The sequence below is a fragment of the Streptomyces sp. NPDC001927 genome (genome assembly GCF_053594455.1).
The window spans coordinates 1-57,467 of the sequence record NZ_JBSFEN010000003.1; the positions used below are offsets into that span (position 1 = coordinate 1).

44 protein-coding genes and 2 pseudogenes (1 of these 46 running past the window's edge) are annotated in these 57,467 nt (G+C 73.7%); 27 read left to right on the forward strand and 19 right to left on the reverse strand.

What is annotated here, in order from left to right; translation table 11 throughout:
* Window positions 1-95, reverse strand: a pseudogene (locus ACWCO8_RS07675) (cysteine protease StiP domain-containing protein); the annotation flags it as partial.
* On the opposite strand from ACWCO8_RS07675, the pseudogene ACWCO8_RS07680 reads away from it, so the two are divergent.
* The 6 genes and pseudogenes from ACWCO8_RS07680 to ACWCO8_RS07705 form a co-directional block, all read left to right on the forward strand.
* Window positions 78-260 (forward strand): annotated as a pseudogene (locus ACWCO8_RS07680) (FGGY family carbohydrate kinase); the annotation flags it as partial. The pseudogenes ACWCO8_RS07675 and ACWCO8_RS07680 overlap by 18 nt on opposite strands.
* Window positions 257-1,723: an FAD-dependent oxidoreductase gene (locus ACWCO8_RS07685; protein ID WP_451031450.1), complete on the forward strand. Its 1,467-nt coding sequence runs from the start codon at window positions 257-259 to the stop codon at window positions 1,721-1,723. The pseudogene ACWCO8_RS07680 and the gene ACWCO8_RS07685, both read left to right, overlap by 4 nt.
* 86 nt (window positions 1,724-1,809) lie before the next feature.
* A complete protein-coding gene (locus ACWCO8_RS07690; protein WP_451031905.1) occupies window positions 1,810-3,048 on the forward strand; it encodes an NAD(P)/FAD-dependent oxidoreductase in 1,239 nt (412 codons plus the stop codon).
* Between the two features lie 182 nt (window positions 3,049-3,230).
* Entirely contained in the window at window positions 3,231-3,965 is a 735-nt protein-coding gene (locus tag ACWCO8_RS07695; protein ID WP_451031451.1) for a D-Ala-D-Ala carboxypeptidase family metallohydrolase, read from the forward strand.
* A gap of 23 nt (window positions 3,966-3,988) precedes the next feature.
* Window positions 3,989-4,465: an NUDIX domain-containing protein gene (locus ACWCO8_RS07700; protein ID WP_451031452.1), complete on the forward strand. Its 477-nt coding sequence runs from the start codon at window positions 3,989-3,991 to the stop codon at window positions 4,463-4,465.
* 62 nt (window positions 4,466-4,527) lie between these two features.
* Entirely contained in the window at window positions 4,528-4,773 is a 246-nt protein-coding gene (locus ACWCO8_RS07705; RefSeq protein ID WP_362008225.1) for a hypothetical protein, read from the forward strand.
* 136 nt (window positions 4,774-4,909) lie between these two features.
* Here the strand turns inward: ACWCO8_RS07705 and ACWCO8_RS07710 are convergent, their stop codons facing one another.
* Complete coding sequence (locus ACWCO8_RS07710; RefSeq protein ID WP_451031906.1) at window positions 4,910-6,805, reverse strand: NAD-binding protein; 1,896 nt, start codon at window positions 6,803-6,805, stop codon at window positions 4,910-4,912.
* A gap of 413 nt (window positions 6,806-7,218) precedes the next feature.
* Here ACWCO8_RS07710 and ACWCO8_RS07715 point away from each other — a divergent pair, with 413 nt between their 5' ends.
* Window positions 7,219-8,583 (forward strand): serine hydrolase, encoded by a 1,365-nt coding sequence (locus ACWCO8_RS07715; RefSeq protein WP_451031453.1) that lies wholly within the window; start codon window positions 7,219-7,221, stop codon window positions 8,581-8,583.
* An 86-nt stretch (window positions 8,584-8,669) separates the two neighbouring features.
* Here the strand turns inward: ACWCO8_RS07715 and ligA are convergent, their stop codons facing one another.
* Window positions 8,670-10,775 (reverse strand): NAD-dependent DNA ligase LigA, encoded by a 2,106-nt coding sequence (gene ligA / locus ACWCO8_RS07720; RefSeq protein ID WP_451031454.1) that lies wholly within the window; start codon window positions 10,773-10,775, stop codon window positions 8,670-8,672.
* 59 nt (window positions 10,776-10,834) lie between these two features.
* Window positions 10,835-11,206, reverse strand: coding sequence for a hypothetical protein (locus tag ACWCO8_RS07725; RefSeq protein WP_451031455.1), 372 nt, complete (start codon window positions 11,204-11,206; stop codon window positions 10,835-10,837).
* A 179-nt stretch (window positions 11,207-11,385) separates the two neighbouring features.
* Between ACWCO8_RS07725 and ACWCO8_RS07730 the strand changes: the two genes are divergently transcribed.
* A complete protein-coding gene (locus ACWCO8_RS07730) occupies window positions 11,386-13,692 on the forward strand; it encodes a SpoIIE family protein phosphatase (RefSeq protein ID WP_451031456.1) in 2,307 nt (768 codons plus the stop codon).
* Window positions 13,693-13,707: 15 nt separating this feature from the next.
* On the opposite strand, the gene ACWCO8_RS07735 is transcribed toward ACWCO8_RS07730, so the two are convergent.
* On the reverse strand, window positions 13,708-16,734 hold the full coding sequence (locus ACWCO8_RS07735; protein ID WP_451031457.1) for a HAMP domain-containing protein: 3,027 nt from the start codon (window positions 16,732-16,734) through the stop codon (window positions 13,708-13,710).
* A gap of 86 nt (window positions 16,735-16,820) precedes the next feature.
* Window positions 16,821-17,267: an ATP-binding protein gene (locus ACWCO8_RS07740; RefSeq protein WP_451031458.1), complete on the reverse strand. Its 447-nt coding sequence runs from the start codon at window positions 17,265-17,267 to the stop codon at window positions 16,821-16,823.
* Between the two features lie 131 nt (window positions 17,268-17,398).
* Between ACWCO8_RS07740 and ACWCO8_RS07745 the strand changes: the two genes are divergently transcribed.
* Window positions 17,399-18,295, forward strand: a complete 897-nt coding sequence (locus ACWCO8_RS07745) for a SigB/SigF/SigG family RNA polymerase sigma factor (RefSeq protein WP_451031459.1) — start codon at window positions 17,399-17,401, stop codon at window positions 18,293-18,295.
* An 8-nt stretch (window positions 18,296-18,303) separates the two neighbouring features.
* On the opposite strand, the gene ACWCO8_RS07750 is transcribed toward ACWCO8_RS07745, so the two are convergent.
* From ACWCO8_RS07750 to ACWCO8_RS07760, 3 genes are all read right to left on the reverse strand, one after another.
* Complete coding sequence (locus ACWCO8_RS07750) at window positions 18,304-18,753, reverse strand: ATP-binding protein (RefSeq protein WP_451031460.1); 450 nt, start codon at window positions 18,751-18,753, stop codon at window positions 18,304-18,306.
* Between the two features lie 23 nt (window positions 18,754-18,776).
* Window positions 18,777-19,154, reverse strand: coding sequence for an STAS domain-containing protein (locus tag ACWCO8_RS07755; protein WP_451031461.1), 378 nt, complete (start codon window positions 19,152-19,154; stop codon window positions 18,777-18,779).
* 94 nt (window positions 19,155-19,248) lie between these two features.
* Window positions 19,249-19,491: a DUF5133 domain-containing protein gene (locus ACWCO8_RS07760; protein WP_362008251.1), complete on the reverse strand. Its 243-nt coding sequence runs from the start codon at window positions 19,489-19,491 to the stop codon at window positions 19,249-19,251.
* A gap of 142 nt (window positions 19,492-19,633) precedes the next feature.
* Between ACWCO8_RS07760 and ACWCO8_RS07765 the strand changes: the two genes are divergently transcribed.
* Window positions 19,634-20,671: an NAD-dependent epimerase/dehydratase family protein gene (locus ACWCO8_RS07765; RefSeq protein ID WP_451031462.1), complete on the forward strand. Its 1,038-nt coding sequence runs from the start codon at window positions 19,634-19,636 to the stop codon at window positions 20,669-20,671.
* A 7-nt stretch (window positions 20,672-20,678) separates the two neighbouring features.
* Here ACWCO8_RS07765 and ACWCO8_RS07770 read toward each other — a convergent pair whose 3' ends face one another.
* A complete protein-coding gene (locus tag ACWCO8_RS07770) occupies window positions 20,679-21,572 on the reverse strand; it encodes a glutathione S-transferase C-terminal domain-containing protein (RefSeq protein WP_451031463.1) in 894 nt (297 codons plus the stop codon).
* Between the two features lie 569 nt (window positions 21,573-22,141).
* Between ACWCO8_RS07770 and ACWCO8_RS07775 the strand changes: the two genes are divergently transcribed.
* The 4 genes from ACWCO8_RS07775 (at window position 22,142) to ACWCO8_RS07790 (ending at window position 25,848) form a co-directional block, all read left to right on the forward strand.
* Window positions 22,142-22,600, forward strand: coding sequence for an RrF2 family transcriptional regulator (locus ACWCO8_RS07775; RefSeq protein ID WP_451031464.1), 459 nt, complete (start codon window positions 22,142-22,144; stop codon window positions 22,598-22,600).
* 118 nt (window positions 22,601-22,718) lie between these two features.
* A complete protein-coding gene (locus ACWCO8_RS07780) occupies window positions 22,719-24,020 on the forward strand; it encodes an acyl-CoA dehydrogenase family protein (protein ID WP_451031465.1) in 1,302 nt (433 codons plus the stop codon).
* 119 nt (window positions 24,021-24,139) lie between these two features.
* Window positions 24,140-25,021, forward strand: coding sequence for a universal stress protein (locus ACWCO8_RS07785; RefSeq protein ID WP_451031466.1), 882 nt, complete (start codon window positions 24,140-24,142; stop codon window positions 25,019-25,021).
* A 146-nt stretch (window positions 25,022-25,167) separates the two neighbouring features.
* On the forward strand, window positions 25,168-25,848 hold the full coding sequence (locus ACWCO8_RS07790) for a CAP domain-containing protein (RefSeq protein WP_451031467.1): 681 nt from the start codon (window positions 25,168-25,170) through the stop codon (window positions 25,846-25,848).
* A 28-nt stretch (window positions 25,849-25,876) separates the two neighbouring features.
* Here the strand turns inward: ACWCO8_RS07790 and ACWCO8_RS07795 are convergent, their stop codons facing one another.
* From ACWCO8_RS07795 to ACWCO8_RS07815, 5 genes are all read right to left on the reverse strand, one after another.
* Window positions 25,877-27,367, reverse strand: a complete 1,491-nt coding sequence (locus ACWCO8_RS07795) for a sigma-70 family RNA polymerase sigma factor (protein WP_451031468.1) — start codon at window positions 27,365-27,367, stop codon at window positions 25,877-25,879.
* A 108-nt stretch (window positions 27,368-27,475) separates the two neighbouring features.
* Window positions 27,476-27,766 (reverse strand): hypothetical protein, encoded by a 291-nt coding sequence (locus ACWCO8_RS07800; protein ID WP_362008272.1) that lies wholly within the window; start codon window positions 27,764-27,766, stop codon window positions 27,476-27,478.
* Window positions 27,767-27,863: 97 nt separating this feature from the next.
* Window positions 27,864-30,083: an NADP-dependent isocitrate dehydrogenase gene (locus ACWCO8_RS07805; RefSeq protein WP_451031469.1), complete on the reverse strand. Its 2,220-nt coding sequence runs from the start codon at window positions 30,081-30,083 to the stop codon at window positions 27,864-27,866.
* 45 nt (window positions 30,084-30,128) lie between these two features.
* On the reverse strand, window positions 30,129-31,172 hold the full coding sequence (locus ACWCO8_RS07810) for a phosphatase PAP2 family protein (RefSeq protein ID WP_451031470.1): 1,044 nt from the start codon (window positions 31,170-31,172) through the stop codon (window positions 30,129-30,131).
* Window positions 31,173-31,279: 107 nt separating this feature from the next.
* Window positions 31,280-33,103 (reverse strand): glycoside hydrolase family 15 protein, encoded by a 1,824-nt coding sequence (locus ACWCO8_RS07815; protein WP_451031471.1) that lies wholly within the window; start codon window positions 33,101-33,103, stop codon window positions 31,280-31,282.
* 166 nt (window positions 33,104-33,269) lie between these two features.
* Between ACWCO8_RS07815 and ACWCO8_RS07820 the strand changes: the two genes are divergently transcribed.
* The 10 genes from ACWCO8_RS07820 (at window position 33,270) to ACWCO8_RS07865 (ending at window position 46,063) form a co-directional block, all read left to right on the forward strand.
* Window positions 33,270-33,998, forward strand: a complete 729-nt coding sequence (locus ACWCO8_RS07820; RefSeq protein WP_451031472.1) for a glycosyltransferase — start codon at window positions 33,270-33,272, stop codon at window positions 33,996-33,998.
* 157 nt (window positions 33,999-34,155) lie between these two features.
* Window positions 34,156-34,569 (forward strand): hypothetical protein, encoded by a 414-nt coding sequence (locus ACWCO8_RS07825; RefSeq protein WP_451031473.1) that lies wholly within the window; start codon window positions 34,156-34,158, stop codon window positions 34,567-34,569.
* Window positions 34,569-35,318 carry a glycosyltransferase gene (locus ACWCO8_RS07830; protein ID WP_362008678.1) on the forward strand — a complete coding sequence of 250 codons (750 nt, stop codon included), beginning with the start codon at window positions 34,569-34,571 and terminating at the stop codon, window positions 35,316-35,318. The genes ACWCO8_RS07825 and ACWCO8_RS07830 overlap by 1 nt, the downstream gene beginning before the upstream one ends.
* Window positions 35,319-35,323: 5 nt before the next feature.
* Window positions 35,324-36,775, forward strand: a complete 1,452-nt coding sequence (locus ACWCO8_RS07835; protein WP_451031474.1) for a glycosyltransferase family 4 protein — start codon at window positions 35,324-35,326, stop codon at window positions 36,773-36,775.
* On the forward strand, window positions 36,772-39,432 hold the full coding sequence (locus ACWCO8_RS07840; protein WP_451031475.1) for a lipopolysaccharide biosynthesis protein: 2,661 nt from the start codon (window positions 36,772-36,774) through the stop codon (window positions 39,430-39,432). The genes ACWCO8_RS07835 and ACWCO8_RS07840 overlap by 4 nt, the downstream gene beginning before the upstream one ends.
* Window positions 39,429-41,192, forward strand: coding sequence for a glycosyltransferase family 4 protein (locus tag ACWCO8_RS07845; protein ID WP_451031476.1), 1,764 nt, complete (start codon window positions 39,429-39,431; stop codon window positions 41,190-41,192). Before ACWCO8_RS07840 ends, ACWCO8_RS07845 begins: the two co-directional genes overlap by 4 nt.
* Entirely contained in the window at window positions 41,174-42,013 is an 840-nt protein-coding gene (locus ACWCO8_RS07850) for a PIG-L deacetylase family protein (protein ID WP_451031477.1), read from the forward strand. The genes ACWCO8_RS07845 and ACWCO8_RS07850 overlap by 19 nt, the downstream gene beginning before the upstream one ends.
* 149 nt (window positions 42,014-42,162) lie before the next feature.
* Window positions 42,163-43,674: an ArnT family glycosyltransferase gene (locus ACWCO8_RS07855; RefSeq protein WP_451031478.1), complete on the forward strand. Its 1,512-nt coding sequence runs from the start codon at window positions 42,163-42,165 to the stop codon at window positions 43,672-43,674.
* On the forward strand, window positions 43,671-44,768 hold the full coding sequence (locus ACWCO8_RS07860) for a glycosyltransferase family 4 protein (RefSeq protein WP_451031479.1): 1,098 nt from the start codon (window positions 43,671-43,673) through the stop codon (window positions 44,766-44,768). The genes ACWCO8_RS07855 and ACWCO8_RS07860 overlap by 4 nt, the downstream gene beginning before the upstream one ends.
* Window positions 44,765-46,063 carry a beta-galactosidase gene (locus tag ACWCO8_RS07865; RefSeq protein WP_451031480.1) on the forward strand — a complete coding sequence of 433 codons (1,299 nt, stop codon included), beginning with the start codon at window positions 44,765-44,767 and terminating at the stop codon, window positions 46,061-46,063. The genes ACWCO8_RS07860 and ACWCO8_RS07865 overlap by 4 nt, the downstream gene beginning before the upstream one ends.
* Here the strand turns inward: ACWCO8_RS07865 and ACWCO8_RS07870 are convergent.
* On the reverse strand, window positions 46,054-46,818 hold the full coding sequence (locus ACWCO8_RS07870; RefSeq protein ID WP_451031481.1) for a class I SAM-dependent methyltransferase: 765 nt from the start codon (window positions 46,816-46,818) through the stop codon (window positions 46,054-46,056). The genes ACWCO8_RS07865 and ACWCO8_RS07870 overlap by 10 nt on opposite strands.
* On the reverse strand, window positions 46,815-51,392 hold the full coding sequence (locus tag ACWCO8_RS07875; protein ID WP_451031482.1) for an aminotransferase class I/II-fold pyridoxal phosphate-dependent enzyme: 4,578 nt from the start codon (window positions 51,390-51,392) through the stop codon (window positions 46,815-46,817). The genes ACWCO8_RS07870 and ACWCO8_RS07875 overlap by 4 nt, the downstream gene beginning before the upstream one ends.
* 200 nt (window positions 51,393-51,592) lie before the next feature.
* Here ACWCO8_RS07875 and ACWCO8_RS07880 point away from each other — a divergent pair, with 200 nt between their 5' ends.
* Window positions 51,593-53,404: a VanW family protein gene (locus ACWCO8_RS07880; RefSeq protein WP_451031483.1), complete on the forward strand. Its 1,812-nt coding sequence runs from the start codon at window positions 51,593-51,595 to the stop codon at window positions 53,402-53,404.
* Here the strand turns inward: ACWCO8_RS07880 and ACWCO8_RS07885 are convergent.
* Window positions 53,352-54,206 (reverse strand): class II fructose-bisphosphate aldolase, encoded by an 855-nt coding sequence (locus ACWCO8_RS07885; protein WP_451031484.1) that lies wholly within the window; start codon window positions 54,204-54,206, stop codon window positions 53,352-53,354. The genes ACWCO8_RS07880 and ACWCO8_RS07885 overlap by 53 nt on opposite strands.
* Window positions 54,206-55,165: an SIS domain-containing protein gene (locus ACWCO8_RS07890; protein WP_451031485.1), complete on the reverse strand. Its 960-nt coding sequence runs from the start codon at window positions 55,163-55,165 to the stop codon at window positions 54,206-54,208. The genes ACWCO8_RS07885 and ACWCO8_RS07890 overlap by 1 nt, the downstream gene beginning before the upstream one ends.
* A 152-nt stretch (window positions 55,166-55,317) precedes the next feature.
* On the opposite strand from ACWCO8_RS07890, the gene ACWCO8_RS07895 reads away from it, so the two are divergent.
* A complete protein-coding gene (locus ACWCO8_RS07895; protein WP_451031486.1) occupies window positions 55,318-56,115 on the forward strand; it encodes a DeoR/GlpR family DNA-binding transcription regulator in 798 nt (265 codons plus the stop codon).
* Window positions 56,116-56,264: 149 nt separating this feature from the next.
* Window positions 56,265-57,467: the 5' portion of a serine/threonine-protein kinase gene (locus ACWCO8_RS07900; RefSeq protein WP_451031487.1), read on the forward strand. It continues 438 nt past the right edge of the window; the window shows 1,203 of its 1,641 coding nt (coding positions 1-1,203); the start codon lies at window positions 56,265-56,267; the stop codon falls past the right edge of the window.

Here is a 57,467-nt window from a genome sequence, read left to right on the forward strand (position 1 = left end):
CCGGAGACGGTCGAGTTGAGGCAGGCGGAGGGGATGAGGAAGTCCTCGCGGGTGCCGTAGGTGCGGACGCAGGAGCCGGGGTCGGCGCGGTGGCGCGGCTCGGGCTCGCCCCGGGGCTCGCCGTCCACGAGGCCGTACCGGAGTGGAAGCCGTCGGCCGTCTACGAGCCCGCCGTGACCGGGGCGGAGGCCGCCGAGCGCATGGGCCGGTTCCGTACCGCCGTAGCGGGGCTGCTCGACGGGGCCGAGGGGCGGCCATGACCTCGCACGGCCCGGCGTCGGACCGGCGGCTCGGGGCGGTGACCCGCGCCGGCACGCTCCCGGACACCTCGGCGCCGGGCGCCGAGTACGACGTCGCGGTGGTCGGCGCCGGAGTGGTCGGCTGCGCGGTCGCGCGCGAGCTGGCCCGTCGGCCGTTGCGGGTCGCGCTGGTCGAGGCGTCCGGTGATGTCGGCGAGGGCACGTCCAAGGCCAACACGGCGATTCTGCACACGGGTTTCGACGCCGTTCCAGGTTCGCTGGAAGCGGCTCTGGTACGGGAGGGGCAGCGCCTGCTCCTCGACTACGCGCGGGAGACGGGCATTCCCGTCGAGCCGCTCGGGGCGCTCCTGGTCGCCTGGGACGAGGAGCAACTGGCCGCCCTCCCCCGCCTCGCGGACAAGGCCGCGCGCAACGGCCATCGCACGACCCGCGTCCTGAGCGCCGACGAACTGCGTCTCCGGGAGCCCCACTTGGGGCCGGGAGCGCTGGGAGCGCTCGAGGTGCCGGGCGAGTCGATCATCTGCCCGTGGACGACCACCCTCGCGTACGCCACCCAGGCCGTGCGCTCCGGGGTCGACCTGCACCTCAACTGCCGGGTGGAGAAGGCCGATCCGGGGACTCCGCACCGACTGATCACACCCCGGGGAGTGCTGCGGGCCCGGTACGTCGTCAACGCCTGCGGGCTCTACGCGGACCGGTTCGACGCCCTGTTCGGGCGACGTGACTTCACGGTGACGCCGAGACGCGGGCAGTTGATCGTCTTCGACTCCTTCGCCCGCGCGCTCGTCCGCCACATCCTCCTGCCGGTACCAGGCGCTCTGGGCAAGGGAGTTCTGGTCGCGCCGACGGTGTACGGGAAGGTGCTGCTCGGCCCCACGGCGGAGAACCTCGACGACCGGACCGCCACCGGAACGACCGCCGAGGGCCTGGCGTCCCTGCGCGCCCAGGGGCGCCGCGTGCTGCCCGCGCTCCTCGACGAGGAGGTGACCGCGGTCTACGCGGGGCTCCGGGCCGCCACCGAGGACGAGGACTACCGGTGCGCCGCCCACCCCGGGCTACGGTACGTCACGGCGGGCGGCATCCGGTCGACCGGACTGACGGCCTCCCTGGCGATCGCCGCCCACATGGTGGAGCTGCTCACGGAGTGCGGCCTCGCTCTCGGGCCGGAGCGGCCGCTCGCCCCGGTCCGGATGCCGAACCTCGGCGAGGCGTTCCCGCGCCCGTACCGGGATGCCGAACTCATCGCCCGCGAGCCGGAGTTCGGTTCGATCGTGTGCCACTGCGAGCGGGTGACCCGGGGCGAGATCCGGGCGGCCCTCGCCTCCACGGTCCCGCCCGCCTCGCTGGACGGTCTGCGGCGCCGGACGCGGGCCCGGGGCGGCCGGTGCCAGGGATTCGCGTGCGGTGCGGCGGTCCGGGCGCTGTTCGAGGAGGGGGTGGGGCGGCCGTGGCGGGAGCAGTGAGCGGTTCCGGGGACGTACGCGCGGACGCGGGTCCGGAGGCGGGCCTGGACCTGGACCTGGACCCGACCGGGCCCGTCTCCGGAGCCGTGCACCGGTTCGTCGACGTCCTCGTCGTCGGTGCGGGGCCCGCCGGGCTCGCCTCGGCGGAGCGGCTCGCCGCGGCCGGCGCGGGCCGGTACCGGGTCGAGGTCCTGGAGCGCGAGCGGGAGGCCGGCGGAGTGCCGCGCCACTGCGCGCACGGCGGTTTCTGCCTCGCCGACCTCGGGCGCCCGCTGGACGGGCCGGGGTACGCGCACCGCCTCGCCCGCGCGGCGGACCGCGCCGGTGCCACGGTCCGTACGGGCGTGTCGGTGACCGGCTGGTCCGGGCCGCTCACCCTGGACGTCACGGCCCCGACCGGCCTGGAACGGATCACGGCGCGTGCGGTGGTCCTGGCGACGGGCGCGCGCGAACGGCCGCGCAGCGCACGGCTCGTACCGGGGACACGGCCGGCCGGAGTGCTGACCACCGGCGAACTCCAGAAGTCCGTGCACCTGTACGGGGTACGGCGGGAGCGGCTCGGCAGGCGTGCCGTCGTGATCGGCGCCGAACCGGTGGCCCACCACGCGGTGCGGGCGCTCCGCCGGGCCCAGGTCGATGTGGTGGCGATGGTCACGGAACAGCCCCGATCACCACGCCGGTTCACCACGCTCCCGCCGCCACCGCTGCTGACCGGCACCACGGTCACGGAGCTGCTCGGCCGCGGCCGGCTCACGGGCGTCGGGGTGCGCCGCGCCGACGGTCGGGAGGGTGTGGTCGGCTGCGACACGGTCGTGTTCACCGGGGACTGGATCCCGGAGCACGAACTGGCCCGCGCCGGTGGGGTGCCCCTGGACGCGGGGACACGCGGCCCCTCGGTCGACGCCGCCCACCGCACCGCCACGGCGGGCGTCTTCGCGGCGGGGAACGTCCTGCGCGGGGTCGAATCGGCGGGGGCCGCGGCGGCCGAGGGTCGGGCCGCGGCCGATGCCGTACTGCGGTATCTGACCGGAGAGCCCTGGCCGGTGACGGCGGTTCCGGTGCGGGTGGAAGGGCCGGTGCGGTGGGTGGCGCCGAACCGGATCTCCCTTCCGCCGGCCGACGGGTCCGCGGCTCGCCCGGTCCTGTTGCGGGTCGCCGAGCCGTTGTCGTGGCCGGTCGTGGAGGTCGGCCAGGACGACCGGGTCCTCCATCGCGTCCGGCTCCTCGGGACGGCCTGGCCGCATCGCTCGGTGCGGGTGGCCTCCGGCTGGGCGCGCGAGGTCGATCCGGCGGGCGGACCTGTGACGGTGCGGGTCACGGTCTGACCCGGGCCGGTGACCGTGCGGGACAAGGGGTCTGACCCGCACGGTCCGACCTGCCAGTGGCCTGGGCCACTGGCAGATGCCCGGAACCGTTGACCGGCCCGTCACCTCCCCCCATCCTCGTGGTCATGTTCATGACGGATGCTGCGGGTGGAGATCCCGCCCAGTTCCGACACGGAGGTGTCATGGTCCGGCGCATGGTCAGATCCCTGTTCGCCACACTCCTGATGGTGGCCGCCGCCCTCACGGGAACGGTCGCCACGGCCGGCACGGCGCACGCCGACGAGTGCTACACCTGGAGCCGTACCCTCTCCTCGGGCATGTCCGGCGCGGACGTGACCCAGCTGCAGATCCGGGTGGCCGGATACCCGGGCTACGGCGGAGTCCTCGCGGTCGACGGCGCGTACGGCCCGGCCACCCAGGCCGCGGTGACCCGCTTCCAGCAGGCGTACGGTCTCGGCGCGGACGGCGTCGCCGGCCCCGCCACCTTCGCGAAGCTGTACGCCCTCCAGGACGCGGACTGCACGCCCGTCCACTTCACCTACGCCGAGCTCAACAAGTGCAACGGCGACTTCTCCGGCGGCGCGGTCAGCGCGGCCACCGCCAGGTCCAACGCCCTGCGCGCGATGTGGAAGCTGGAGGCGCTGCGCCACGCGCTGGGCGACGTTCCGATCTCGGTGAGCAGCGGCTTCCGCTCGCACGCCTGCAACGCGGCCGTGGGCGGTGCCTCCGACAGCCGCCATCTGTACGGCGACGGCATCGACCTGACGGGTTCCCCGTCGCTGTGCACGCTGGCGAAGCAGGCGCGCAACCACGGCTTCAACGGAATCCTCGGCCCCGGCTACCCGGGCCACGGCGACCACGCGCACGTGGACACCCGCGCCTCGCGCTTCTGGTCGGCGAGCAGCTGCGGGATCTGATCCGCTCGGCGACACTGGGCGGTATGCCGGACAAGCGCAGCGCTGGGCTCCTTCTCTTCCGCAGAGCGGCGGACAGCGGTTTCGAGGTACTCATCGGCCATATGGGCGGGCCCTTCTGGGCGTCGAAGGACGTCTCCGCCTGGTCGATCCCGAAGGGCGAGTACGGCCCCGAGGAGACACCCGAGGCCGCCGCCCACCGCGAGTTCGAGGAGGAGCTCGGCCTGCCGGCGCCCGACGGCGAGCGGATCGCGCTCGGCGAGGCCCGGCAGACGAGCGGAAAGACCGTCACGATCTGGGCGGTCGAGGCGGATCTCGACCCGTCCCTGGTCGTGCCGGGCACGTTCACCATGGAGTGGCCGCGCGGCTCGGGTGTTCTGCGGGAGTTCCCGGAGATCGACCGGGTCGGCTGGTTCGCCCCGGAAGCGGCCGCTCCGCTGCTCGTTCCGGGCCAGCGGGTCTTCCTCGAACGGCTCGCGGAGTGGCTCGACGGGCGGGGCTGAGCCCGATTGTCAGACCCGTACGAGAGGGTGGAGGTCGCCAACCTGTCGAGAGGGAGCCCGACATGACCACGATCACCGTCCGTGAGCGCGCCGCAGCCCAGGCGTACCTCCGTCTGCTGGAGTCCACGCAGGCCGTGCTGACCGATCCGCACCTCGTTCCCTACGCGGCGGCGATGCTCACCCACCCCATGGCCGAGGCCGACGAGGCGCTGCGCGCCGCGGGCCTCTCCGGGAACGAGGCGAGACTGCTGCACCTCGTATCGGCCCTGCGCGCCTCCCCCACCGCCGACCTCGGCCGGACGGGTTGAGGAGCGGAGGCTGAACTGGGTCCTCTTCGTCTGCGACGGCCGGGGGGCGGGCCTGCCCCTGGCCGTCGCCGTCAACACCGGCAACGTACGTGCGCTCCGAGGGGATCTCCCCAGCATCGACGCGCCGTGTACACCGTCAGCTCGTCCTGTGGCGGGGCGAGTCGGGGTGCTCCTGGCGCGGGGGACGGGGGTGGCGGCCGAGGAGTTCGGCCAGGCCTCGGCGGGTGGCGGCGACGAGCACGCGGTCGCCCGCGCCGAGGACACGGTCCGGCTCCAGCTGCCAGACGAGGCCCGCCGAGTGTCGGACGAGGGGCGTCGAACCGGTCGCGCGGGCGATGATCCGCCAGGCCCCCGGGCGGAAGGCCTCGGCGACCGTACGGCCCTCCAGGAACGGGTTGCCGCCCGCCTCCACGGCCGCGAAGAGCAGCACCCGGCGCTCCACCGGGATGGCGCCCAGGATCTGGCGGCCCATCATGGCCCCCGCGAAGGAGGGAGCCGCCAGGTGCGAGACGCTGCGGCTGCGGGTCAGGGCCGCCGGGTGGGCGGCGCGCAGGGTGCGGTAGACGGCGGTCGCGAAGTCGTCGTCGTACAGCCGCAGCACGACCCGGAGCTCGGGCTTCACGGAGCGGGCGGAGAGCGCGGCCTCCAGGTTGGTGATGTCGATGCTGGTCAGCGCGAGCAGAGCGTGCGCACGGTGGATCCGGGCGGCCTCCAGGACACCCTCCTCCGTGACGTCGCCGATGACCGTGGGCACACGCAGCCGGCGGGCGAGCGCGATGCCGCGCGCCTCCGGGTCGGACTCGACGCAGACCACGGGGATGTCGAGGCGTATCAGCCGGGCGAGGACGCGGGTGCCGACCTTGCCGAGGCCGAGCAACACCACGTGCCCGGAGAGCCCGCGCGGCGGACGGCGCAGCGAGGTCGCGCTCCGGAAGGTGCCGAGTGCCTCCAGGATGCCCGCGATGAGCACCGGCATGAGGAGGAGCCCGACGAAACCGGCGAGGATCTGCAGCACCTGACGGCCGGTCGTCTCCTCGACGGCCGGGTCGCCGATGGCAAAGATGTCGAGGAGCGTGAGGTACGCCGCGTGCAGGGGATGGTCGCCGGTGGTGAGCCAGGTCGCGAGGGCGATCGCCCCGACGGCGGCGGTGACCCCGGCGAGCGACCAGCGCAGCCGGCGCGAGAACAACGAGCCCATGGGCAGCGCGGCGCCGAACCGCTTGTTGGAGAGGGTCGGGCCCGCGTAGGTGATCGTTTCGAGGGCGACCGTGCCCCGTCCCGGTGCGGCGGCGACCGCCCGGTCGTCGGGCAGCAGCAGCGGGCCCTGGGCGCCGCTGCCTTCGGCGCCCTCGACGCCGGCCGGGTCGTTGGTGGTCGCCGAGAGCAGCGCGAGCGTACAGAGCCCCGGATCCGCGAGCTCGCCCCGGGCGGGCGGGGTCCGCTCGACGGCGTGCAGCAACAGTCCGCCGGCCTGTACGACCTTGCTCGTCCCGGCGACGGCGGTGGCCGCGAGCGCGGGCGCCGCGGTGTCCGCGTCGGAGAGCACGGTCGTCGCCGCGTCGAGCTCCTTGGGGTCGAGGCCGGGCTCGGCGACGGTGGCGGCCTGGTCCAGGAGCGTCTCCAGGTGCTGGCCGAGCTTGCGGTTGTAGAGCCGGATGACCAGCCGCAGTCGCGGGTTGAGCCGCCGCGCGGCGAGGGCGGCCCGGATGTTGGTCTCGTCGTCGTCGTGGACGAGGGCGAGCGCGGCGGCCCGCTCCACTCCCGCGTCGATCAGCACCGCGTCGTCGACCTCGGCCGTCTCGACCATTCGGATCGACCGGCCCTCGGGCACTCCGCGCTGGTCCCCCGCCGGCGTACGCGTCATGGCGGCGGTCACCCGGCCGAAGAGCGACGCGGCGCGCCCCGGGCGGCCTGACGGCGCCTGCGGCTCGTCGCCGCGCGCGGGTACGAGAAGGGTGATCCGCTCCCCGTACACGTCGTGGAGCTCGTGGGCGAGCCGGTGCGCGAGCACGTCGTCACCGCACACGATCATGTGACCGGCCGGGGCGGGCGGCGGCAGCCGGTCGGGGCGCGACGCGGGCGCGCCGAGGGGCGTGCCCTGCGGATCGGCGGCGGGCGCCCGCCGCGCGGGCTCCGGCGGAACGGGCATGCTCTGGTACGGAAGTGAGGACACGTCACCAGCATGCCGTGCGCCACCGACACTCCGGCCACCGCCCATGGCCCCGGGTTCCGGAGCCTTCCCGTCCGCACCGCCCGGGCCGTCTCGCGCGGCCTCACGGACCGTCACGCGCCACCCGACGAGGCCCCGCCGACGTCCCGACGACGCCACGCCGATGCCCCGCCGACGCCACGCAGAGGCCCGGAAACCGCCCGTACGCCACTCGTAATACGCCGGTCGGCGCACTCCGATCTGCGAGCGGCGGTCCCGCTTTCTACGGTGGCTGAATGATCGTCATGTCAGCTGTCCGCCACGCTGCCGCCGGTGCCGCGGCGCTGCTGCTCGTGCTGCCCGCACCGACGGCCGCGGCCTCCACCGTCACCGAACCCACGCCTCCTGCCGAACGCTTCGTCGATCCCGCCCGGCTCCACCGCTCCGGGACCCAGGTCCAGCCGCTGCCCGGCGGGCCGGAGGCGCCGTCCTCCGTCTCCGCGCTCTCCTGGCTGGTGGCGGACGCCTCCACGGGGGAGGTCCTGGCCGCCCGCAACGCGCATCGGCGGCTGCCGCCCGCCAGCACGCTGAAGACCCTGTTCGCCGTGACCGCGCTCCCCCGCATCGATCAGAGGGAGCAGCACACGGTCGCCGAATCGGAGCTGGCGGGGATCGGCAGCGGCAGCAGCATGGTCGGGGTCCAGGCCGGGCTCACGTACAAGGTCTCGGACCTGTGGAACGGGGTCTTCCTCAATTCGGGGAACGACGCGGTGCGGGTGCTCGCGGCGATGAACGGCGGCTGGGAGTCCATGACCCGTCAGATGCAGGAGAAGGCCCGCGCGCTGGGGGCGCGTGACACCCGGGTGGTCTCCCCGGACGGGTACGACGCGCCGGGGCAGGTGTCCTCCGCGTACGACCTGGCGATCTTCGGCCGGGCCGGGCTGCAGGACCGGGACTTCGTCCGGTACTGCTCCACGTCGTACGCGGAGTTCCCCGCGGGCGGCTGGTCGTACGGCATCCGCAACACCAACCGGCTGCTGACCGGCGAGGACGGCGTGAGCCGCTATCCCGGGCTCATCGGCGTGAAGAACGGCTACACCACCAACGCGGGGAACACCCTGATCGCGGCCGCCCGGCAGGGCTCGCGGACGCTGGTCGTGTCGGTGATGAACCCGCAGTGGGGCGGCGGGCTCGCGGTGTACGAGGAGGCGCGGACGCTGCTCGACTGGGGCTTCGACGCGGCGGGACGGGTCCAGCCTGTCGGCTCCCTGGTTCCGTCGGCCGTACGGGACCGGTCGAAGGACCGTCAGGTGAAGAAGGCCACGGGGAAGCCGGCGAAGGAGGCCGTACCGCAGGCGGGCCCGAAGGCAGGTCCCAAGGCCTCCGCCGAGGCAGGACCGAAGGCAAGCCCCAAGGCCGCCCCCGAGGCAGGCCCCAAGGCCGGTCCGGAGGCGCCTACCGAGCGGCGGACCGGTGCGGTGACGGTCTCCGAGGACGTGTCCGCGCTCGCCGGACCCGCGAAGGCCGTACGCCACGAGGACGTGCCCTCGGGTCCCTGGGCCGGACTTCCGCTCGCCCTGGTGGGGGCGTCGCTCGGCGCCGCGCTCTCGCTCTGGGTCTGGCGCCGCCGGTCGGCCGGGCGGGGCGACGGGGGCATGTGACCGCCGGTCGCGCGGCGCCACGAGAGACCGGGGCCTCACGCCACGGGCCCCGGTGAACGCCGCGCGACCGGCTCCCCGCCCTCCTGTCAGGCGGGCAGGAAGTCCCCGAGCAGCTCGGCGAACTCCTCGGGACCGACCAGACGGATGCCCAGCTCCTCCGCCTTGGCCCGCTTGGACCCGGCCTTCTCGCCGGCGACGACGAGCCCCGTGCGCTTGGACACGCTGGAGGAGGACTTGCCCCCGGCCCGCTCGATCAGTTCGTTCATCTGATTGCGGCTCAGGGCCTCCAGCGGCCCGGTCATGGCTCCGGTGACGACCACCGCCAGACCCGCGAGCGGGCCGGCCGCCACGCCCGCGCCCGCGTCCGTACCGTCGGTTCCCGGCTGCGGGGGCGGGGTGGCTCCGGGCTCGGTCATGTTCACCCCGGCGGCGACGAGCTTGTCGACGACCGGGCCGAGCTCGGCCAGCTCGGCCACGATGACCGGCGCCTTCTCGGCCCCGATGCCCTCGACGCTCCGCATCGCCTCCTCGTCGGCCGCGCGGACGGCGTCCATGGTGGCGAAGTGGCGGGCTATCCGGCGGGACATGGAGCGGCCCGTGCCGCGGATGCCGAGTGCGCACAGGACGCGGGAGAGCGGTCGGGTGCGGGCGGTGGCGAGCGCGGCGAGCAGGTTGTCCGCGCTGGTCTCGCCCATCCGCTCCAGGCCGAGGAGCTGCTCGCGGGTGAGGGTGAAGAGCTCGGCCACGTCGGCGACGAGTCCGGCGTCGACGAGCTGGACGATCCGGGAGACGCCGAGCCCCTCGATGTCGAGCTGGTCGCGGCCGACGGCGTACGAGAGGGAGGCCACGAGGTGGCAGTTCCGGCCCTGCGCGCACCGCCAGCGCTGCTCGCTGCGGTCGATCTCCGAACCGCACTGCGGGCACGTCTCCGGGAACTCGATCGGCTGCTCGTCGCCGGTCCGCAGGTGGGCGACCGGCGCCTCGATGCGGGGGATGATGTCGCCGGCCTTGTGGACCATCACTTGGTCGCCGAGGCGCAGATCGCGGCGGGTGATGTCCGAGGGGTTGTGCAGCGTGGCGTACGTGACGGTGCTGCCGTCGATGTCGACCGGCTCCAGGACGGCGCGGGGCGCGATGATGCCCGTGCGGCCGACGTTCCACTCGACGGCGAGGAGCCGGGTGACCTTCTCGACGGCCGGGAGCTTGTACGCGATCGCCCAGCGCGGCGCGCGGGAGCCCTCGCCGGCCTCGCGGCGGTCGGCGGCGAGGTCGGCCTTGACGACGATCCCGTCGATCCCGAACGGCAACTCCGCCCGGAGCGCCGCTATCTCCTCCACTCTGGCCAGGACCTCGGCCGCGCCGGTCACCATCCGGCCGGGAACGGCGGTGGCGGCCGAGGTGTGCAGCCCGAGGGCGACCGCCCGGGCGAGCAGCTCGCTGTGAGCCGCCTCGCCGAGACCGGCACCACCGACCCCCGCCGCCTCGTCGCTCTCCGGTGCGCCCAGCGGCAGCATGTCGTAGGCGAAGAAGGTCATCTCGACCCGGTAGGGCCGGTCCTTGGCGCGCAGGGTGCCCGCCGCCGCGTTGCGGGGGTTGGCGAACGGCTCGCCGCCGTGGGCCACCCGGACCGGGTTGGCGGCCTCGAACTGCTCGGTGGTCATGAGCACTTCGCCGCGGACCTCGACCGTGACGGGCTCGGCAAGCCGCTCCGGCAGGCCGACGATCGTCCCGATGGCGTGCGACACGTCCTCCCCGGCCGTGCCGTCCCCACGGGTGATCAGGCGGGCGAGCCGCCCCTCTTCGTAGCGCGCCGCGATCGCGAGTCCGTCGAGCTTGGGTTCGACGCTCCACCGCTCCATGGTCCGGCCGATCCGGCGCTCCAGGGAGGCGACCCAGGCGGTGAACTGCTCGGCGGAGAAGACGTTGTCGAGCGAGAGCATCGGCCGCGTGTGCGGTACGTCCCCGGTGGCCGCGCCCCCGGCGACCTTGCCGGTCGGGGAGTCGGCGCGCGCCTCGTCGGGGTGCTCGGCCTCCCAGGCCGCTATCGCCCGGGCGAGGTGGTCGTAGGCGTCGTCGTCCAGCGGGGACGTACCGCCCGCGTAGTAGGCCGCGGCCGCGTGCTTGGCATCCTCGACCGCCCGCGCGTACGCGGCGGCATCGGCGAGAACCGGAGTCGTCGTCATGGTCTCCATCGTGCCGGGCACCACTGACAACGGGCCCGGGCGACGCCGTGCCGCACGTCTCCTCGGCCTCAGGTCGGCCAGGACCTCGGCTTCAGGTGGCGGGACCAGCGGATGACCAGCTTCATCAAGCAGGTCAGGGTCAGCACCCACATGACCGCGAAGGCCCAGATCAGAGCGGGTTCACCGGACATGACCGCCAGGACGAGCAGCCCGAGGGTCAGGACGCCGAGGAGCACGACGGCCACGGCGAGCGCGTGGCGGCGGACCGGGCTCCGGCCCCGCTCCGGCGACACGTCATCCGGCACCACGTCACCCCGCGACCCGTCACCCGGCGACACACCATCCCGTGACCCGTCCTCCGGCGACGTGTCCGCACGGAGATCCCGCTCCATCTCGGCCAGGATGCGCCGCTCACGCTGCGAGAGCCGTGCTTCGTCCATCGCCGGACACCTCCACCCGCACGTCATGCCCCTTCCGCCCCGGCGGGTACCCGCGCAGCGCCCCGGAACACTCCCCAATCCTCCCTCGGGCCACACCTCACCGCAGGACCAGAACGGTAGAATCCTGAGCGAACACGAGCGTTCCGGACAACCACCTGGTGGAGGGACGGCAGGGAGTCGTGACGACGTCCGCGGCGGGTCCCGAGGGGCCCGGCATCACCGGTCTCTCGGCCGAGAACAGGCGACTGCGCGCCGAACTCACCCGCCGGCATCTGATCGACCTGGCCACCGGCGTCCTCGCGGCCCAGCTCGGCGCCTCCCCCGCCGACGCAGCCGAGCACCTGGCCGCCCTCTCCCACGCGACCGGCCTCGGCGTGGAGGATCTCGCCGCCGACGTCGTCAACGGAGTCGCCGGTCTGTCCGGCTCGGAGCCGTCCGCAGTCGTGCGGGCGGAGCCCGCCCCGGCCGCCCCCGTCGTCTTCAGCACCCCCGAGGAACGGCGGGCGCGGCAGGCGGCCGCAGCGGCCGAGACCGCGGACACGGTCGGCGAGGCGGCCCGCGCCCTGCTGGAGGGCGGGCTCGTCCCGCTCGGCGCGGAGTGCCTCTGGCTCTGGCGGCGCGACGCGTGGGGCTGTCTGCGCCTTGCCGGCCACGCGGGCGTCGGGGCGGCGGAGGCGGCGGCCTGGCAGTGGATCCCCCCGGCCGCCCCGCCCGCGTTCCGCACGGTCCTCGCCGACGGCGCCCCCGTCTGGCTGGACGACGGCCCGGGGGGCGGGGACGTCCTGCCGGGCCCCGCCCGCCGTTCGGCGCGGGCGCTCCTCCCACTGCGGTCGCGCGGGGTGACGGTGGGCCTGGCCCTGGTCGCCTGGCCGGGACCCGTCGTCCTCGACGCGGCCCTGAGGAAGGCGCTGGTCGGCCTTACCGACGTGGCGGGCACCGTCCTCGACGCGGCCGACGCACCGTCGTCGGCCGTGCCGGGCCTGGTCGACGTCCTGGACGCCCTGGTCCACCCGGCGATGCTGCTACGGCTCGCCCCGCCGGCCGAGACACCCACCGCGCCTCCCGCGGTCGAGCACCTCAACGACTACGCCGTCGCCGCCCTCGGCGGCGCCCCGCCGGCCGAGGACCGGTCCCTGGCCCTCGCCCTCCCGCACGTCCACGCCGACCTCGCCCACCTGGCCCGGCGCGCCCACCGGACGGCCCGCACCCAGCACGTGGCCCGACTCCCGGCAGGGCCGCCGACGGGCCCCGAGGACCGGGCCGACGACGAAGGACCGCCGACGCTGCTCGACGTACGGGTGCTTCCGGCCGGGCCCGAGCGGGCGGTCGTGCTGTGGCACGCCGCCAGTGATCCGGGGCTCGCGTCGGAGCGCGCGGTGGCCCGGCTGCAGAGCGTGGCGCTGTTCCAGGACAGCCTGACCGACGGCGGCACGGTCTGGTCGGAGCAGGCGTACGCCGTCTTCGGCAGGTCCCGTGACGAGCCTCCCGTACCGCTGCTCGGGCTGCGCGGCCTGGTGCACCCGGAGGACGGGGAGGCGCTGACCGGCCTGCTCAGGACGCTGACGGAGCGGCGCACGGGGGCGCAGACGGTGCTGCGGATCGTCCTCGGCGACGGCACCGTGCGCCACGTGCGGGTGGCAGCCGAGCCGCTCCTGGACGCCGGGGCGGTCACCGGCTTCGCCGGGGTGTACCAGGACGTGTCCGCGAGCCGCCGCGTCGAGGCGGCCCTGAACGCGACGTTCGACCAGTTGACGGCCGTACGGACCCGGGCGGAGCTGCGGCACCAGATCGCGCTCCAGCTCCAGCAGGCGATCGTGCCCGAGGTGCCGGACCTCCAGGAGTTCCCGGGACTCGTCGTGGCGGCCCGGTACCGGCCGGCGGCCGAGGAGTACCGGGTGGGCGGCGACTGGTACGACGTCCAGCCGCTGCCCGACGGCAGGATCCTCGTCGCGGTCGGGGACGTAGCCGGGCACGGCATCGACTCGGTCACCGGCATGGTGGCGCTGCACAACGCCCAGCGGGGGCTCGCCTGTACGGGCGAGTCACCGCGGCGGCTGATGGGGTGGCTCAACGAGGTGACGCTGCGCACCAGCGGGTACCCGACGGCGACGGCGGTGTGCGCGTTGTACGACCCGGTGGCGCGGGTGCTGGTCTGGGCGAGCGCGGGGCACCTGCCGCTGGTGCTCGTACGGAACGGTGAGGCGCGGCTGCTCGACCCGCCGCACGACGTCCTGCTCGGCGCGGTGCCCTCGTACGCGTACGAGGAGCGGCGGACCTCGCTGCGGCCGGGAGACACCTTGATCCTCTACACGGACGGGCTGATCGAGCGCCGCCACGACGGCCTGGACGACGGGCTCGCCCGGCTCGCCGCGCAGGCCGCGCTCGTCAGCGGCCGGCCGCCGGACGAGCAGGTGGAGTCGCTCCTGGACGCGGCCCCGGGCGACACGGACGACGACACGAGCATCGTGGCCGTGCTCGTACGGTGACGTAGGCCCGCGTCGTCACGGAGTCGGGCCCGCCAGCCAGTGGCGGACCTTGGCCATCAGCTCGTCGGCGTCGACGGGCTTCGCCACGTAGTCGCTGGCGCCCGCCGCGAGGGCGCGGGCGCGGTCTCCCGGCATGGCCTTCGCGGTGACCGCGATGACGGGGAGGGTCCTGCGGCCGGGGAGTTCGCGGATCGCACCGGTCGTCGCGTAGCCGTCCAGGCCCGCCATCATCACGTCCATCAGGACGAGTTCGACCTCGTCGTGCGCCTCCAGGAGGGCGAGGCCCGCCCTGCCGCTGTCGGCCTGGAGGACGTGCATGCCGTGCCCCTCCAGCACCTCCGTGAGCGCGTAGACGTTGCGCACGTCGTCGTCGACGACGAGGACGGTACGGCCGGAGGTCGTGGGGTCGGGGTGGTCGGCGGGGCGGGTTCCGGGGGCTTCGACGGCGCGGTCCGTGTCGGTGGAGGGCGGCTCGGTGTCCGTGACCGGCTCGCCGTCGCTCGTGCCCACGGGCGCGGTGTGCCGCGGGGCCGGGAGGTAGAACGTGAAGCGGCTGCCCTTGCCGGGGGTGGAGCGGACGTCGATGGTGCCGCCGAGCAGCCCGGCCACCTCGCGGCTGATGGAGAGCCCGAGTCCTGTGCCGCCGTAGCGGCGGGCGGTGGTGCCGTCGCCCTGCTGGAACGCGCCGAAGATGTCGTCGAGCCGCTCGGCCGGGATGCCGACGCCGGTGTCGCTGACGCGGAAGGCGAGGACAGGTCCGCTCCCGCGCAGCGCGAGGGGCGGTTCGTCGGCGTCAGCGTACTCGATGATGAACTCCACCGCGCCCTCGTCGGTGAACTTCAGTGCGTTGGAGAGCAGGTTGCGCAGGATCTGCCGCAACCGCGACTCGTCGGTGGTCAGTTCCTCGGGCACGTCCGAGGAGACGGTGATGGAGAAGGCCAGGCCGCGTTCGTCGGCGACCGGCCCGAAAGTGGCCTCCAGGTACTCCAGGAGGTGGTGGAGGGCGAAGCGTTCGGGCCGGATGTCCATCTTGCCCGCCTCGACCTTCGACAGGTCGAGGATGTCGTTGATCAGCTGGAGCAGGTCGGATCCCGCGGAGTGGATGACCTCGGCGTAGTCGACCTGTTTCTCCGTCAGGTTCCCCTCCGGGTTCTGGCCGAGCAACCGGGCGAGGATCAGCAGGCTGTTGAGCGGGGTGCGCAGCTCGTGGCTCATGTTGGCGAGGAACTCGGACTTGTACATCGAGGTCCGGGAGAGCTGCTGGGCGCGCGCCTCCAGCTCCTGGCGCCCCTGTTCGATGACGAGGTTCTTGGACTCGATGTCCTTGTTGCGTTCGGCAAGGAGGGCCGCCTTCTCCTTCAGTTCGGCGTTGGAGCGCTGGAGTTCCTTCTGCCGGGCCTGCAACTCCTGGGAGCGGGAGCGCAGTTCGTCGGTGAGCCGCTGGGACTGGCCGAGGAGTTCGTCGGTACGGAGGTTGGCGACGAGGGAGCTGACGACGGCGCCCGCGGTCTCCACGAACCGTTCGAGGAAGTCGCGATGGAGGTCGGTGAAGGGCCGGAGCGAGGCGAGCTCGACGGCGCCGAGGACCTGGTCCTCCACGACGATCGGCAGGACGACCAGCATGGCGGGTTCGCCGGAGCCGACCGCGGAGGCGACGGTGGCGTAGCCGGCCGGTACGTTCTCCACGACCAGGGTGCGGCGGTCGTGGGCGGCCTGGCCGACGAGCGACTGGCCGAGGCGGAAGCGGCGGGCCGGGGCGTCCGGTTCGTCGGGGGAGCCGTAGGAGGCGGTCACGACGAGTTCGGTGCCGCGCTCGTCGTGGCGGGCGAGGAAGAAGGCGCCGTACTGGGCGGAGACCAGCGGTGGCACCTCGGTCATGATGAGTTCGGCGATGGCCGGGAGGGTGCGGGTGCCCTGCATGAGGCCCGCGAGCCGGGCGAGGTTGGTCTTGAGCCAGTCCTGCTCCTCGTTGGCGCGGGTGGTGGCCCGCAACGACTCGACCATCGCGTTGATGTTGTCCCGCAGGTCGCCGACCTCGCCGGGGGCCTCCACGGTGATGGAGCGGGTGAGGTCGCCCTCGGCGACGGCGCTCGTGACCTCGGCGATGGCCCGGACCTGCCGGGTCAGGTTGCCGGCGAGCTCGTTGACGTTCTCGGTGAGCCGCTTCCAGGTGCCGGAGACGCCCTCCACCTCGGCCTGGCCGCCGAGTTTGCCCTCGGTACCGACCTCGCGGGCCACCCGGGTCACCTCGGCGGCGAAGGAGGAGAGCTGGTCGACCATGGTGTTGATGGTGGTCTTGAGCTCCAGGATCTCGCCGCGCGCCGCGACGTCGATACGGCTGGTGAGGTCGCCCTGGGCGACGGACGTGGTGACCTGGGCGATGTTGCGGACCTGGTTGGTCAGGTTGTCGGCCATCGAGTTGACGTTGTCCGTGAGGTCCTTCCAGGTGCCGGAGACGCCCAGGACGGTGGCCTGGCCGCCGAGCTTGCCCTCCGTACCGACCTCGCGGGCGACGCGGGTGACCTCCTCGGCGAAGGAGGAGAGCCGGTCCACCATGGTGTTGATGGTCTCCTTCAGCTCCAGGATCTCGCCCCGGGCGTCCACCCGGATCTTCCGCGTCAGGTCGCCCCGGGCGACGGCGCCGGCGACCTGGGCGATGGAGCGGACCTGGGAGGTCAGGTTGTCCGCCATGGTGTTGACGCCGGAGGTCAGTTCGAGCCACACCCCGCTGACGCGCGGCTCGCGGGCCCGGCCGCCGAGCAGGCCCTGCCCGCCGACCTCGCCCGCGACGCGGGTGATCTCGGAGGTCACCAGGGAGAGCCGGTCGACCATGTCGTTGTAGACGGCCGCGATCTCGCCGAGGATGCCTCCTGCGGACTCCGGCAGCCGGACGGACAGGTCGCCGTCGCGGACGGCGGTGAGCCCGGCGAGGAGCCGTGCGAGCCCGTCGTCACCGAGACGGTCGTCGACCCCGTCGTCGCCGAGTCGGTCGGGGGGCACGTGCGGCCCGTCGGACGCGGCCGGCCGGTGGGAGCTCTCCATCGCGGTCCTCACGCTGCACGGAGGGGTACGGGTCCGGTAGGGGGCCGGGTACGGTACGCGACCATGCCCGGTCCCGCTTCTCCACTCTAGGCACGGCCCGGCTCGGGGGCAGCGTCGGTGATCGCGACCTCGAACCAGACGGTCTTCCCCTCCCCGCGCGGCCGCCATCCCCAGCCGGTCGAGAGCCGTTCCAGCAGGTAGAGCCCGTGCCCGGAGGAGCGGGCCGCGTCGTGCGGGCCGTGCGGACGCGGACGTACGGGACTGGTGTCGCTGACCTGGACCCGCAGCCGGCCGCCGGAGCCGTCGAGGCGCAGCTCGTACGGTCTGCCACCGTGCGTGTACGCGTTGGTGACGACCTCCGAGACAAGGAGCAGGACGTCCTCGACGAGCACGTCCCGCGCACCGCCGAACGGGCCGAACCAGTCGTGCAGGGCCTGCCGGGTGAGGTCGCGGCACTCCCCCACCAGGCCCGGGCCGTCGCGCAGCTCGTGCCGGCGGGCGAGCCCGGCGTCCTCCCGTCCGGTCGTCGCCATGGAGGGCCGCTGCCCGAAGGGACGATGCCAAACCACCCATTCAGGGGATAATTGCCTGAGGACGCTCGAACGACGGACCGCGCCGCCCGCACCCGGCGGCGAAGGCTCGCCCCACCCGTCGAGGGAGCCATATGTCCACCACCGACCGGAACCCTTCGACCACGGCCCGCACCCGCGCGGAGGCCGAGCAGGCCGCCGTGCGCGAGCGCGCGCTGGATGGTCTGCCCGAGATCGACCGGCCCACCGATGTGAGCACCGGCGACGCCCAGACGCTCTCCACGGCGCTCTTCGCCCGGCTGGAGAAGCTGGAGGAGGGCACGCCGGAGCACGCGTACGTACGGAACACACTGGTCGAGCTGAACCTCAGCCTGGTGAAGTTCGCGGCTCGCCGCTTCCGGAACCGCGCCGAGCCGACGGAGGACATCGTCCAGGTCGGCACGATCGGCCTGATCAAGGCGATCGACCGGTTCGAGACGGGCCGGCGGGTGGAGTTCTCGGCCTTCGCGCTGCCCACGATCGTCGGGGAGATGAAACGTTTCTTCCGCGACACCAGCTGGGCCGTCCAGGTGCCACGCCGCCTTCAGGAGCTGCGCATCGAGCTGGCGAAGGCGGTCGACACGCTGGAGCAGCGGCTCGGCAGGCGTCCGACCCGCGCGGAGCTGGCCGCCCATCTGCACGTGGACGAGGAGAGCGTGGCGGAGGGCGAGCAGGCCTCGAACGGCTATGTCGCCCGCTCGCTCGACACGCCCGCCTGGGACGACGAGTCGACGGTGACGGAGGGGGCCCGGCGGCTGGGGGCGGAGGAAGGGGCCTTCGAGCTGATCGACGCGCTGGAGTCGCTCAAGCCGCTGATCGCGCGGCTCGACGCGCGGGACCGCCGGATCCTGGCTCTGCGGTTCGGCGCGGAGCTGACGCAGGCGGAGATCGGCGAGCGGCTCGGACTCTCGCAGATGCACATCTCCCGGCTGCTCGCCCGGATCCTCGACGAACTCCGCACGGGCCTGCTTGAGGACGCGCAGGACCGGTGACGTGCGGCTCAGGCACCCGCCCCTCGGCGCAGGTGCCCCGGGCGGGCGACCTCCAGCCAGACGACCTTGCCGCGCCCGCGCGGCTCGGATCCCCAGGCGCCTGCCAGCCGGTCCAGGACCATCAGGCCGTGGCCGCCGGGCAGTGACGGCGCTCTGGGCTGCCGTCGCCTCGGGAGTTCGGGGCTGGCGTCGGAGACCTCGACGCGCAGGTGGTCGTCGCGTTGGCGCAGGACCAGTTCCTCGGGGCCGTCGGCGTGCAGGCAGGCGTTGGTGACGACCTCGGAGACCAGGAGCAGGACGTCCTCGGCCCGTTCCTGGCCCTCGTCGTCCTCGGCCGGGATCCAGCCCCAGTCGCCGAGCGCCGCCTCGGTGAAGTCACGGCAGCGCGTGACGACTCCCTTGGTCCCGAACAGCACCAGCCGCCGGACCTGGCCCTCGTCCACGGCGTTCCCGCCCACCACACCCTCCGCCCTCGCGTGTTCTAGCCGCTCGCCCGCCGGTCGGTGAGCGCCTCGGCCACGTTCTCGTACACGCGGAACACGGTCCGCGCCCCGGTGATCTCGAACATCCGGGAGACGGGCGGGCGCAGTCCGGCCAGTTCCAGCCGGCCGCCGGACTCCACGGCCTGCAGCCGGGCCCGCAGCAGCACGTTGAGACCGGTCGAGTCGCAGAAGCTCAGCCGCTCGCAGTCGACCAGGATCAGTTCCGCGCCGTTCCGTTCCTCCAGCGCCTGCCGCAGGGTGTCCGCCGTGTCGTGGTCGAGCTCTCCCGTCAGGGAGAGCACCACGGCACCGGGCGCACCGGACTCACCGGGTCCCGGGCCGGTCTCGGCCGTGACGGCGAAGCGCTCGGACACCATCGAGTCACCTGCCTCCCTCCGTGCTCGTACAGGGGTCTACCCCACTCATGCCCCGGAACGCATCGTCCGCCCCATCGGGGGCGAACGGGTCCCGTCAGGAGCCGGGGAGCCGTTCCAGCGTCTGGCGGGGCGCGGGGCTCGGGCTTCCGACGTACCGTTCGGCGGCGTGCACCGCCTCGCGCGCGGTCCGCTCCCCCATCAGCACGCACAGCGTGTACGCGGTGTCCTCGAAGCGGCGACGGATCGACAGATCGCAGGGCCTGGCCAGAACACCCCGCTCCTGGGCCCTGTAGTGCCGCAGCAGCTGGTCGACGGTGTTTCTGTCGGGCATCAACATCATGGCCTCCTGGCGCGACCCCCCTCCCTCCGTCGCTCCATATTCGGGTCGCCGGGTCACCCGCGCGACCCATGCGAACACGGTCCGTCACGGAGCCGGGTCCGGCGTGCGGCCGCGCTCCGGATGGCGGATGGTCGATTCCATGAAGGCGAGTACGGGACTCAAGGTCGTCGTCACGGGCGCCACGGGCAATGTCGGGACGAGTCTGGTCCGGGCTCTGGAACGGGAGCCGCGGATCTCCTCCGTGCTCGGCCTCGCCCGCCGCACCCCCTCGCTGTCCCTGGAGAAGACCGAGTGGGCCGAGGTGGACCTGTCGCTGGAGGGCGACGAGCCGAGGCTCGCGCGGTACATCGAGGACGCCGACGCCGTCGTCCATCTGGCCTGGGCGTTCCAGCCGACCCACGAACCGGCCGTGACCTGGCGGTCCAACGTCCTCGGGGCGCTGCGGGTCTTCGACGCGGTCGCGGCCGGGCACGTGCCCGCCCTGGTGTACGCCTCGTCCGTCGGCGCCTACTCCCCCGGGCCCGGGAGCGGCGCGCCGGTCTCCGAGTCCTGGCCCACGCACGGCTGGCCCGGCGCCGCGTACACCCGCGAGAAGGCGTACGTGGAACGGGTCCTGGACACCTTCGAGCGCGACCACCCGCAGACGCGGGTGGTGCGGATGCGGCCGTGCTTCCTCTTCAAGGAGGAGTCGGCCAGCGAGCAGCGGCGGATCTTCGCAGGCCGGTTCTTCCCCGGCTGGCTGATGCGTCCGGATCTGCTGCCGCTCCTCCCCGAGCTGGACGGGCTGCGCTTCCAGGCCATGCACACCGACGACGCGGCCGACGCCTACGTCCGCGCGCTCGTACGGGACGCCCGGGGCGCGTTCAACATCGCGGCCGACCCGGTCGTCGACACGGCCGCGCTCTCCGCGCTCCTCGACGCCCGGCCCGTGAAGGTGCCGAGCGGGGCGGCGCGCGGTCTGCTCGCGGCGGCCTGGCGGCTGCGGGTCGCCGGGGCGTCCCCCGGCCTCTTCGACGCGGCCCTCAGACTGCCGTTGCTGTCCACCGAGCGGGCCCGCCGTGAGTTGGACTGGGAACCGACCCGTACGTCTCTGGAGGCGCTGGACGCCTTCCTGCGGGGCGTACGGGCGGGCAGCGGCGACGCGACGGCCCCGCTGACGGGGCGCCGCGTGGGATGACGGGCCGTCAGTCGGCCCGGTACGCCTCCCAGTCGACGACGCCCATCGCGGCGCCCGCCGCCTCCCGGCCCCCGCAGTGGGCGCGGTGGCGGGCCGCGATGCCGTCGAGGTCGAGGTGGCGGCCGAACGCCGGCTGCGCGGCGAGGCGTTGGGCGTAGGACCAGAGCGCCGGGTGTCCGGCGATCCGCTCCAGGGCGCCGGCGTCCAGGTGACGGCGGTGGACGGTGTCGAGTTGGACGAGGGTCACCCAGACGTGGACGTCGGCGGCGGTGAGGGTGTCGCCGAGGACGTACTCCTGCCGCCGCAGCCTGCGTTCGAGGCCGCCGAGGGCGGCGAACAGCTCGGCGAGCGGGTCCTGGTGGGCGGCCTCGTCGTCGAGTCCGAGCTCGCCCGCGCGCTGTGCGGCTCGGTTGATGCCGCGCTCGCAGAGTTCGCCGATCGCCTCGATCTCGGCCTCGCGCCCCTCGGGCAGCAGGTCGGGGTGGCCGGGGGCACGGAACCGCACGGCGAGGTCGCGCAGGATGTCGGGCACGTGGGTGCTGACGATCCGGCCGGTCCAGCCGTCGCTGAGCACGGGCGCGGCGGCCGGTCCCGCGTACTGGTGGGCACTGGCCTCGTACAGCGGCAGCAGGGCCGCGTACCCGCCGCCGGGCGTGTCGGGGGTGGCGGGGAGGAGCGAGAGCGGGACGGTCTCCTGGAGCCCGAGGAGGCCGTGGGTGACGGCGATGCGCAGACAGCCGGGACAGGCGAGGGACAGATGGAGCCGGTAGCGGTGCGGCACGGCGTAGTGGCCGCTGCGGACGTCCGGGCCGATGCGGCCCCGGAAGGCGGGCGCGGCCGAGGCCGGCGCGGCGGGCGACGGAACGGCGTACGGGCGGCCGAGGTGCGGGGTGACGGACATGCTTCTCCCTGGGGGTGCTCGGTGCTGGGTCACGGGCGCACGACGGCGTCGGCGGGCGCACGGAGGCAGCAGAGGTACGGGAAGGAGGAGAGCTGGTAAGCCGTGGTCAGGGGGCGGACTCCCGCGGGCGGCTCAGCGGGCGGAGCCGGTCTCCTGGGCCCGCAGGGCCCACGGGACGGACCGCAGGGCGGACGGCGGGGGCGACGCGGGCCCGTGCCCGAAGGGCTACGGGGAAGCGCGGTACCAGGGCTCGCGAGCCCGGCGTGACCCCAGCCGAAGGCTCTAGGCGCCCCGGCGGCCGTGTCGACTCGCCGCGCTGCACACACGCAGCAGGTCGATGTGACGGCGGGAGGTCAGGAGCGGCGAGCGCACTGTCCGGCCGGCGAAGGCCGTCTCCCGTGCTCTCCTGCGCGCCATCGCTTCCCTACCTGTTCACTCGGATTCCCGTTCCCGAGTGTCGGCGCGGCCACGGTCCGCGTCAAGAGCGCGGACAGCCCTCGGACACGCAGCCGCCCGCCGCTCCGCCGTGGGGTACGAATCCGGTCACCGGGGTGCGGAATAATGCGGGCATGCGCATCTCAGCCAGGGCCGACTACGCGGTGCGAGCCGCGCTCCAGCTGGCCGCCGCCCAGGACGCGGGGCCGGTGAAGGCCGAGGCGATCGCCGAGGGCCAGGACATCTCGCACAAGTTCCTGGAGGGGATCCTCGGTGACATGCGCCGGGGCGGTCTGGTGCAGAGCCAGCGGGGCGGGAACGGCGGCTACTGGCTGGCCAGGCCCGCGGAATCGATCTCGGTCGCGGACGTCATCCGGTGTGTGGACGGGCCGCTCGTGTCGGTGCGCGGGGTCCGGCCTCCGGAGCTCTCGTACACGGGTCCGGCCGAGTCGCTGCTGACGCTCTGGATCGCGCTGCGGGCGAACGTGCGGAACGTGCTCGACGGGGTCTCCCTCGCGGACGTGGCGGCGGGGAAGCTGCCGGCCGAGATCTCCGGGCTCGCGGAGTCCCCTGACGCCTGGACCAATCCCTGAGCGTCTCGGTTCCTGGAATTGAACTGTCCATGATGTGAACGCCTCTTGGGGCCCGCACCTTTCCTCTGCGATTATCCCTACCATTCCAGTGGGAAAACTCGGGAATCTATGAGGTGACGTGAGAACGCCGAAGAAGTCAGCGCTGCGCCCCACCTCCCGGCCGGCCGACCGCCGTGGTGACGACGAGATCTGGCCCCGCGTCACCCGCGAGCTCGCCGACGACCTCGCCTTCGACGCCCCGGTGCGGGACCGCGCCGGGAAGCCCCCGTTCGACGAGGTCGCCCGCCTGCGGGAGGCCGGACTGCCCGCCCTGCTCACCCCGCCGGGCGCGAGCGGGCGGGGCGCCGACTGGCGGGCCGCGTGCGCCGTGATCCGGGAGATCTCCGCCGCCGACAGCTCGATCGGCGAACTCCTCGCCCACCACCACGTCCTGGCCTGGAGCGCCCGCTTCCTCGGCGGCGGCGAGCCGCCGGCCCCCGGAGCGACGTCCCCGCACGCCGCGTTCGAGGACGGCACGGCCCGGGAGGGCCGGCTGCTCGGCGGCGGCCTGGAGCCGTCGGACACGAGCGGCGAGCGCGAGCTCTCCCTCACCCCGACCCGAGGCGGCCATGTCCTCGACGGGCGCCGCACCTTCCCCTCCGGGGTGACCGTCGCCGACCGTCTGGTCGTCGGGGCGCGCTGTACGGAGACCGGGAACATCCTGGTCGTGCTCGTGGATCCGGCGGATCCGGCCGTGTTCGTCGAGGCCGGGGCCGAGCGGGTCGGCCAGCGGCTCGCGGGCGCGGGGACGGTGACGTTCGACCAGGTCCGGGTGGACGCCCGGCACATCCTCGGCTCGCTCCCCCGCGACGAGCACGCCGTCGCCCCGTTCACGACGCTGGCCCCGCTCGCCCTGCGGCTCCTGCTGGTCCACGTCGGGCTCGGCATCGCCGAGGGCGCGCTGGCCGAGGCCCGGGACGTGAGCCGCGCGACCCGGGCCGCCCCGGTGGCGGCCGCCGCGCGGCTCGGGGCGCCCGACCAGCCGCTCGGCCAGGAGGACCCGTACCTCCTGCTGGCCTACGGCGAGTTGGCCACCGCCGCCCACGCCGCGTCGGCGGTCGTCGAGCGCGCGACGGACGCCCTGGCGCACGGCCTTGGCGCCGGGCGGGCCCTCGGCGTCGAGGACCGGGCCGACATCGCCGTCCTCGTCGCGGCGGCCGAGGCGGTGACGAGCCGGGCGGCGGTACGGATCACCAGCCGCATCCTCGAACTCGTCGACACCACGGCGCCCGCCGACGCCCCGGGCGGCGGCCCCGGTTTCGACCGGTTCTGGCGCAACGCCCGTACGCTGACCGCCCAGTCCTCCTCGACGCACCGCCTGCGCGACATCGGCGACCACTACCTCCACGGGACCAGACCGGGGCTCCGACTGCTCGCCTGAGGTGCCCCTTCCGGCATGTCGGGACCTCCGGCCCTCTCCTCGGGCGGCCGTTGGGCCCAAGCTGGGAGGCAGAGGGGGGCCGAGACCGTGCCCGCCGCCGAACAGAGGGAGGCAGCCTGATGAGTCGCGAGATCGTCGCCGGAGTGGACGGTTCGCCCGAGAGTCTCGCCGCGGCCGACTGGGCCGCCCGGGAGGCGGGGCGCCGCGGTCTCGCGCTGCGGCTCGTGTACGCGTGGCGGACGGAGCCGCTCAGCATCCCGCTCGCCCAGGACCGCGCGCGCCAGGACCGGATGGCGGAGGAGGTGGTGCGGGCGGCCGAGTCGACGATCGGCGGGCGGTACCCGGGCCTCGCCCTCACCGCCGCGGTCCTTGCCGACACCCCGGTCGCGGCGCTGCTGGGCACCGAGGAGCGGGCCGAGATGCTCGTCATCGGCTCGCGCGGGCACGGGGCGGTGGTGGGCTTCCTGCTCGGCTCCCACGGACAGCAGATCATCGCGGCCGCCACCCGGCCCGTGGTGGCGGTCAGGACGCGCGACGACGCGGAGGACGCCGAGGCGGAGGACGAGGGCGGCGAGATCGTCGTCGGGCAGCAGGGCGGTCCCGAGGACAGCGCCGCGGCCCTCGGCTTCGCCTTCGCCGCGGCGAAGGCGCGCGGGGCGTCCCTCCGAGCGGTACGGGCGTGGAACCTGCCGTCCCTGTACGCCTACAGCCCCGGCTCGATGGCGCTGGCCGACGAGGCCGGTGGGCTCGTCCCGTTCGAGGAGAAGTCGCTCCACGAGGCCCTGGCGCCGTGGCGGGAGCGGTACCCCGAGGTGCCGGTGACGGAGCAGGTGGAGATCGGGAGCGCGGGCCAGGTGCTGCTCTCCTCCTCGGGCGCGGCGCGGCTCCTGGTCGTGGGGCGCAGGGCCAAGCGCGGGGCGCTCGGGTCCCGGATCGGTTCGGTCGCGCATGCCGCGCTGCACCTGGCGCCCTGTCCGGTGGCGGTCGTCCCCCACGAGTGATGCGGTGGCTCCACGGGGCGGCGTGTTGACGGGCCGGGTTGACGAGATGTGTCGACGGGACCGGCGCCGGAAAGTGTGATGACCGCCGCCCCGGCGGCTCTCCCGCGCCGGACGGACCGGCGGCCCCGGAGAAGAGAGCGGAGCCCATGGAGCACCACGACGAGACCAGCCCCGACGAACAGCCGACGAGCGACGGGGGCCGGCACCGCAGAGGCGGGGGTGCGGGACGGCGTGCCCGCGGGGGGCTGTCCTTCCGTACGGCGGTGACGCTCGCGGGCACGGCGGCGGTCGTCCTGACGGTCGCCGCCGGGGCGTACGTGGCGTCCCGCGGCACCCCGCCCGCCACCCGTTCGGAGGACGTCGTCCGCACGAACCTGGCGCCGCTCGGCGAGAGATCCGTAGCGGCGGCCCCGGGGACGACGTACTCGGGCGGCGGAAAGGTCGCGCGGTACGTCGACGAGGTCGTCGCGCTCGCCAACGCCGAGCGGGAGAAGGCCGGTTGTGCGCCGCTGCGCTCCGAGCGGCGGCTGGCCGAGTCCGCCCAGGCGCACGCGGACGACATGGCGGACCGCGACTACTACGAGCACACGACACCCGAGGGCAGGGACGCGGGCGACCGGATCACCGCGGCCGGATACACGTGGTCGAGCTGGGCGGAGAACATCCACCGCGGCCCGAAGACCCCCGTGCGGGCGATGGAGGACTGGATGAGCAGCGACGGGCACCGCCGCCACATCCTCAACTGCGCGTTCAAGGACATCGGCGTGGGGGTGACCCTGGCGGCCGACGGGCCGTGGTGGGTGCAGAACTTCGGCACCCGGCGCTGATCCGGCCGCCCGGTCCGGCGGCGCGGGTTCAGGGCGCGGGCGTGGCCAGCTTCTGCACCCACACCGTGCCGTCGGGTCCGTCCACGGCGGCGACGCCGGTGTCGCGGTAGTCGCAGTCCAGCATGTTGCGCTCGTGCATCGAGCCGTCCATCCAGTCGTCGAAGACGGCGGAGGGGTCGGCGCTGCCGCGCGCCAGGTTCTCGGCCCACGCGGACCACTCGTATCCGGCGGCCGAGATCCGCGCGTCGGCGAACTTGCCCTCCGGGCTGTTGTGCGCGTAGTAGCCGCGCCGGACCATGTCCCGTGCGTAGGCGCGGGCCGCGTCGTTGAGCCGCGGGTCGGTCCGCAGGGGCGCGCAACCCTCCTGTGCCCGCCGCTGGTTGACCAGCCGGGTCAGCCGCTCCTCGGCGGTGACCGTCCGCGTCGGCGTGGGCGTCGGCTTCGGCTTCGGGGAGGGGGTCGGCGTCGGGGTGGGCGTGGGGGTGGTGGGACTCGGCGAGGGCGTGGTCGGCTCCGCCGGGGGCGCCGCCACGGGCGCGACGGGCGCGGGCGCCCGCTCCTCGGGCTCGGACGGTACGAGCAGGATGAGCCCGCCGAGTACGCCGACGGCCACCGCCCCGGCTATCCAGGCCCGCCCGATCGACCCGCCGCCGGTGATCCCGACAGGCTCGATCTCCGCGCCCCCGTGCGGGACGGCGTCGGAGGCGTCCGCCGCCAGGGCGGCCGCCTGGGTCTCCGGGCCCGCCGCGCCCCACAGCAGGAGCGGGGGGACCAGGCCGAGGCCCACCAGGAGCGCCTCGGCCGGGGCGAGGACGGTGCGGGGCGGGAGGCAGCGGCGGCAGGGCGTCACGTGGCGGGCGACACGCTTGCGCCAGAGCGGGGAGGGGACGCCGTCCCAGTCGGCGGTCAGCCGGGCCAGCTCCTCGCAGCGCGGCCGGGCGCCCAGCGCGCGGACGACGGTCCGGCCGGTCTCCAGGCGCTCCTTCATCCGCTGGACGCGGACGGCCGCGTGCGCGGGGGTGACGGCGAGCGCCTCGGCCAGTTCGCCGCGGTCGAGTTCGCCGCCGGCCTCCAGCCACCACAGGGCGAGGACTTCGCGGTCGGTGTCGTCGAGCCAGCGGGTGGCCTCGGCGACCTCGCGCCGCTGGCCGGTGAGGCCGAGCCGGAGGATGGTCAGGTCGACGAAGTCGCCGTCCGGGTCGGCCAGCTCGGCCGCCCGGTCGAGGCCGGGGACGGGGCCGTTCTGCCGTTCGCGCCAGCGCCGGCGTATCTGGTTGGTGGCGATGGCGACGAGCCAGGACCGGAAGCGCTCGGGGTCGCGCAGTCCGGGCAGGCCGTCGAGGGCGCGGACCATCGTCTCCTGGACGACGTCGTCGACGTCCGCGTGCCCGTCGAGGGCGCGGCCGACGATGTTGTAGACCAGCGGAAGGTACGCGCGGACGAGCCGCTCACCGGCGTACGGGTCTCCCGACACGGCCGCGCCCACCAGTGCGGCGGTGCCGCGCTCGTCGCTGTGCATGTGCCCTGCTCCCTCGTCGTCCTGGGTCTGTGCCGTCCCCGTCCTGAGGAGACCCGTGGGAGCGGGTGGGATAACACTTACATGATGGGCAAGCCCTTGGCGGGTGCCCTACGCGGGTGGGTGGGGCAGGTACGGAACGGTGGCCGCGTGTCCTTCCCGTACCGCTTCGACGGCGGCCGCGTGGAGTTCGCGGCTCTCCGCCTCGGAGGAGCACGGCACCGGACTACCCGCCATGGTGAACCAGTCGGAGGCGCCGGTGTACTGCACGGCTACGCGTGCTTCGCCATCTGCATAGGTGGTGTGCACGGTCATGTCGCCGGTGACCGTACCGACCTCGTCGGTGAGCACCCCACCGCGCCCGGTGTAGACGCCGGGGGTCGTCCATGATGCCCAGCTCATCCATCCAGGTTCACACCCGAATGGCACATCCGCCACCGACGGGACCGCCCCGGCCGGAGGAATCCCGGCCGGGGCGGTTCGAGCTGTCGCGCCGGGATCAGGCGAGGGACGCGATGGCCTCGTTGAAGGTGGCGGACGGGCGCATCACGGCGGCGGCCTTGGCCGGGTCGGGCTGGTAGTAGCCGCCGATCTCGGCCGGGGATCCCTGGACCGCGTTGAGCTCGGAGACGATGGTGGTCTCCTGCTCGGTCAGGGTCTTGGCCAGGCCGGCGAAGGCCTCGGCGAGCTGCGCGTCGTCGGTCTGCTTGGCCAGCTCCTGGGCCCAGTACAGGGCCAGGTAGAAGTGGCTGCCGCGGTTGTCGATACCACCGACGCGACGGGTCGGCGACTTGTCCTCGTTGAGGAAGGTGCCGGTGGCGCGGTCGAGGGTGTCGGCGAGGACCTGGGCGCGGGCGTTGCCCGTGGTGGTGGCGAGGTGCTCGAAGCTGGCGGCCAGGGCGAAGAACTCGCCGAGGGAGTCCCAGCGGAGGTAGTTCTCCTTGACGAGCTGCTGGACGTGCTTCGGGGCGGAGCCGCCGGCGCCGGTCTCGAAGAGGCCGCCGCCCGCCATCAGCGGGACGACCGACAGCATCTTGGCGCTGGTGCCCAGCTCCAGGATCGGGAAGAGGTCGGTCAGGTAGTCACGCAGGACGTTGCCGGTGACGGAGATGGTGTCCTCGCCGCGGCGGATGCGCTCCAGGGAGAACGTGGTCGCGTCGACCGGGGACAGGATCTTGATGTCCAGGCCCTCGGTGTCGTGCTCCGGCAGGTACGCGTTGACCTTGGCGATCAGCTGGGCGTCGTGGGCGCGGGACTCGTCCAGCCAGAAGACGGCCGGGGCGCCGGTGGCGCGGGCGCGGGTGACGGCGAGCTTGACCCAGTCCTGGATCGGGAGGTCCTTGGTCTGGCAGGCGCGGAAGATGTCGCCCTCGGCGACCTCCTGCTCCAGGACCACGTTGCCCGCGGCGTCGACGAGGCGGACGGTGCCGGCCGCGGCGATCTCGAAGGTCTTGTCGTGGGAGCCGTACTCCTCGGCCTTCTGCGCCATCAGGCCGACGTTCGGGACGGAGCCCATGGTCGACGGGTCGAAGGCGCCGTGGGCGCGGCAGTCCTCGATGACGGCCTGGTAGACACCGGCGTAGCTGCTGTCCGGGAGGACGGCGAGGGTGTCGGCCTCCTGGCCGTCCGGGCCCCACATGTGGCCGGAGGTGCGGATCATGGCCGGCATCGAGGCGTCGACGATGACGTCGGACGGCACGTGCAGGTTGGTGATGCCCTTGTCGGAGTCGACCATGGCGAGGGCCGGGCCCTCGGCGATCTCGGCGTCGAAGGACGCCTTGATCTCGGCGCCGTTCGGCAGGGCGGCCAGGCCGTTGAGGATCCCGCCGAGGCCGTCGTTCGGGGAGAGGCCCGCGGCGGCGAGCGCCGGGCCGTGCGCGGCGAAGGTCTTCGGGAAGAAGGCGCGTACGACGTGGCCGAAGACGATCGGGTCGGAGACCTTCATCATCGTGGCCTTGAGGTGCACGGAGAAGAGCACGTCCTCGGCCTTGGCGCGGACGATCTGCTCGCCGAGGAAGGTGCGCAGGGCGGCGACGTGCATGACGGAGGCGTCGACGACCTCACCGGCGAGGACCGGGACGGACTCGCGCAGGACGGTGGTGGCGCCGTCGGCGGCGACGTGCTCGATGCGGAGCGTGCCGGCCTCGGAGACGGTCGCGGACTTCTCGGTGGAGCGGAAGTCGTTCTGGCCCATGGTGGCGACGTTGGTCTTGGAGTCGGCCGACCAGGCGCCCATGCGGTGCGGGTGCGTCTTGGCGTAGTTCTTGACCGAGCCGGGGGCGCGGCGGTCGGAGTTGCCCTCGCGCAGGACCGGGTTGACGGCGCTGCCCTTGACCTTGTCGTAACGGGCGCGGACGTCCTTGTCCTCGTCGGTCTGCGGGTCGTCCGGGTAGTCCGGGAGGGCGTAGCCCTGCGCCTGGAGCTCGGCGATCGCGGCCTTCAGCTGCGGGATGGACGCCGAGATGTTCGGCAGCTTGATGATGTTCGCCTCGGGCGTCTTGGCGAGCGCGCCGAGCTCCGCGAGGGCGTCCTCGATGCGCTGGCCCTCGTCGAGACGCTCGGGGAAACCGGCGATGATGCGCCCGGCCAGGGAGATGTCACGGGTCTCGACATTGACTCCGGCCGTCGAGGCGTAGGCCTGGATCACGGGCAGGAACGAGTACGTCGCCAGGGCGGGCGCCTCGTCAGTGTGGGTGTAGATGATGGTCGAGTCAGTCACCGGGTGTGCTCCGCTCCACGTCTGCGTCTGCGAGATTGCTCGACATCAAGATATCTCGTGATCGGCCTCGGTGGGAAAGGGCCCTGCCTCCTCCGTGGCGAGGGTGCCCGTGAGGCGGTACGGGACGGGGCAGGCGTCCAGGTCGACGTGACGGAGCAGGCCGAGGAGCAGCAGCGCGGCGGCCGCGCCGGCCCCGGCGGCGAGGGCGTGTCCGCCCAGGTAGGCGAGGCGGGGGAGGTCCGGGTCGGCCGAGTCGAGGACGAACATGGAGTCGACCAGGAGGACGGTGCCGAGGCCGAGGCCGCCGACGGCCACGAGAGCCAGGGGCCCGATCACGAAGAGGGCGCGGAGCGGGAAGCGGCGGGTGCGGGCGGGGGCGACCTTGCCGCGGCGGGCGAGAACCGCGAGGAGGCCGCAGGCGACGGCGAGGACGAGGAGGTCGGCGCCGAGCACGTCGCTGGGGCGGTGCCAGCCGGCCGCCACGGTGAACGCGCCCACGGCGATCGCCCACAGGGCGCACAGGCCGACGGCGAGGCCGCGCATCCGGTACGGGACGACCAGGACGAGCCCGAACATCACGCTCGTCGCGATCGTGGTGTGCCCGCTCGGGAAGCTGTTCTGCGTCAGGTACGGGGGCGCCTCGACCAGGTCGGGCCGGACCAGGAGGAGGCGCTTGAGCACCTCGGCGAGGACCAGGGAGGCGGTGACGGTGCCGACCGCGGCGGCCGTCAGCGCGTACCGCCCGCGGAGCGTGCCGATCGCGGCCAGGACGAGCAGGGCGACGACGAGGGAGGAGACGGTGATGTGCTGGAGCGTCCGGTTCGCCTCGTGGGCGGCGGCCAGCGTCTCGTCGGTGAGCCGGCCGGTGAGGACGGCGTTCTCCCAGCGCTGCCCGGTCGCGGTCAGGACGAGCCCGGCGTAGACGACCGCCATGAGCAGGACCGAGCCGAGGCAGGCACGCCGCATCCGCTTGCGGACCCGGCCGCTGAAGGAGTGGGCCGCTTCACCGGCGACGGCGGCGTACCACCAGGTGCCGGTCTCCAGGGGCCGCGCACTGCCGTCGGGGCGGAGCCTGTCGTAGGGAGCCATGCTCCGATTCGAACCCGCCGAGCCCCGGGCCGCCCGCTGGACGCACCCGAACGAATCGCCGAGCGATCAGGACGAGGGTCCTCGGGGGCGCCGCGCGGTCCGTGGGGTCATGCCACGGCGCCGCGACCGGCGGGTGAACGGTTCTGCCGACGTGTTCCGAAGAGGGTGAAGGCCGTGTTGACCAGGGCGACGTGGCTGAGCGCCTGGGGTGTGTTGCCGAGCTGGCGGCGGGCGTGCGGGTCCCACTCCTCGGAGAGCAGGCCGACGTCGTTGCGGACGTCGAGGACCCGCTCGAAGGCGGTGCGGGCCTCGGCCGGGCGCCCGGTCATCGCCAGGGCGTCGGCGTACCAGAACGTGCAGGCCAGGAAGGCCCCTTCGGCGCCGTCGAGGCCGTCGACCTCGTGCACCTCGCCGTTGCCCACGTCCGCGTACCGCCGCAGGAAGCCGTGGTCGTCGAGCCGGGCCATCGCGTCGACGGTGCTCAGGACCCGGGGGTCGGTCGCCGGGAGGAAGCCGAGGCGGGGGATCAGCAGCGCCGTCGCGTCGATGCGGCGGGCTCCGTAGTACTGGACGAACGACCGCTGTTCGTCGCTCCAGCCGAGCGCGCACACCTCGTCCTTCAGGTCGCGGCGCAGGGCCTGCCAGCGCCGGACGGAGGTGCGCTGGCCCGCGATGCGCGCGAGCCGCAGGGCGCGGTCGGCGGCGACCCAGGCCATGACCTTGGAGTGGACGAAGTGGCGGCGCGGGCCGCGTACCTCCCAGATCCCCTCGTCGGGGTCCTGCCGCCGTTTCTCGACGTACTCCAGGAGCGCGGCCATCAGGCTCCAGACGTGCGGGTCGATGGCGACGCCCGCCCGGACGGCCGAGTAGATCGTGCTCAGCACCTCGCCGTAGATGTCCAGTTGGAACTGGTCGACGGCCGCGTTGCCGAACCGGACCGGCCGGGAGCCCTCGTAGCCGGGCAGCCAGTCGGCCAGTACCTCGGGGATGTTGCGCTGCCCGGCGACTCCGTAGACCGGCTGCAGGTCCGCGGGGTCCCCGGCGACGGTGCGGACGAGCCAGTCCTTCCAGGCGAGCGCCTCGCGGTGATATCCGCTGCGCAGCAGACAGGAGAGGGTGAACGTGGAATCGCGCAGCCAGCAGAAGCGGTAGTCCCAATTGCGCTCGCCCCCGATGGATTCGGGGAGCGAGGCGGTGGCCGCGGCGACGACTCCGCCGGTCGGTTCGTAGGTGAGGGCTTTCAGGGTGAGGAGCGAGCGCATGACGGCTTCGCGATACGGACCGTCATAACGGAGCTGGCCGGCCCATTCGTCCCAGAAGGCGAGCGTACGGTCCAATTCGGCGGGCACGTCGGGCGGGGGCGGGGGCGCGGAATGCGAGGGCCGCCAGCCGAGGACGAAGGAGACTTTCTGACCGGCCGTCACCGAGACGTCCACCGTGGTGCACGAGTTGGTGACGGTGACCTCGGCGCCGGGTCCGGAGACGAGGTACGCCGCGTCCGGCCCCGCGACCGTCGCGACGGTGCGCCCGTCGATCGGGTACGACCAGGGGACGACGCTGCCGTGGTTGAAGCGCAGCCTCAACTCCCCGTGCAGATCGACCTGTCCGGCGATCCCCTCGACCAGCCGGACGATCCGCGGGGTGTGCTCGCGCGGCGGCATGAAGTCCGTGATGCGTACGGCACCGGAGACCGTTTCCCAGACCGATTCGAGGACGAGGGAATCGCCCCGGTAACTCCGGCGGTTACAGGGGCGATTGCCGACCGGTGCCAGACTCCACTGCCCGTGGGATTCGTCGCCGAGAATCGCGGCGAAACAGGCGGGTGAGTCGAATCGGGGGGCACACCACCAGTCGACAGCACCGTCCATCCCGATCAGCGCGGCCGTCTCCAGATCACCGATGAGGGCGTAGTCCTCAATTCGCCCTGCCATGTGGGGATTGTAATCCCGCCTTGACGGCGTGGCATTATCCGACGGATGCTGAGAACGGTCGCTCTCGGATTCCGGAGAGCTTCTGGAGAAAGCCGTACCGATGGGTAACGGGCCACATCCGCTGCGCCGGTCGACCGACCTTTCGCCGGAGGCCGACAACCGTTCCGTGAGTCTGGTCGTGCCGGTGCGCCCCGGCGACCGCGACCCCGGCTGGCTGCTCGCGCAGCTCCCCGCCGACGTCCACGAGGTGATCCTCGTCGGGTACGCGCCGGACGGTCAGCGCGCGACCGGCGAACACGCCGGCGGCTCCGTGACCGTGCGCGGGCTCGGGCCGTGGGACTGCGAGGCGGGCGACATCCCGCACGCGGGACTGATCGCCGCCACCGGAGACCTCATCGTGCTGATGGGCGCGGACGGCAGCATGTCGCCGCAGGAGATCCCGCACTACCTGCACTACCTCGACAGCGGGTACGACTTCGTCAAGGGCTCGCGCTTCATCGCCGGCGGCGGCAGCGCCGACTACCCGCTGCTGCGCCGGGCCGGGCACGGCGCGCTGCTCCGGGTCGCCCGGCGGTTGTACGGTCAGCGACTCACCGACCTCTGGTACGGCTTCTGCGCCTTCCGCCGGGGCTTCGTCGACCTCCTCGACCTGCGGGAGGACGGCGTCGAGCTGGGCGCCGAACTGGTCACCCACGCCCTGCACTACGGGCTGCGCATCGCCGAGGTGCCCAGCCTCGAACGGCCCGGCCGCCACGGCCCGTCGCACCCCCGCACGGTCCGTGACGGGGCGCGCATCCTGGGCGGACTGCTCGACGAACGCCCGCACAACGCCCTGCTCCGGCTCGCCCCCCGAACCCGGCGCGAGAAGCGCGCGGAGGGCGCGCACCCTGCTTGACGGATCAGGTATCGGATGCTAACGGTTGAAGTCAGGCATTTTCTACGCGAATCAGACCCAGACCCCCGACGGGGTCGGTGGCCGGAAGTAGTACGCCGTGACCGCACAGCGCCTCAGCCGAACGCCGGCGGCACCCGGTCCGCATCCACTGCGGCGGGTGACCGACTGGCCCACGGCCGAGGCCCGGCGCCGCCCGGCCCGCGTCTCCTCGCATCGCCCCACCGCCCACCCCGCCCGGCGCGCCTCCGACCGCCTGTTCTCGGTGGTCCGGCACTGTCGCACCGCGCCTCGCGTGCCGAGGCCGGCGGCCCGGCGCCGGCGCTCGCGGACCGTCCGCGCCCGCGCCGCGCACAAGCGACGCTCCGGCGGCTCACAAGGCTCCGACCCAGCGGACCATCCCGGCCACTCCGGCCACCCCAGCCCCTCGGTCCGCTCCCGTCCCACCGGCCACTCCGACCGTCCAGGGCGGCAGCCTGACGCGTCCCCCGCGTACGCGTACGCCCACGCCCCGATCCGCCGTACGACCCCGCGACGCCCCGCGCGCCGCGCCCCCGAAGGAGGCGAGGCGTGATGGTCGCCGTGCGCGCACACGCACCGCTCCCCCGCTGGCTGACCCGGCCGGCGGTGGACCTCGAACTGATCATTCCGGCCTTCAACGAGCAGCGCAGGCTTCCCTCGACGATCAAGGCGACGACGGCCTTCCTCGCCGCCCGCCCGTGGTCGTCCGCCGTGGTCGTGGTGGACAACAACAGCGCCGACGGAACCCTGGACGCCCTGGACGGTCTCGCCGAACCGCCCGTGGGACTGCACGTGATCGGCTGCAGCGAGCAGGGCAAGGGCGCGGCCGTCCGGCGCGGGATCATCACCTCATCCGCCCGCTTCATCGGCTTCGCCGACGCCGACAACGCGACCCCCATCGAGACCCTCGACCGGGTGATGGAGCTGCTGCGCGCGGGGCACGGCGCCGTCATCGCCTCCCGGCACGCGCCCGGGGCCCATCTGGAGGTCGAGCAGTCGGTGCTCCGCAGGGGCGGCGGCCTGCTCTTCCGTACGCTCGCCCATTTGACCCTGCCGGGGATCGCCGACACCCAGTGCGGGTTCAAGTTCTTCTCCGGGCCGCTGATCCGCGAGGTGGTGCGCGACTGCCACATCGACGGGTTCGCCTTCGACGTCGAGATGCTCGCCCGTGTCGTGCGCGCCGGGCGCGATGTCGTCGAGGTCCCGGTGGCCTGGTCCGACGTCCCGGGGTCGACGTTCTCGGCCCGCCGTGACGGCCTGCGGTCGATGGCCGATCTGCTGCGGATCTCGCTGGCCCGGTGATCGCGATGACCGCACTCGACCAACTCGCCCGTACCGACATCGCGTTCCTGAACTGGCGCGACCCCGCGCACCCCGACGCCGGTGGTGCCGAGGCGTACTGCTGGGAGATCGCCCGGCGGTTCGCGGCATCCGGTGCGCACCTCACGCTCGTCTCGGCCCGCTGCCCCGGCGCCCCGGCGCACGAGTACCGCGACGGCATCCGGATCGTGCGCGCCGGCGGCACGTTCGGCGTGTACGCGGCGGCCGCCCGGCACCTCCTTGGGAACCGTCACGCGTACGACGCGGTGGTCGACTTCCAGAACGGGATCCCGTTCTTCTCACCGCTGTTCACTCCGCGCTGGACCGCCGACATCTGCGTCATCCACCACATCCACCAGGACCAGTTCGACGTCCGCTTCGACTGGCCCCTCAACACCGTCGGCAGGTTCCTGGAGAAGCAGGTGAGCCGGCGGGTGTACCGGGGGCGGCCGATGGTCGTGGTCTCGCCGTCGACGCGGGAAGGGGCCCGGCGCGAACTCGGCTTCGGCAACCCCCTCCACATCGTGCCCAACGGCAGCCCGCACGCCGTGTCCGAGGCTCCCGGCGGGCCGCGCAGCGCGACCCCCGCGATCACGGTCGTCAGCCGGCTGATGCCGCAGAAGCGGGTGGACCTGCTGGTCCGGGCCGTGCCCGCGCTGCTGCGGAGAACCCCGGACCTCCGGGTCGACATCTGCGGCGACGGGCCCGAACGGGAGCGGCTCGGGGCGCTCGCCGAGGAACTCGGCGTCGGCTCCGCCGTCGTCCTGCACGGGCACGTCTCGGAGGAGCGCAAGAGCGAACTCTTCGGCCGCGCGTGGCTCACGGTCGTGCCGTCCGTCGCCGAGGGCTGGGGCCTCACCGTGATCGAGGCGAACGCCGAGGGCACGCCCGCCCTCGCCTACGACGTGCCCGGGCTGCGCGACGCGATCAAGCCCGGGGTCAACGGCTGGCTGCTGCCGTCCTCGGCCGATCTCGCCGACGGGGTCGGCGCGGCCCTGGACGAGCTGGCGCGGCCGGAGGCCCGTACGTCCATGGCCACCCGCTGCCGCTCCTGGGCCGCCGCGTTCTCCTGGGACGCGAGCGCCGAACGCCTCGCACGGGTGGTCCTCGAAGACCTCCAGCGGATCCACCGGCACCGGCGCTCGCGACGCACGGCGAGCGACCTCGCGGTCGTCACGCGCTTCACCGCGCGGGACGCCGACGCCACGGAGCGGGCGCTGCGGCGCACGCTGCGCGGAACGGACGTGTGGAGCCGCGACGGAGACGGCTTCCGGCTGATCCTGCACGGCTGCGACGAGGTGCGGGCGCTGGAGGCCCTGAGGAGGCTCGACGTGCGCGAGGCGACCGTCACGCTCGCCGGCGGCCGGGACGTGCTCGTCGGCACGGCGAGCCCTCCCCGGGGGACCACCGCGACCGGTCCCGGAGGCGTCACGCCATGACGACCACCGGCCCCGACACCGCCGCCCGCACGGCCGACCCGCACACGGTCGACGCCCGTGCGGCGGCTCCCCGTGCGGTCGAGGTCGACCCGACGGGGGTCGACGTCCCTGCCCCGGACGAGGTCACGGCGGTGCACGGGGCGCGGTGGATCGCCACCGCCGCCGTCACCGTCGGGGTGGTCAATTACGTGTACGCGATCGCGCTCACACGGCTGCTCGACGTCGGCTCGTACGCCACGTTCGCCGCCGGTCAGGGGCTGATCGTGTGCACCGCGGCGATCGCCGTGGTCACCGTCCCGTGGATGCTGGCGCAGGCCCTGGCCCGGGCCCGGTCGGACGCCGAGCGCGGGGAGGCGATCCGGTTCGCCGTGGTGACGGCCGTCGCGGGCGGTGTCCTGGCCGCCGTCGTCGTGGGCGCCGTGGCCACCGAGTTCGCCGGGCTCGTCACCACGCTGGTCATCGGGGCCAGCACCCTGCTCATCTACGTGACCCGGATCTGCGTCGGCTGGCTCCAAGGCACCGAGCGGCTGAGGACCCTGGCGTCGCTCACCGTCGTCGAGGCCGTCCTGAAGCTCGGCATCGGTCTCTTCCTCGTGTCGGCGCTCGATCTGGGCGAGGCGGGCGCCCTGGCGGCCTTCGGCATCGCCGTGGCGCCGTTCACGCTCTTCCTTCCGCACCGCTACCGCAGCCCGGGCCGGCGGCCGTGGCTCGCGGCGACCGCCAACCGGGAGCTGTGGCGGCGCGCCGTCGGTGTCGCGTCCCTGCAGGGCGCCATCGCGCTGATGGCCGCGCTCGACGTCGTCCTGGTGGCGATGCTGCCCACCGACCGTGCCGACGCGGCGAGTTACCAGGCCGCCGTGATGCTGGGCCGCGTCCCCCTGTTCCTCGCCGGGGCCGTCTCCATCGCGTTCCTGCCGGCGCTCTCCCGGCGGCGGGCCGGGACGCCGCTCGCCTCCCGCGCGATGGGCATGTACCTCACGGTGGCCCTGCCGTTGGCCGTGGTCGCGGCCACGGCACCGGGCGCCGTGCTCACCACCGTCTTCCCCGACGACTACACGAGGATGAGCACGCTGATGGCGTGCACGGCGGTCGCCGGTCTCGCGCTCGGCGCGCTGTCTCTCCTGGTGACCTTCTCGCAGGCGGTGAACGACTACGCGACTCTGCGTCCGCTCCTCGTCGGCCTGGTCTGTTACGTGACCGGCCTGACGACCGGGTGGGTGGCCGGCGGTGTGCTGGGGATGGCGATCGGCGGGATGTGCGGGACGGTGGCCGCTCTGGGCGTCCTGCTCGTCCGCGAGGCGGCCCGCAGGCGGGCCGCCGGGCCGGCCGGCTCCCCGCGCACCGTTCCGCGCGCCGCCGTGCTCCGCGCCCTGCTGCCGCCGCTGCTCCTCGCCGGGGTGCTGGTGGCCCTCCGGCCCCATGCCGTCGCCTGGTTGATCGCCGCCGTGCTCACCTCGGCCGTGGCGCTCTGGCGCTTCTTCCGCCGGCGCGGCGATCCCGTCGCGCACGAACCGCCCGACGAGGGCCCCCGGGGCGGGGACCCTCCCGACGCGGACCCTCCCGACACGGACCCGCCAGGCGGGAACTCCACCGACCCGATCGACGACCTTCCGGGCGCCGGCCACCCGGACGGGACCCCTCACAAGACCGGGCGGGGCGGTACGGAACCCGGTGTGCCGGACCGGGCTCCGTACCCGAAGCCCCCGGAGCCGTACCGCCCGGACGCCCGGCAGACGCGGAACCCCGACCCCGACGAGCGGGCGCTCCGGCTGCTCACCGACGCCGTCTGGCGGGGCGACCCGCCGCCCGCGCCGGACGAGGAGCTGCGCGCCGCGCTGGCCGCCGCCCGCCGCAACCGGGTCGAGGGCCGACTCGCGCGGGCCTACCCCGGTCAACTGGCCGCGACCGCCGACGCGGTGACCGACGCGACCCGGCTCTTCCGGCACAACCTCGTCGTCTCGACGGAGCGGCTCGGCGACGCCGGAGTCCCCACCGTGCTCGTCGACGACGACCCGGGCGGCGACCACGTGGACGGCGCCTTCGACCTGGTCGTCCCCGCCGACCGCTGGAAGGCCGCGCGGACGGCGCTCGACGGCTGGTACGCGCGCCGCCCGGCATACTGGCCCGAACGGTCCGCCACCGTGCTCCCGGAGCCGCCCGGCGGCCCCTGCGCCCATCTGCGCACCTCGGTGTCCTGGTTCGGCGTCCCGGTCATCGCCGCCGACCGGCTCTTCGCCCACGCCGTGCCCGACCGCGACGGCCGCGCCTGGTTCGTCCCCTGCCCGGCCGACCGGCTGAGGATCAGGCTGGCCCACGTGCTGTTCCGCGACCTCTCGCTCGATCTCTCCGAACTCCTCGCGCTGCGCGAGCTCCTGGCGCCCGAGGTGCTGGCCGAGGCCCGTACCCAGGCCGCCCGCGAGGGCTGGTTCGCCGGCGGCGGGCAGGCCCTGGCCCTCGCGATGGAGGCGATCGCGCGCCTCGACCACGGCGCGCACGTCAGGCTCCCGCTGCCGCTGCCCGTCACCACCTCGCTCCGTACCGGCGCCGGGCACGCCGGACACCTGCTGACCCGCGGGCGGGCGGGCGCGGCCGCCCGCGAGGTCGCCGTGCGCGTCCCGCTCACTCTCACCGAGCGACTGCGGAGGGACCCCTCATGAACACGTCGAGGCCCCTCCTGGTCGCGGTCTCCGGACCCGCGGGCGCGAGCACGTCCGCGCTGGTTCCGCGGCTCGCGCGGCTGCTGCGGGAGCGCGGCTTCGCGGTGACGACCCTCGACGACCGCGGTTGCTTCCTCTGCCGCGGGTCGGCGCGCCGGGGCCCCTGGGCGGGCCGTGCCCACGCGCTGGTCCACGCGGGCGAACTGACCGTACGGACGTCCGCCGCACGGCGTGCGCTGGCGGTACGAGCCCTGGGGCGCCCGGCGGTCGTCCTGACGGACCGTGGGCCGCTCGACGGGCTCGTCGCGTTCGGCCTCCCGCCGGGCGGCGGCGCCTCGGGGCCCTTCGTCCGGCTCGCCCGCCGCCACGACCTGACCCTGCTGGTGGAGAGCTCCCCGACCACGGCCCTGCGCGGGCCCGACCGGGAGGGGACGGCCCGCTCGCCGGTCCTCGAGGGGGCGCGCTACCGCGCCTGGGCCGCGCGCCTGCCCCGCGTGGTCCGCCTCGACGGCGAGCGTGCGCCGTCCCGGGTCGCAGCCGACGCCTCCGAGCGCGTCCTGGACACCGTACGGAGGCGGCGCCTGCCGGACATCGGGGACGGGCCGCCCCCGACGGCGCGCAGGCGGGTCGTCGTCTCGATCTTCGACGACGCGGGCAACCCCGACTACCGGGGCGGTGGGGCCCTGGTGGTGGAGAAGGTCGCCCGGCGCCTCGCCGACGACTTCGACGTGACCGTGGTGACGGCCGGGAAGCACGGCGGCAGCCGGTCGCGGGACGGGATCCGCTACGTCTACCTGCCGGTCCGCCGGGCCGGTCCGCGCGCCGGACAGCTCGTCTTCCTGACCCTGCTCCCGGTTCTGGCCCGCAGGCTGCCGCACGACGTCTGGCTGGAGAGCTTCACCCCGCCGTTCTCGACGAGCTTCCTGCCGCTGTTCACCCGCGCCCCGGTCGTCGGCGTCGACCAGGGCCGCAGCGCCGAGGCGCTGTGGCGCCGCTACCACATCCCGTTCTTCCTGGTGGAGCGGCTCGGGCTGCGCTGCTACCGGCACATCGTGGTGATGAACGAGGCCGACGCGTCCGCCGTCCGGCGGCTCAGCCCCCGGGCCGACGTGCAGGTGATCGCCAACGGAGTCCAGCAACGGCAGATCGACGACGCCCGGCTCGGCGGCGGGGACCACATCCTCTTCCTCGGCCGGATCGACACCTGGGCCAAGGGGATCGACCTGCTCGTCGAGGCCTACCGCCGGGGCCGTCCCCCGCTGCCGCTGGTGCTTGCCGGCAGCGGCACACAGGCCGAGGAACGCAAGCTGGCGGCGCTGCTCGCCGCGCACCCGGGCAGCGTCCGCTGGGTGGGGTTCGCCGGGGAGGAGATCAAGCGCGACCTGCTGCGCGACAGCGCCTTCCTGGTCATGCCGTCGCGCCACGAGACCTTCGGCCTGGTGGCGCTGGAGGCCATGTCGTACGGGAAACCGGTCCTCCACTTCGATCTGCCCGCGCTGCGGTGGATGAGCGACGGCGGCGATGTCGCCGTCCCGCCGTTCGACGTGGCCGCGCTGGGTGACCGGATGCGGATGCTGGCCTCCGACGAGGCGGCGCGCCGCGCGCTCGGCCGGCGCGCGGGGCACGCGGCCCAGCGCTACACCTGGGAGGAGATGACGGGCCGGTATCTGGCCCTGACGCGCCGTCTGATCGACACTCCGGCCGCCGGGCGGCGGCCGCGGAGGGACAGGAGGGGTGCGCCATGGCCGACCAGCCACTGACCTCCCGGGCGATGGAGGCGGGGATCGACGCCGGACAGCCACTGATCGCGCTGTCCCCGCACCTCGACGACGCGGTGCTGTCGTGCGGCGCGCTGCTGCTGCACGCGCGCGAGCGGGCCCCGGTCACGGTCGTGTCCTTCTTCACGGAGGCCGCGCCGCCGCCGTACACCCTGTCCGGCCGGCAGTACCTGCGGCAGACCGGGGCCACCGACGCCGAGGAGCTGTACGCGGCCCGGCAGGACGAGGACCGGGCCGTCATGGCGGAGCTGGGCGTCGCGTGGAGTCACCTCGGTCTGGTGGACGGTCTGTTCCGGCGTCGGAGCGGCCGCTCGCCACACGTGGGCGGCCTGGCGGGGCGGCTGCCGGAGATCGACCACGTCTACCCCACGTACCGGCTCCATCTGTCGCGCGGCCGGGTCTCCCGCCACGACGCGAAGACCCTGAACGCGGCCACCCAGGTGATCGCCGCGCTGCTGCCGCCGGGCCGGGGCCTGGTGCTCGCGCCGCAGGGAGTCGGCGGCCACGCCGACCACGTCCTGGTCCGTACGGCGGCGGAGCGCAGCGGGCAACGGGTGGCCTACTACAGCGACTTCCCGTACAACCAGCGGCACCGGCCCGACCCCGCGTTCACCGCGCGCCACGACTTCGTCACGTGCGCCTGGGAGGAGGGTCTGGCCGAGAAGCAGGAGTTGATCCGCGGGTACCGCACCCAGGCGGACGCCCTGTTCCCGGAGGGGGCCATCCCGCTCGCGCCCGAGGTCTATCTGCTGGCCGAGGACGTGCGCGCCGCGCCGGCGCACCGGACGGGAGGCGGGTCATGACGCTCTCCCGTACGACCGGACCGCCAGCCCCCCCGAGGCCGCCGTTCCCGCCGATGCCTCAGGTCCCGCCGGGGCCGCCTCGCGACGCCGCCCCGCCTCCCCGCCCCACACGGCAGCGCGGGGAGAAGCCCCGCCTCGCGGGGTGGACCGTGCCCACGCTCGCCCTCGCGGCCCTGGCCGCGGTGGTCACCGCGACGCTCCGGCTCGTGGCCGTCGACCGCTCGGGTGACGTGTTCGTGGACGAGCTGATCTACACGGAGCTGGGCAGGAGCGCGGGCGCGGGCGGCTTCCCCCGTACCGAAGAAGGGCTGTTCTTCCTGCATCCGCCGGGGTTCTTCTACCTCCAGGCGGGCTGGACGCGGCTGTTCGGGACGGACGGCGGCGACGTCCTCACGCAGGTGCACGACGTCCGGGTGCTCAACGCGCTGCTCGCCGGTGTGACGGCGGCGCTGCTCGTCCTGCTCGTCGCCCGGGTCAGGTCGCGCGGGGCCGGTCTGATCGCCGGACTCGTCTTCGCCGTGGACCAGTTCTGCATCCGGCAGAACGACCGGGCGCTCCTGGAGACCGAGACGATGGTCTGGGTCCTCGCCGGCTACCTGGTCCTGATCCCGCTCGCCCGCGACGCCCCACCGCGCCGGCCGCGCGCGCGGGCGGTCGCGGCCGGTCTTCTCTTCGGGCTCGCGATCTTGACGAAGGACCACTCGGCACTGATCACCCTTCTGCCGCTGCTCGTCGCGTTCGCCGTGAACTGGGGGCCGCCGCGCCGGTTCACGGCGCTCACCTTCGCCACGGCCGTCGTGCCGTACACGGTGTACCTGACGCTGGTCAGGGCCTTCGGACACTTCGACGACTTCTGGTACGCGAAGACGCACGGACTGCAGCGGCTCCTCGGCATCGAGCAGGAGACCGGCTTCAACGCACCCGGTGCGCCCTCCCTGATGGGCCGGCTGACCGCGCAACTCCCGGAGTACGCGCCGACGTACGCGATGCTCCTGCTCACCCCCCTGGCGCTCTACCTGCTGCTGCGGCGCAGGGACGGCGTCCACCGGCTGCTCGCCCTCTTCCATGCCTCGGCGGTCCTCACCCTGCTCTACGCCTTCGCCCTCGGGACGCTGGAGGAGCAGGCGCTCTACCTGCTGTTCGTGCCGAACCTGGTGGCCCTCGCGGTCACCCTGCCGCTTCCGGCCCGGCACGCCGTGACCCGCCGCGCCGCCGTCGCGGCCGGCCTCTCCGCCGCGTTCCTGGCCTGCGCGATCCTCGGTCCCGCCGCCGTGTACGCGAAGGACCGCGGCCGGGCGGACGACGGGTTCGTACAGCTGCGGGCCTATGTGACCCAGCATCTGCCGCGCGGCACCACCATCGCCACCGTCGACGGCGGCACGAGCCGGGGCGTCTCCCACTACGCCCTCAACGACCTGTACCGGCTCGACCACTGGGTGTCGGAGGAGGAGCGGGCCTATGAGCGCGTCCAGTACGTGATCGTCCCCTGGAAGGTGATCGAGCAGGGGTACGGCAACACGAGCCTGGCCGAGGTCGAGCGGCTCACCGAGCGGGGGCAGCTGCTGTTCTCCTTCGAGGGCGAGATGTACGGGACGCTGGCCCTCTACCGGATCCCGCTGCCGGACGGGGCCCGTCCGGCGCCCGAGGGGATCGGACGATGACGGTGAGCGCGCGACCCCCGCGCGTCCTGCTCCTGACCAGCAGCCCGCTGGACGGCGCGGACGGATCGGACGTGGCCCTCGCGCGGGACGTCCTCGGGGCGCTGCCCGACTTCGAGTTCCTCTGGTTCTCCCAGTGGCCCGGACGCCGGGGCCGTCCGCCGCCGCCCGTCGGCCGGGCGATCGCCCTGTGGTCCGGCGACGGCGCCCCGCACGCGCCGGTCCGTTTGCAGGCGGCGCTCGCCGGGGCCGTCGCGGCCCGCCGCGCCGACCTCGTGCACGCGTTCCTGACGATCGGGCGGACGTTTCCGGCGTTCTCCTGGCTGCGCCCCCTGATGCTGGGGGCGCGGCCCGTCGTGCACAGCGTGCCCGGGGTGATGGACTCCCGGCTCCTGGCCAGGACCCGGCCCCTGGGGACGACCGTGGCCCTGACCGAGTCGATGGCCCGGCGGCTGCGCGCGGCGGACTTCGGCGACGTACGGGTGATCCTTCCGATGATCCCGCTCGGGCGGTGGCCGTGCCTGCCGCGCCCCGAGGGGGTGCCGGTGGTCCTCTTCGTCGGTCACCACGATCCCCACGGCGGCGCCGCGATCGCCGTGGAGGCGGCGGCGGAGGCGGCACGGGCCGGGGCCCGGTTCCGTCTCGTCCTCGCCATGCGCGGGCGGCCCGGGCAGAACACGGCCGCCCTCGGGGACGAACTGCGCGAGCTGGCCGGAGCGGTGGGCCTCACCGACGTCGAGGTACGGGGCTATGTCGAGAACATGCACGCCCTGCTGGCCTCGGCGCACGTGCTGCTCTTCCCGCCGCCGGTGATCGGCGGCAAGGCGGACATCCCGTTCACGGTCCTGCAGGCGCTGGCCTCCGGGCGGCCCGCGATCCTCAGCGACCTGCCGCAGTTCGCCGACCTGGGGGACGCGGTGCTGCGGGCGCCGGCCGGTGACGCCCGCAGGACCGGGCAGCAGCTGCTCTGGCTGCTCGAACAGCCCCGGGTCTGGGACATGCTCGCGGAACGGGGCCGGGCGATCGTGGAGGAGTCCTTCGGCCCCGAGCGGTTCGCGGCCCAGTACGCGGCCCTGTACCGGGAGTTGCTGGCATGAGGCCGCGCGGGCGCCGCCGCACGGTCCTCGGCCTGCTCGCCGTCCTGGTCCTGGTCCTGGCGACGGTCGGGATTCTGCGCCACGACGGGGGCGGGGAGCCGGACGCGTACTGGTTCGGCACCCTGCAGACCCACGAGGACGAGGCCCGCCACGAGTACGAACACGGCATCAGGGTCGCCCACCTGGAGATCGACTGGGACCGGTTCGAACCGCGCAGGGACCAGTTCGACGACGCGTACGCGGAGGGGGTCAAGGACCGGATCCGCGCGTTCCGTGACGCGGGGCTGCGGATCGAGGCCGGGCTCGGCCTGAACCATCCGCCGGCCTGGCTCGCGGAGACCTATCCGTGGGCGGTGTACGTCAACCAGTACGGCGAGCGGTCGCCGAAGACCGCGAACCTCGTCTTCAGCACGGTCGTCCGCGACCAGGCCGAGCAGTACGTGAAGGAGGTGAAGGAGCGGATCGGCCTGGAGGACTTCTGGGCGCTGCGGATCGGGGTCGACGAGTCCGGCGAGTTCGGCTACCCCTCCCCCGTCTCCGCGGACCGCGCCGAGGGCGAGTTCTGGGCGTACGACGACAACGCCCAGTCCACGGCCCCCGACCCCGACCGTCCGGCCACGGTCCCGCAGAACCCGTTCCCCGGATGGCGGCCCGGCGAGAGCACCTACCGGGGCGAGGAGTTCACCGAGCGGCAGGTGGGGCTCTGGTACCACTGGTACCTCACCTCCCTGGCCGACGCCGTCAACTGGCAGATCGGGCTGTACACGGAGCTCGGCCACGACGGTCCGCTGAAGGTGCTGATCCCCGGGGCCGGTCACCTGCCCGCCGACCAGCGGGCGGCGATCGCCTCCCACCTGGGGCCGACGGACGCGGGGCGGCTCGTCGGGCGCGGGGTCGCGTTCTTCGAGACGATCGGGATGATCCACCGGCAGGACGACGTGGTCCTGGTGTCGACCGCCCTTGTCGACGGGACGGGCACGCCCCGGGACAACGCCTGCGCGCCCACTGACGCCTCCGTGAACGTCCACGCGCCGGACGAAGCGACCGTACGGACCTGGTCGTCCACCCGCTGGGTGGTGGCCGTGGCGCGCGCCGAGGGCTTCACCCGGCTCGCCGGGGAGAGCGCGGGGCCCCAGGTGGCGGCGTACCACCCCGGGGTGATGGAGACGGCCGCCCGGCAGCTGACGTCCTGCGGCCTGGAAGGGCTGATGTGGGCCTTCGACAGGAACCTGTACGACGGGACACCGGGCTCGTCCCTCGAGGAGTACGCGGCGATGATCCGCCGTCATGTGTGACGCCCGGCGCGGCGGGCGGTCAGCAGCAGGACGCCGGTGTCGCCGTACTCCGGCAGGGTGCGGTCCTTCGCCACCCGGGTGATCCGCAACTCCTCGGTGAGGGGCTCGAAGACGGACCGGAGCGCGCCCTCGTCCACCGGGCAGGCGGGCCAGCGGGGCCCGGTGCCGATGCGGTAGGTGGGCATGCGTTCCATGAAGGCGGCGACGAGATGGCCGCCGGGCCGCACCGAGCCGACGAAGACCCCGCACAGGGCGGCGACCTCGACGAAGTCCTCGGTGACGCTCTCGGCGACGAAGTTCATCGAGGCCAGGTCGTAGCTGCCGGGCTGGAGGTCGTCGGCGTCGCCGGGCACGATCCGCACCCGCGCCAGCGCCTCGGCGGGTGTGGCGGGCAGGGCGGGGTCGAGGGCGCGGCAGAGCGTGTAGAAGGGCTGCCAGCTGTCGTCGGGGCCCCGCTCCAGCTGGCCGCGGAGGTAGCGGACGCTGGCCGTGCTGGGTTCGAGCGCGTCGATGCGCCGGCACGCCGCGGCGGCCAGCATCAGCGGGTACAGGTTGGGTCCCGCGCCGAACTCCAGGGAACGGGCGACGCTGTCGGGCGCGAACCGCCGGTAGAAGGCCGAGTGGTGGTGGATGACGCCGATGTCGACGGGGTGCAGGAGCCGGTAGTTCTCGGCGAGGTAGTCGGCGACGGGCCAGGCGTTCCAGTCCGCGTCGCGGTTGCGGCGGGGCGCCCGGATCGGCGCGGCCCGGTTCATCGGGGCTCCGGCGGCCGGCCGGCGGCGACGCCACCGGGGTGCGGGTCCTCGTACCGCTGCAGGCCGAAGCGGTGCGAGAGTTCGGTCAGCGCCGCGTTGAGCTGGTCGATCTCCTCGTCGGTGTTGGCCGCGGTCACCTGGATCCGGAAGCCCACCCGGTTGCGCGGGACGAGCGGGTAGCTGGCCAGCGTGACGTAGATGCCCCGTTGCCACAGGAACGCGGCCACGGCTTCGAGGTCCTGGGCCTCGGCGAGCGGGATCTCGATGATCGGCAGCCCGTCGATGTTGGGGGTGTCGATGTCCAGGGCGCGTACATGGTCGAGGATCCGCGTGGTCTTGCGGTGGAGGTCGGCCCGGATCGCGTCGCCGCGCACGGCGTTGACGTCGAGCCCGGCGAGGGCGGTCGCGAGCGAGGCCGTCGGGGAGGGCCCGGAGTAGAGGTAGGGCGCCGCCGCGACCTTCAGGTGGTCCTTCAGCGCCCTCGGCAGGGCGAGGAAGGCGAGCAGCGAGGAGTACGCCTTGGAGAAGCCGCCGACCATCACCACACCCTCGTAACTCTCGCCCAGGTGGCGGACGATGCTGTTGCCGCGCGCGCCCCACGGGGAGGTCTCGCCGGGCTCGCGCTGGCCGATCACGCCGAAGCCGTGCGCGTCGTCGACGTACAGCAGGGCGCCGTTCTCCCGGCAGATCCGGGCGATCTCGCGCAGGTCGGGGAAGTTGCCGGTCATGCTGTTGACGCCGTCCATGCAGACCAGGCGGGTGACGTCGCCGGGGAGTGACCGCAGCTGCACGTCCAGCTCCCAGGGGCTGTCGGCGTGGAAGCGCTGCACCGTGGCGCCCTGCCCGCGCGCCACCACGCACGCGTCGTACACGGTGCGGTGGGCCTGGGCCTCGACGTAGACGCGTCCGGTGCCGGCGAGCAGCGGGATCACCGACTGGTGGATGAGGGTGATGGTCGGCAGCAGCAGGGTGTCGGGCGCGCCGAGCAGTTCGGTCAGCCGCTCCTCGATGAGGGGGTAGAGCCGGGGGCTGCCGATGAGCCGCGACCAGCTGGGGTGGGTTCCCCAGTTCCTGACCTGGGGGTCGATCGACGCGATGATCTCCGGGTCGAGGTCGAAGCCGAGGTAGTTGCAGGAGGCGAAGTCGACGAGCCACTGGTCCTCGACGCGGAGCTTGCGGCCGTCGATCTCGTCGATGACGGCGTCGCACATCGGGCTGGTCCGCTTCAGGCGTTCCAGGTCGAGCCACCGGGGGTCGCGCCGCGCGGGGCCCCTGCCCTGGCCCTGGCGCCGGGCCACGGCCGGTGACGCCGCCGGCCGCGCCGGCGGACCCTGCGTGCCCGGCGTGGTCAGTGTGCTCGGTGTGGTGCCCGCCGTGGTGCGCCGCTTCGGCTGCTGCGCCGCCGGCCGTACCGCGGTGGTGCTCGAAGACGTGCGGCGCAGGAACGACTCCGCCTGATGGGCGGTCATCGGCCGGGCGAACAGGAAGCCCTGTCCGTACTGGCAGCCCATGGCGGCGAGGAGTTCGCGCTGCTCCTCGTGCTCGATGCCCTCGGCGACGACGTCGAGGCCGAGGACCTCGGCGATCCGGACGATGCCCTCGACCAGCGCCACCTGCTGCCGGTCGGTGGTGATGTCGTCGATGAACGACTTGTCGACCTTGAGCACGTCGATGGGGAACTCGCGGAGATAGCTGAGCGAGGAGAATCCGGTGCCGAAGTCGTCGATGGCGAGGGAGACGCCCAGGTCGCGCAGGGCCCGCATGGTGGTGCGGATCTGCTCGTCCTTGCGCATCAGCACGGTCTCGGTGAGTTCGAGGACCAGGGAGCCCGGCGCGAGTCCGGAGGAGCTCAGCGTGCGGCGCACGTCGTCGAGGAGGCCCGGGTCGCGGAACTGCCGGGCCGACACGTTGACGTTGGCGCGCAGCGGCGGCTGCCGCCCTGGCCGGGCGCGCTGCCAGCGGGCGACCTCGAGCGCCGCGTGTTCCAGGACCCAGGCGCCGAGCGGCATGATGTGCCCGCTCTCCTCGGCCAGGGTGATGAACTGGTCGGGCGGGACCATGCCCCGGCGGGCGTGCGGCCAGCGGATCAGCGCCTCGAAGCCGGCGACGGCCCCGCCGGCGACCTCCACGATGGGCTGGTAGCGCAGGGCGAAGGCGTGGTCGGCGATGGCCGTGTCCATGCCCTCCTGGAGTTCGTGCCGGGCGACGAGCCGGGAGTGCAGTTCGGGCCGGAACCGCCGCCAGCGCTTCTTGCCCGCGGCCTTGGCCGCGTAGAGCGCGAGGTCGGCGTGGCCGAGGAGTTCCTCGGCGTGGGCGCTGTCGAGGACCGTGGCGACCCCGACGCTGGTCGAGACGGAGACGGCGCCGTCGGTGAGGTGGAACGGCTGGCTGAGGGTGTGCACGATCTGTGCGGCGAGCGCCTCGGCGTCCCCGGGTTCCTTGGCCCCCTCGATGAGTACGGCGAACTCGTCGCCGCCGAGCCGGGCCGCCGTGTCGCTGAGCCGGAGGACCGAGGAGAGCCTGCGGGCGACGGCGACGAGGAGTTCGTCGCCGACGGAGTGCCCCATGGTGTCGTTGACGACCTTGAAGTCGTCGAGGTCGACGAAGAGCATGCAGGTCAGGGTGGATTCACGGCGGCCGCGCAGCAGGGCCCGCTCGATCCGTTCGAGGAGCAGGACGCGGTTGGGCAGTCCGGTCAGGGAGTCGTGGAACGCGCGGTGGGTCAGCTCGCGCTCCAGTTTCCGCTGCTCGGTGACGTCCCGCAGGGTGAGGACGAGACCGTGGACGGTCTGTTCGTTGCGGAGGTTGCTGCACCGGACCTCGACGTGCAGGTCGGTGGCCTCGCCCCGGCGCAGCTTCCAGTCGTCCCGGGCGTCCCCGTCGCCGCGTGAGCGGACGCCCGCCAGGATCCGCAGCGCGCCGGTGGCGTCGCCGGGCGCGAGAAGCTCGGTGAGGGGGGTGCCGGGCAGCAGCGAGTGGCCGAACATGGACTCGGCCGAGGGGCTGGCGTACCGCACGGTGTCGTCGTCGTCGACGATCAGGATGACGTCGGAGGTGTTGTGCACGAGGGTGCGGAAGTACGCCTCGCTGGTACGGCGGTTGACCTCCTCGCTGAGCCCGAACCGCTCCAGGGCGAGCGCGGCCTGGGAGGCCAGGGACTGGGCGGGTCCGGCGATCGCGCGGAGTTTCTTCTCGGGCGCGGCGAGCAGCAGGACGCCGAGCAGGGATTCCCCGGCCGCGGGCTGTTGGAGGGCGAGCGGGGACAGCAGGGCGTGCGAGAGCGGGCCGAGGGCGTGCGCGACGGTGGGGTCGAGCTCGTCGGTGGCGACGACCCTGCTGCCCTGCGCGAGGAGTTCGGGCCAGCTGACGCCCTGGGGGCCGGTGAGTTCGGTGCCCCGGAAGTTCCACGGCAGGTGCCCGGTCGGGACGGCGTACAGGAGCCGTCGGCGGTCGCGGGCGAGGAGCATCGTCTTGTGCGGGGTGCCCGGGCCGACGAGGGTCGCGGCGGCCACCTCGACGGCGCTGGCGACCTCGCGCGGGCTCAGCGAGGCCACCAGCGAGGCGGCGGCCACGCGCAGACTGCGCTCGCGGGCCTCGGCGTTGCGGTGCTCGGCCATCATGCCCCAGAGCCGGGTGAGGACCAGGAGGAACATGATCGCGGAGAAGACCGCGATGACGGCGATGTCCTGTTCACGGTCGTTGCGCAGGGACTGGTAGAGCAGCAGGACGGGCGCGACGAGCGAGGCCGCGGCCAGCATCGCGAGGCGCCGTTCGACGACGACGGTCGAGGGCTCGGGGGCCCGCTCGGTCAGGCCGGTCATGGAGGGGTGCAGGGCCGCGAGGCCCCAGGCGGTGAAGAAGAGCACCCATCCGATGTCCCAGCCGGTGCCCACCTGCCAGGTGCCCCGCAGTTGGAGCGTGCCGTAGATGACGTCGGAGGCGAGGATGCCGCACGTGCCGACGGTGAGCAGCTGTACGGCACGGGACTTCAGCCCGCCGGGGACCAGGAGGCGGGCGAGCATGGCGAGCATCAGGACGTCGCCGAGCGGATACGCGATCGAGATCGCCTTCTCGATCCACGTCATGTCGGGCGACTTGGCGAGCGGGGTGATCAGGTACACCCAGGAGAGCAGGGCGAGTCCTGAGGTGAGGATCAGGGCGTCGAGCGCCACGGCGAGGTCGCGCGAGGCGGCGCGGTAGCGGATGAACCCGAAGAGCCCGATGGCGAACAGCGGGTACGTCGCCAGATAGAGCGCGTCGGCCACCGAGGGAAAGGGGTTGGTCTGGTCGAACAGGCTCTCCAGGAGGTTGTACGCCGTATCGCCCGCGACGAAGGTGAAGTTGGCGCCCGCGAGCACGAGCCAGGGCCAGCGTCTCGCCGGCTTGTGGAGGTGCACGCCCGTGAGGATCGCGGCGACCCCGCCGAGCCCGATCAGCGCCCACAGCAGGGTGTGCCACTCGGGATACGTGAGATAGGCGGCCGTGAGCCCCGTCACGACCACCACATAGACCAGGGTCCAGCTCTTCAGCGTTCCGGGCCGGTAGGGCACCCGGTTCTGCTGTCGCAGCGGCATCGTCGACCGCCCCCTTGCCAGGTCGGAGCCCGGTGGCGGAACGGAACGGACCCTGTTCCTCCCCATTCTCCGCACATCGCACCAGTGGTGCACCTTTCGCCGCGTCGGCGCAGGTCAGGGCTTTACGACATGCGCTCCACACCCACACGGCGTAACGTCGCGGAAGGATCTCGGGTACCTCGACCGCCACGGGAGGTTGTGTGCGCGACTCCAGGAACGGTGGCTCCAGGGGCCCCGCCCCCGGGAACGAGGACGACGCGACGCCGTCGTCCTCTCGTGGTCGGCGCGTACGGCTCGCGGTGATCGCGGCCGGAGTGGCCCTCCTGGCCGCCGGCGGACTGTACGCGGCAGGGCTGATCGCCACCGGGGACGAGATATCCGAGGGCACCCGGGTGGACGGCGTGGACATCGGCGGCATGAGCCGCGAGGAGGCCCGCGCCAGGCTGACGGCGGCGGCGCCGGCGTCCTGGACCGCGCCGATACCGGTGCGGATCGGCGGGAGCACCGGCACCGTCGATCCCGCCACGGCCGGACTGAGCGTCGACGTGGCGAAGACCGTCGACAAGGCGGCCGACCCTGCGCGCGATCCGGTCACCGTGATCGGGCGGCTGTTCTCCTCCGACGAGCGGGACATCGAACCCGTCGTCGACTTCGACGAGACCAAGGCCAAGGCGGCGATGGTCGAGACGGCCCGCACCTACGACCGTACGACCGTGGACGGCGCCGTCTCCTTCAAGAACGGCCAGGCGGTCACCGTCCAGGCCAGGGACGGCCAGAAGATGGACGTCGACGGCTCGGTGGACACCCTGCGCGCCAACTACCCGGAGCCCGAGGGCGAGAACCCGGTGACCCTGCCGACCGCCGTCTCCCCGCCGAAGGTCGGCGAGGCCGAGACGGCCGGCTTCCTCAACACCTTCGGGACGCCCGCGATGTCGGGTCCTGTCACGCTCACCGTCGACGGCGAGAGCGTGCGGATCACGCCGACCACGCTCGGCGCCCATCTGACCGTGAAGGCGGACGACCAGGGCCGGCTCGTCCCCACCCTCGACGAGAAGGGCCTGCTCCGCGACCCGGCGGTGGCCCGCCCGCTCGACGCGGTCGCGACCGGCCCGGTGGAGGCGCGCCTCGGCGTGGAGAACGGCAAGGTGGTGGTCCTCTCGGACGGCAGGCCGGGCCACGAGGTGACCGCGAAGGCCCTCGGCGACGCGGTCATGCCCCTGCTGCCGAAGCGCGGGGACGCCGCGCGGACCGGCCCCGTGGCGACCGAGCTGATCCAGCCGGTGCTGACCCGGGAGTCGGTGGCGAAGATGGGCATCAAGGAGCAGATGTCGACGTTCACGGTCAACTTCCCCACCGCGCCCTACCGGACGATCAACATCGGCCGGGCGGTCGAGCTCATCAACGGCTCCCTGGTGAAGCCGGGCGAGGTCTGGAGCTTCAACCGGACCGTCGGCGAACGCACCAAGGCCAACGGATTCGTCGACGGCACGATGATCCTGGACGGCCAGTACCACTCGGCGCCCGGCGGCGGGGTGTCCGCCGTCGCGACCACGGTCTTCAACGCCATCTTCTTCGCCGGGGTGAAGCCGGTGGAGTACGGCGCGCACTCCTTCTACATCGAGCGGTACCCGCCGGGCCGGGAGGCCACGGTGGCCTGGGGCACGCTCGACCTGAAGTTCCGCAACAACTCGGACGCCTGGATCTACATCAAGGCGACCGCGACGGACTCCTCGGTGACCATCAGCTTCCTCGGCACGAAGAAGTACGACGCGGTGGAGGCGGTGGAAGGGCCCCGCACCAACCTCACGGAGCCCGCCGAGCGGACCGGCACCGGTCCCAAGTGCGAGCCGCAGCCGCCGCTGGAGGGCTTCGACATCACCGTGGACCGGGTGTTCCGCGACGGCGGGGCGGAGGTCGGCCGGGAGACCTTCCGTACGCACTACACCCCGCGCGACCGCGTCACGTGCGAACCAGCGGAGCCTCCGCCGCCAGCACCTGAAGAAGGTGGGTGACCGCCTCGGCGACGGCGGTGCGCGCCGGGCCGAGGTAGCGGCGCGGGTCGACGGTCGAGGCGTTCTCCCCCAGGTGGGTCCGGACGGCGCCGGTGAACGCCTTGTTGAGGTGGGTGGCGACGTTCACCTTCGCCATGCCGGCGTGCACGGCCCGGCCGAGGTCCTCGTCCGGGACGCCCGAGGAGCCGTGCAGCACCAGGGGGACGTCCACGGTCTCGCGGAGCCTGGCGATGAGCGCGAGGTCGAGGACGGCGTCCCGGGTGAGCATCGCGTGGGAGCTCCCGACGGCGACGGCGAGCGCGTCGACGCCGGTGGCCTCGACGAACGCGCGCGCCTCGGCCGGGTCGGTGCGCACGCCGGGCGCGTGGGCGCCGTCCTTGCCGCCCACCTCGCCGAGTTCGGCCTCCAGCCAGACCTCGTGGCGGTGGCAGTGCTCCGTCATCGCGCGGGTGGCGGCGACGTTCTCCTCGTACGGGAGGGTCGACGCGTCGAACATGACGGACGGGAAGCCCAGGGCGACCGCCTCGTGGACGAGTTCGGGCGACTCGGCGTGGTCGAGGTGGACGGCGACCGGGACAGCGGCGCGGCGGGCGATGGCGAGGGTGGCGAGTCCGATGGGCTCCAGGGAGCCGTGGTAGCGGACGGTGTTCTCGCTGATCTGGAGGATGACGGGCAGCCCGGCGGCCTCGGCGCCGGCGACGATGGCCTGCGCGTGCTCGATCTGGATGACGTTGAACGCTCCGGTGCCCGCCCCGCGTTCGCGGGCGCCGAGGACGATCTCGCCGGTGGGGGTGAGGGGCATCAGCTCTCCTCCGTCCCGGCGGGGGCGAGCACGACGGACCGGGTGAGGTTCCGGGGCCGGTCGGGGTCCTGGCCCTGGGCCTCGGCGAGCAGGACGGCGAGCCGCTGGACGCGGATCAGGTCGGCCATCGGGTCGAGTTCGGCGTCGGTGTCGCCGGAGTCGGCGACAAGGGTGCCGCCGACGCGGGCGACGTCGTCGGCGAGGCCGGCGGGGACCGGGCCGAAGGACCAGGCGACGCGGCCGGGGGCGGTGATGCTGATGGGGCCGTGGCGGTACTCCATGGCGGGGTAACCCTCGGTCCAGGCGCCCGCCGCCTCCCGCATCTTCAGACCGGCTTCGAGGGCGAGTCCGTAGGTCCAGCCGGCGCCGAGGAAGGTGTACTGCTCCGCGCCGGTGACCGCGGCGCCGAGGGGTTCGGCGACGGCGCGCTCGGCGTCCTTGGCGGCCCGCTCGACGGTACGGACCCCGGCCGGGAGGGCGTCCTCGGCCTCCAGGTGGGCGCGGAGCAGGGCGAGGGCGGTGGTGGCGAAGCGGGTCTGCACCACCGACTCCTCGTCGGCGAAGTCGAGGACGGCGACGGCGTCGGCGGCCGTCATGACCGGGGTCGCGGGGTCGGCGGTGAGGGCGCCGGTGGCGACGGTCCCCTGGACGCGGCGGAGCAGGTCGAGGACCTCGGTCGTGGTGCCGGAGCGGGTGATCGCGAGGACCCGGTCGTAGCGGCGGCCGAGCGGGAACTCGGAGGCGGCGAAGGCGTCGGTCTCGCCGTGGCCCCCGGTCTCCCGGAGCTGGGCGTAGGCCTGGGCGATGAACCAGGAGGTGCCGCAGCCGACGACGGCGACGCGCTCGCCGCGCACCGGGAGCGCCGCGCGGTGCTGGGGCAGGGTCTCGGCGGCGCGGCGCCAGGAGGCCGGCTGGGAGGCGATTTCGGCGGCGGTGCGGGAGGGTCCCGGGATGGGCACGTGCGGCTCCTTCACAGACACAGGATGCTCAGTCTTGCTCGTAACAGATTATTTTCGAGCATCTTCGAGCAACAGCTACGGTGCGTAGTATCCATCAGCCGGGGCGTACGGTCCAGGGCCCACGGCGGCCGCGCGGCGCTAAAATCGCGATCATGTCGAAGCACGAGCGGTGGAACACGCTCCTCGAACTGCTCGCCGCGACCGGCAGGCTGGAGGTCGAGGAGGCCGCGGGCACCCTCGACGTCTCCCCCGCCACGATCCGCCGGGACCTGGACGAACTCGCCGAGCAGCGCCTCCTGGTCCGCACCCGCGGCGGGGCCGTCCCGCACGGCGTCTCCTACGAGCTGCCGCTGCGCTACAAGTCCTCCCGGCACGCCTCGGAGAAGCAGCGCATCGCCGCGGCCGTCGCCGAACTCGTCCACGAGGGCGAGGTGGTGGGCCTCAACGGCGGGACGACCACGACGGAGGTGGCCCGCGCGCTCGCGCTGCGCTTCGGCGGCGGCAGGACCGAGTCCCCCGGCGCGCCGACCGCGCCCGCGCTGACCGTGGTGACCAACGCGCTCAACATCGCCGGCGAGCTGGCCGTGCGCCCGCAGATCAAGATCGTGGTGTCGGGCGGGGTGGCCCGGCAGACGTACGAGCTGGTCGGCCCGCTGGCCGCCGGGGTCCTCAACGAGGTCGTCCTCGACGTCGTCGTCCTCGGCGTCGACGGCATCGACCCGGACCTCGGGATCATGGCGCACCACGAGGACGAGGCCGGGATCAGCCGGCTGTTCGCGGAACGGGCGAGCCGGGTCGTCGTGGTCACCGACTCCTCGAAGATGGGCCGCCGCGCCTTCGCCCGGATCTGCGGCCTCGACCGCGTCGACGTCCTGGTCACCGACGCGGCGATGCCCGGCGACGCGGTGCGCCGGCTGACCGACGCGGGCGTCGAGGTCGTCACCGTCTGACAGGGCGCCGACAAAGGGGCCGTACACTCGCCGCACGTCCACGCGCCGCCCGTACCCCACGCGCGCGCTCTTGCCGGGAACCGGTCGTGGCCGGAATCTGTCCCCGTTGAGGGGGACCGGGGACAGGGGACTGGGGGACTGGGGGCGGTATGAACGCATGGGTGGTACCCGGCTACACGGAGTCCCGTGAACTGGGGGCGGGCGCCGGCGGGCGAGTGGTGCTGGCCGTCCACGACGCGACCGGTGTACCGGTCGCCGTGAAGTACCTCGGCGAACGCCTGCGCACGGACGCCGCGTTCGTCCGGGGGTTCCGCGCGGAGGCACGGCTGCTCGCCGCACTCGACACGCCGCACGTGGTCCGGCTCTACGAGTACGTGGAGTCGCCGCGGGGCGCGGCGATCGTCATGGAACTGGTCGACGGGATCGCCCTGCGCGCGCTGCTCGCCAGGGAGGGCGCCACCGGCCCCGAGGCAGCTCTCGTGGTGCTCAAGGGCTCGCTCCTCGGCCTGGCCGCCGCCCACCGGGCGGGAGTCGTGCACCGGGACTACAAGCCGGAGAACGTCCTGGTCGCGGCCGACGGCACGTCCTCGCTCGTGGACTTCGGCATCGCCACGGACCACGGCAGCAAGCCGGGGGTGGCGGGCACCCCCGCGTACATGGCGCCCGAGCAGTGGAACGGCGAGCCCGCGTCACCGGCCGCCGACGTGTACGCGGCGACCGCGACGTTCTTCGAGTGCCTGACCGGCCGCAAGCCGTTCACCGGACAGAACATCGCCGAGCTGGCGCTCCAGCACCTCGACGCGCCCGTACCGGACGCCGAGGTCCCGGAACCGCTGCGTCCGCTGATCCGGCGCGGACTGGCGAAGGTCCCGGGGCAGCGCCCCGAGCACGCGACGGCCTTCGTGGCGGAGCTCGAATCGGTCGCCACGGCCGCGTACGGCCAGGACTGGGAGGAGCGCGGGCGGGGCAGGCTCGCCGCGCTGACCGCTCTCCTCCCGCTGCTCTTCCCCTCCTCCGGCGGTGAGCCGGCCACGGGCACGACCGCTCTGGCCACGACCACCCTGCCCCGGCCCGCGGGGCGCGGACGCCGGCTGTGGCCGGAGCTCGTCGTCCCGGCCGGACTGACGGCGCTGATCCTCGCCCTCCTGGCGGCCGTCGCCGCCCGGGCCGGTGACGACGGAGGCGGCGGTTCGACGGCGGAGTCCTTCGCCACGACGAGCACACTGCCGACCGCCTCGGTGTCCCCGACGGCCGCCTCGCCCACGAGCACGCCGTCTCCCGAGGCCACGCCTTCGGCGTCCGAGGAGGCGACCCCGTCGAGCGCTCCGCCGACGACGCCGACGCTCGTGCCC

What these genes read in the sequence shown, in the direction of transcription:
- ACWCO8_RS07685 (WP_451031450.1), top strand. Translation starts at nt 257, where the DNA reads ATGACCTCGCACGGCCCGGCGTCGGACCGGCGGCTCGGGGCGGTGACC.
- ACWCO8_RS07695 (WP_451031451.1), top strand. Translation starts at nt 3,231, where the DNA reads ATGGTCCGGCGCATGGTCAGATCCCTGTTCGCCACACTCCTGATGGTG.
- ACWCO8_RS07700 (WP_451031452.1), top strand. Translation starts at nt 3,989, where the DNA reads ATGCCGGACAAGCGCAGCGCTGGGCTCCTTCTCTTCCGCAGAGCGGCG.
- ACWCO8_RS07705 (WP_362008225.1), top strand. Translation starts at nt 4,528, where the DNA reads ATGACCACGATCACCGTCCGTGAGCGCGCCGCAGCCCAGGCGTACCTC.
- ACWCO8_RS07710 (WP_451031906.1), bottom strand. Translation starts at nt 6,805, where the DNA reads ATGATCGTGTGCGGTGACGACGTGCTCGCGCACCGGCTCGCCCACGAG.
- ACWCO8_RS07715 (WP_451031453.1), top strand. Translation starts at nt 7,219, where the DNA reads ATGATCGTCATGTCAGCTGTCCGCCACGCTGCCGCCGGTGCCGCGGCG.
- ligA (WP_451031454.1), bottom strand. Translation starts at nt 10,775, where the DNA reads ATGGAGACCATGACGACGACTCCGGTTCTCGCCGATGCCGCCGCGTAC.
- ACWCO8_RS07725 (WP_451031455.1), bottom strand. Translation starts at nt 11,206, where the DNA reads ATGGACGAAGCACGGCTCTCGCAGCGTGAGCGGCGCATCCTGGCCGAG.
- ACWCO8_RS07735 (WP_451031457.1), bottom strand. Translation starts at nt 16,734, where the DNA reads ATGGAGAGCTCCCACCGGCCGGCCGCGTCCGACGGGCCGCACGTGCCC.
- ACWCO8_RS07740 (WP_451031458.1), bottom strand. Translation starts at nt 17,267, where the DNA reads ATGGCGACGACCGGACGGGAGGACGCCGGGCTCGCCCGCCGGCACGAG.
- ACWCO8_RS07745 (WP_451031459.1), top strand. Translation starts at nt 17,399, where the DNA reads ATGTCCACCACCGACCGGAACCCTTCGACCACGGCCCGCACCCGCGCG.
- ACWCO8_RS07755 (WP_451031461.1), bottom strand. Translation starts at nt 19,154, where the DNA reads ATGGTGTCCGAGCGCTTCGCCGTCACGGCCGAGACCGGCCCGGGACCC.
- ACWCO8_RS07760 (WP_362008251.1), bottom strand. Translation starts at nt 19,491, where the DNA reads ATGTTGATGCCCGACAGAAACACCGTCGACCAGCTGCTGCGGCACTAC.
- ACWCO8_RS07765 (WP_451031462.1), top strand. Translation starts at nt 19,634, where the DNA reads ATGAAGGCGAGTACGGGACTCAAGGTCGTCGTCACGGGCGCCACGGGC.
- ACWCO8_RS07770 (WP_451031463.1), bottom strand. Translation starts at nt 21,572, where the DNA reads ATGTCCGTCACCCCGCACCTCGGCCGCCCGTACGCCGTTCCGTCGCCC.
- ACWCO8_RS07775 (WP_451031464.1), top strand. Translation starts at nt 22,142, where the DNA reads ATGCGCATCTCAGCCAGGGCCGACTACGCGGTGCGAGCCGCGCTCCAG.
- ACWCO8_RS07785 (WP_451031466.1), top strand. Translation starts at nt 24,140, where the DNA reads ATGAGTCGCGAGATCGTCGCCGGAGTGGACGGTTCGCCCGAGAGTCTC.
- ACWCO8_RS07790 (WP_451031467.1), top strand. Translation starts at nt 25,168, where the DNA reads ATGGAGCACCACGACGAGACCAGCCCCGACGAACAGCCGACGAGCGAC.
- ACWCO8_RS07795 (WP_451031468.1), bottom strand. Translation starts at nt 27,367, where the DNA reads ATGCACAGCGACGAGCGCGGCACCGCCGCACTGGTGGGCGCGGCCGTG.
- ACWCO8_RS07800 (WP_362008272.1), bottom strand. Translation starts at nt 27,766, where the DNA reads ATGAGCTGGGCATCATGGACGACCCCCGGCGTCTACACCGGGCGCGGT.
- ACWCO8_RS07810 (WP_451031470.1), bottom strand. Translation starts at nt 31,172, where the DNA reads ATGGCTCCCTACGACAGGCTCCGCCCCGACGGCAGTGCGCGGCCCCTG.
- ACWCO8_RS07815 (WP_451031471.1), bottom strand. Translation starts at nt 33,103, where the DNA reads ATGGCAGGGCGAATTGAGGACTACGCCCTCATCGGTGATCTGGAGACG.
- ACWCO8_RS07830 (WP_362008678.1), top strand. Translation starts at nt 34,569, where the DNA reads ATGGTCGCCGTGCGCGCACACGCACCGCTCCCCCGCTGGCTGACCCGG.
- ACWCO8_RS07835 (WP_451031474.1), top strand. Translation starts at nt 35,324, where the DNA reads ATGACCGCACTCGACCAACTCGCCCGTACCGACATCGCGTTCCTGAAC.
- ACWCO8_RS07840 (WP_451031475.1), top strand. Translation starts at nt 36,772, where the DNA reads ATGACGACCACCGGCCCCGACACCGCCGCCCGCACGGCCGACCCGCAC.
- ACWCO8_RS07845 (WP_451031476.1), top strand. Translation starts at nt 39,429, where the DNA reads ATGAACACGTCGAGGCCCCTCCTGGTCGCGGTCTCCGGACCCGCGGGC.
- ACWCO8_RS07850 (WP_451031477.1), top strand. Translation starts at nt 41,174, where the DNA reads ATGGCCGACCAGCCACTGACCTCCCGGGCGATGGAGGCGGGGATCGAC.
- ACWCO8_RS07860 (WP_451031479.1), top strand. Translation starts at nt 43,671, where the DNA reads ATGACGGTGAGCGCGCGACCCCCGCGCGTCCTGCTCCTGACCAGCAGC.
- ACWCO8_RS07865 (WP_451031480.1), top strand. Translation starts at nt 44,765, where the DNA reads ATGAGGCCGCGCGGGCGCCGCCGCACGGTCCTCGGCCTGCTCGCCGTC.
- ACWCO8_RS07870 (WP_451031481.1), bottom strand. Translation starts at nt 46,818, where the DNA reads ATGAACCGGGCCGCGCCGATCCGGGCGCCCCGCCGCAACCGCGACGCG.
- ACWCO8_RS07875 (WP_451031482.1), bottom strand. Translation starts at nt 51,392, where the DNA reads ATGCCGCTGCGACAGCAGAACCGGGTGCCCTACCGGCCCGGAACGCTG.
- ACWCO8_RS07885 (WP_451031484.1), bottom strand. Translation starts at nt 54,206, where the DNA reads ATGCCCCTCACCCCCACCGGCGAGATCGTCCTCGGCGCCCGCGAACGC.
- ACWCO8_RS07895 (WP_451031486.1), top strand. Translation starts at nt 55,318, where the DNA reads ATGTCGAAGCACGAGCGGTGGAACACGCTCCTCGAACTGCTCGCCGCG.